Origin of the sequence: Psychrobacter sp. P11G3 (genome assembly GCF_001435845.1) — a bacterium.
Taxonomy (GTDB): Bacteria; Pseudomonadota; Gammaproteobacteria; order Pseudomonadales; family Moraxellaceae; genus Psychrobacter.
Genome location: NZ_CM003596.1, coordinates 2,345,493 through 2,403,163, shown reverse-complemented (window position 1 = coordinate 2,403,163; position 57,671 = coordinate 2,345,493). Strand labels below are relative to the sequence as shown.

The following is a 57,671-nucleotide window of genomic DNA, read 5'->3' as shown; positions in this document are numbered from 1 at the left end:
GGTGCGGACAACGGTGCAGATGACAACGTCCAGTTAGGTGAAACCGTTAACTTCACCAACACAGACACCAATTTGGTTGCCACGGTCTCAGACAACGGTATTAACTATGATTTAGCGGACACCATCACCGTTGATAGCGTCACAGCTGGTGACAGCCTCTTGAACAACGATGGTCTCACTGTCTCGAATGGCCCTAACGGTCCTGTATCGTTGACCAATACTGGCCTTGATAATGGTGGCAACACTATTACCAACATTGCTGCCGGCAGTCTGGCTGACGGTTCAACCGACGCTATTAACGGCAGCCAGTTGAACACCGCAGCGGACTCTATCGCAACCACCTTGGGCGGCGACTCAATCTTTGACCCTGCGACAGGAACAGTCACCTCACCGAACTACGTGCTTGATGACGGCACCAACACAGGTACTAGCGCTGCGCCGTTTACTAACGTAGGCGCTGCACTTGGCAATCTTGACACACGTACCACAACCAACACTGGTGACATTGCTGACATTCAACAGCAAGCGAACCTAGGCTTCAACATCGGTGCGGACAACGGTGCAGATGACAACGTCCAGTTAGGTGAAACCGTTAACTTCACCAACACAGACACCAATTTGGTTGCCACGGTCTCAGACAACGGTATTAACTATGATTTAGCGGACACCATCACCGTTGATAGCGTCACAGCTGGTGACAGCCTCTTGAACAACGATGGTCTCACTGTCTCGAATGGCCCTAACGGTCCTGTATCGTTGACCAATACTGGCCTTGATAATGGTGGCAACACTATTACCAACATTGCTGCCGGCAGTCTGGCTGACGGTTCAACCGACGCTATTAACGGCAGCCAGTTGAACACCGCAGCGGACTCTATCGCAACCACCTTGGGCGGCGACTCAATCTTTGACCCTGCGACAGGAACAGTCACCTCACCGAACTACGTGCTTGATGACGGCACCAACACAGGTACTAGCGCTGCGCCGTTTACTAACGTAGGCGCTGCACTTGGCAATCTTGACACACGTACCACAACCAACACTGGTGACATTGCTGACATTCAACAGCAAGCGAACCTAGGCTTCAACATCGGTGCGGACAACGGTGCAGATGACAACGTCCAGTTAGGTGAAACCGTTAACTTCACCAACACAGACACCAATTTGGTTGCCACGGTCTCAGACAACGGTATTAACTATGATTTAGCGGACACCATCACCGTTGATAGCGTCACAGCTGGTGACAGCCTCTTGAACAACGATGGTCTCACTGTCTCGAATGGCCCTAACGGTCCTGTATCGTTGACCAATACTGGCCTTGATAATGGTGGCAACACTATTACCAACATTGCTGCCGGCAGTCTGGCTGACGGTTCAACCGACGCTATTAACGGCAGCCAGTTGAACACCGCAGCGGACTCTATCGCAACCACCTTGGGCGGCGACTCAATCTTTGACCCTGCGACAGGAACAGTCACCTCACCGAACTACGTGCTTGATGACGGCACCAACACAGGTACTAGCGCTGCGCCGTTTACTAACGTAGGCGCTGCACTTGGCAATCTTGACACACGTACCACAACCAACACTGGTGACATTGCTGACATTCAACAGCAAGCGAACCTAGGCTTCAACATCGGTGCGGACAACGGTGCAGATGACAACGTCCAGTTAGGTGAAACCGTTAACTTCACCAACACAGACACCAATTTGGTTGCCACGGTCTCAGACAACGGTATTAACTATGATTTAGCGGACACCATCACCGTTGATAGCGTCACAGCTGGTGACAGCCTCTTGAACAACGATGGTCTCACTGTCTCGAATGGCCCTAACGGTCCTGTATCGTTGACCAATACTGGCCTTGATAATGGTGGCAACACTATTACCAACATTGCTGCCGGCAGTCTGGCTGACGGTTCAACCGACGCTATTAACGGCAGCCAGTTGAACACCGCAGCGGACTCTATCGCAACCACCTTGGGCGGCGACTCAATCTTTGACCCTGCGACAGGAACAGTCACCTCACCGAACTACGTGCTTGATGACGGCACCAACACAGGTACTAGCGCTGCGCCGTTTACTAACGTAGGCGCTGCACTTGGCAATCTTGACACACGTACCACAACCAACACTGGTGACATTGCTGACATTCAACAGCAAGCGAACCTAGGCTTCAACATCGGTGCGGACAACGGTGCAGATGACAACGTCCAGTTAGGTGAAACCGTTAACTTCACCAACACAGACACCAATTTGGTTGCCACGGTCTCAGACAACGGTATTAACTATGATTTAGCGGACACCATCACCGTTGATAGCGTCACAGCTGGTGACAGCCTCTTGAACAACGATGGTCTCACTGTCTCGAATGGCCCTAACGGTCCTGTATCGTTGACCAATACTGGCCTTGATAATGGTGGCAACACTATTACCAACATTGCTGCCGGCAGTCTGGCTGACGGTTCAACCGACGCTATTAACGGCAGCCAGTTGAACACCGCAGCGGACTCTATCGCAACCACCTTGGGCGGCGACTCAATCTTTGACCCTGCGACAGGAACAGTCACCTCACCGAACTACGTGCTTGATGACGGCACCAACACAGGTACTAGCGCTGCGCCGTTTACTAACGTAGGCGCTGCACTTGGCAATCTTGACACACGTACCACAACCAACACTGGTGACATTGCTGACATTCAACAGCAAGCGAACCTAGGCTTCAACATCGGTGCGGACAACGGTGCAGATGACAACGTCCAGTTAGGTGAAACCGTTAACTTCACCAACACAGACACCAATTTGGTTGCCACGGTCTCAGACAACGGTATTAACTATGATTTAGCAGAAGCTATTGACCTTGGTGAAGCTGGTAGTGTCAGAGTTGGGAATACTATAACGAGTAATGCTGGTATTACTGTAACAGGGGGCGATAACGATACTGTATTACTTAGCAAAAACGGTCTTAATAATGGTGATAACAGAGTTATTAATGTAGCCGATGGTATAGCAGCAGATGATGCAGCAACCTTTGGACAAGTCACAGCTGTTGATGACAAAGTAGACACGTTAGGTAGCAATACCGCAACCAACCTAGGTGGTGGTGCCGCTTACAACGCAGCAGATGGTAGTGTAAATGCTCCGACTTACACACTAGATACAGGTACCAATACGGGTGCTACGACTAACTTCAATAATGTAGGAGGTGCACTTGAGAACCTAGATGGCCGTACCACAGCCAATACAAGTGACATTGATGACATCAATGCTGGTCGTACTGGTATTGTTCGTCAGGATGCTGGTACTGGTGCTATCACTGTTGGTGCACAGACAGGCGGTAACAGCGTAAGCTTCACCGGTACAGATGGTGATCGTCAGCTAACAGGCGTAGCAAGTGCAGGTGACATCACCGATACTGCTAACGCCAATAATGCAGTTAATGCAGGAGACGTGAATGCTGCCGTCACAGGTTTAGCGGATGCAGGCCTAAACTTTGTTGGCGATGATAACACCATTATTGATCGTAATCTTGGTGACACGCTAAACGTAACAGGTGGTGCAAATCCTGCCAACTTAACCACTGGTAATATCGGCGTAGTAGCCAATGGTACCGACGGCCTAAGCATTCAACTGGCAGAAGCCATTGACCTAGGCGAAGATGGCAGCGTCACCGCTGGTGACACAGTGGTCAACAACGCAGGTGTTGCTATTGATGATGGTTTAGGTAATGCAACCACCATCACTACAGCAGGTACCACTGTCACTGACGGAAACAACACCAGCAACTATGGTGCTGAAGGCTTAACTTTCCTTGATACCAATGGTGACCCATTGGCGAACACACCGAGCATTACCGCAACAGGTATTGATGCAGGCACTAATAAGATTACTAATGTGGGTGAAGGTACAGATGCTGGTGACGTTGCGACGTTTGGTCAGCTGACTGATACCAATAATATCGCTACAGGCAACATGACAGCGTTAGGTGGTAGTTATGATGCAGCCACAGATACTTATACTGCGCCAAGCTATGTTTTAGATGATGGTACCAATACAGGTGCTACGACTAACTTCAATAATGTAGGAGGTGCACTTGAGAACCTAGATGGCCGTACCACAGCCAATACAAGTGACATTGATGACATCAATGCTGGTCGTACTGGTATTGTTCGTCAGGATGCTGGTACTGGTGCTATCACTGTTGGTGCACAGACAGGCGGTAACAGCGTAAGCTTCACCGGTACAGATGGTGATCGTCAGCTAACAGGCGTAGCAAGTGCAGGTGACATCACCGATACTGCTAACGCCAATAATGCAGTTAATGCAGGAGACGTGAATGCTGCCGTCACAGGTTTAGCGGATGCAGGCCTAAACTTTGTTGGCGATGATAACACCATTATTGATCGTAATCTTGGTGACACGCTAAACGTAACAGGTGGTGCAAATCCTGCCAACTTAACCACTGGTAATATCGGCGTAGTAGCCAATGGTACCGACGGCCTAAGCATTCAACTGGCAGAAGCCATTGACCTAGGCGAAGAGGGCAGCGTCACCACGGGTGATACAGTGGTCAACAACGCAGGCGTTGCTATTGATGATGGTTTAGGTAATGCAACCACCATTACCACAGAAGGTACTAACGTAGTAGATGCCGCTGGTAATGAAGCGGACTACACAGCAGCTAGCTCAAGCCTAAGTGATGGCTTAGGTAACACTACTAATACAACAGCCGCTGGTACTACTGTTGAAGATGCTGCTGGCAACACCAGTAACTATGGCGCAGAAGGCTTTACCGCAACTGATGCTGCTGGTAACAATGGTATCTCAATCAATCAAGGCGGTATTAGCTTTATTGATGCAGGTGGCGCACCGATAGGTCCAAGTATTACTGCTGGTGGTATTGATGCTGGTGGTCAGACAGTAAGTAATCTAGCTGATGGTGTGAATGCAAATGATGCAGCAACCAAAGGACAAGTGGATGCAGTATCTGATGGTTTAACTGACTTGACTGCAGGTGCTGTGCAGTATGATCGAGATCCTAATGACAACAGTATCATCAATTATGATCAAGTGACCTTGGCAGGTACACCTGCAGTGATTGATCAAGACGATGAAGGCAACGACTTTGTAGCGAGTGGTGGTACAACATTGTCTAATGTGGCAAACGGCGTGAATGCTGATGACGCTGTGAATAAAGGGCAGTTGGATACCTTGATCGCTCAAAACGTTACCAACGTCGAAGTTGAGGATCAAGATGGTAATACCGTTACGGTCAATGTGACGGATCAAGTTGTGAATAATAATATTGATAACAATAATATGGATTCGCAATTCTTAACATATGATGTTAATGGTCAAGAAGTTACTGATCGTCTGACTATCGGTGAAACAGTACAGAAAATGAATACTGAGGGTGTGAAGTTTGCTCATACCAATGCAGTTAGTACTGAAGGTGATATAGGCGTGACTAATGACTCAAGTGCTGGTGGTGATAATTCAACTGCAATTGGTGTAAATGCAATTGTAGAAGCTGGTGCAAACAATACCGTTGCATTAGGACTTAACACCAGAGCAACTGCAGATGCGACAAACTCAGTTGTGATTGGTAACGGTTCACAGGTAGCAGGTCAGTCATCAGTCGCTATTGGTGATGGTGCTCAAGCGCTAGGTAATCAGTCTATTGCTATTGGTACAGGTAATATCGTCAACGGCGATAACTCCGGTGCCTTTGGTGATCCAAGCACTATCAATGGCAACAACAGCTACTCAGTTGGTAATAACAACACTATTAATAGTGATGATACTTTTGTACTTGGTAACGGTATCACAGCAAACCAAAATGGCTCGGTAGTACTAGGTCTTGGCTCTGCAGCTACGACAGGTGCTGGTATTGCAGGTTACCTCTCAACTGGCAATGCTGCTATTACAGCAACGACTAGCACAACTGGTGCAGTTGCAGTGGGCGATGCAGCCAACGGTGTATATCGTCAAGTTACAGGTGTGGCCGCTGGTACAGCAGACTCTGATGCAGTCAACGTCTCACAGTTAAAATCAGTCAGCGATGCATTAGAAAGTAGTAATGAAGCGCTTAGCAATGCTGCGGTTCAGTACGATACAAACCCAGACGATACTGTCAACAAAGGCAGCATTACATTGGGTGGCGGTGCTGCTGGTACTACTATAACCAACGTCAATGGCGGTGCTATCAATGCAGGAAGTACTGACGCTATCAACGGCGGTCAGCTATACAATCTAGGAAACGATGTGGCTGGCATTATCGGTGGTGACGCAGCGATTGATGATGAAGGCAACTTAACAGCCACTAATATCGGTGGTACAGGAGCAAGTAATCTTAATGATGCGATTGCTGCTGTAAACAATGGTAATGCTCAGGCCAACGAAGATATTCAGGCCAATACTGATAGACTTGATACTGGTTTGAGCTTCAGTGCAGACAGTGGTAATGATGTTAATAAATCAGTTGGTAATAGCACTGCACTTAAGTTTGAAGGCAGTGATAATATCACGACGACAACCACTGATAGCGGTATCAAGTTTGATTTGAGTGGCAACATCAACGTAGACAATGTTACTGCAGGTACAGTTACTACTGGTAATACTACAGTTAATACAAACGGCGTCACGATAGCTAACGGTCCCAATGAGTCAGTTGTCCTAAGCGGTACTGGCTTAGACAACGGTGGCAACACCATCACAGGTGTTGCTGATGGTATCAATCCTACTGATGCTGTGAATTTTGGACAGTTGAGCGCTCTAGATGGCAAGCTAAGCAACAGCGTTAACGAGTTGGGTTATAAGATCAATGAAGTAGAAGACGATGCTAATGCTGGTATCTCTGCTGCCATGGCAATGTCTTCACTACCGCAAGCTTATATCCCTGGTAAATCAATGATTGGTGGTGGTGTCGCAACATACAACGGTGAAAGTGCAGTTGCTATTGGTTTATCTAAAGTCTCAGACAATGGACGTTGGGTAATGAAGATCAATGGTACAGCGGACACTCAAGGAAATGCAGGCGGCGCAATTGGTGCAGGCTTCCATTTCTAATATAGCCACATCACTGTTTGACAGCGTTTGCTTGAATACAAGCGCTGTCAAATTACTCATAAAACATATTAAGGGATAAATAATGAAAAAATCTTTTTATCGTTACGGCTTGTTGGCTACGTCTGCTTTACTATTCACAGTCACTGGTTGTGCTCAAAAAAACATCATGCCAACTTGGCATTTAACACCTGGTGCCCAGCATGGAGCTGTTGATGCTAACGATTTAGTATTTCCAGATCCAGAAAAGGCATGGCAGAAGGGTGGCACTATCGTCAATCATAATGATATCGCCAAAATACAAGTAGGTACTACTAAAGATCAGATTTATAAAATAATCGGTACACCTCATTTCAGTGAAGGGTTCAATGCTCGTGAATGGGATTATATCCTCAAGTTTTATGATGCCAATAACAATGTAGAGTCTTGCCAGTATAAGATTATCTTCGATGATAGCTACGAGGGTAGATTGCGCGATGATGAATTTTTTGCCACTGAGTTCTACTGGCAGCCAGCATCTTGTGCCAAATATTCACAGTTCTAATATTAGTCGCTATCAATAATATAAAAAAAGAGCAAGACATTAAGTGTCTTGCTCTTTTTTATGATAAGTAGTTTGCTAGATGATTATTATAGCAACATGACTATTAAATAACTGCTAACTATGATGAAGTGAACTATATGCATAGTGCTACAAGATACTGATAAGTTAATAAAAAGGTATTTTGAAAAATTTGAGATTTTGGAGCGTAGTATAAGAGATTGTCTTTTCAAGTCCCCACTAGGAACTTAAACCTCAACACTATCTACCCAAGAGAACTCTTCTAAGATACGCATCCATTGATCGTCTAATCCTGCTGTTAGTACTAGTGGCTCACCAGTGACGGGGTGGCTGAGTGCCAAAGTCTGTGCATGCAACAACATACGCGTGCAATCATAGTGAGTACGAAAAAATCGTGTGTGACGTATATCGCCGTGACTGGTATCACCCACGATATGATGGAATACATGTCTCATATGCCGACGCAACTGATGTTTGCGTCCAGTTTCAGGCGTTAAGCGCACCAGACTGTAGCGGCTAGTGGCATGCTTTTTTGATACTGCAAATGGCAGCTCAACTTGTGCCAAACTCTGCCAGTGAGTCACCGCTTCTTGAGCAGGTTTATCTAAGTTGGCAAATTTATCGGCAATGGCGTCAGGCTTAAAGCTCAACGCGTAATCAACAGTACCTTGCTCAGACATAAACCCACGCACCACGGCCAAATATTGCTTGTTTACTTTGCGTTCAGTAAATGCTTCGGTAAGGCTGCGTGCCACGGCTGAACTCTTGGCAAATAACAATACACCTGATGTGGGTTTGTCTAACCTATGCACTGGAAACACATGGCAGCCTACCGCATCTCGGGTGAGCTGCATGGCAAAGCGTGTCTCACCTTTGTTCAGCCAGCTGCGATGCACCAACAAACCAGCTTCTTTATTAATCGCTACTATATACTCATCTTCATAGATAATTTCTATTTGATCAGCAGTATTGCCTTCGATATCCATGTTTTCATTGCTCATATTTTAGATGCGTCAATTATATATCCTTTTTATTGTACCTGTAGTGGCATAATAAATTTAGATAGTACTGCAGAGAAAATAAGCAGTAAAACTACCGCACCGTTATTTATATCTTTGCCATTAGCAGCAGCGTTAATATAAATGGTAAAACGCTAAATGATAAGACGTCAGCTGCCGATGTATTGAGCATGGAAGTACCAACAACCATTCAACACTTTTCTACGCTCATTATTTGTAATATATAGAGTATCAAGAAAGGAGTAATTTCATGAGTATTCAAACATTAGAGCCAAAGCTGGCTGATGTCGGCGGTATTCCAATCGCACGTTTACTACCTAACAAAGGCAAAAAACCTATCGGTGCGTGATGCTTTTTAGATCAAGCAGGTCCTGCTAATTTTGGTCAGGATGATGCAGGGATGCAAGTGGGTCGCCATCCGCATACTAATTTGCAGACTTTCAGCTGGATGCTAAATGGTGAAGGGCTGCATAAAGACAGTTTAGGTAATGAACAGGTTATTACCAAAAACCAAGTCAATGTCATGACCGCAGGTACAGGTCTGCACCAAGGTATCAGTCATACAGAGCAAAGTGTCTTTCCAGATACGGGTGGTTCAGAAAATGCCGCACGTGGTATCAGTATGGTGCAGCTATGGATTGCGCTTCCCACCGCTCAGAAAATCGAACTCAGTTTTCATCATTATCCTAAGCTACCGACATGGAGCGAGGGCAACGTAGAGATGATACTGACGACAGGCAGTTATACCAATACATCAGGTGAGACATTTGAAGCGCCTACCATTCAGTATTCTAAACTGGTCGGTATAGATGTGTACTTCAAGCAAGATGGCGAAGCGACATTGAATTTAGAGCCAGACTTTGAGTACGGTATTTTGGTTTCAGAAGGGGAAGTAGAGTCCGAAGGCAATATTTGCAAGCAAGACCAGTTATTCCGTTTTCATAATAGCGATATTGCTAATAACAAAAGTATTAAGTTGGCTGCTAAAAAGGGCACACGTATCATGTTCATCGGCGGCGAACCGCTGAATAACCAAGTACTAATGTGGTGGAACTTCGTAGCTGATAACAAAGCTGAGATTGAGCAATCTATTGTTGATTGGAATAATGGTCATGAGCGTTTCGGTAATGTTGACTCTGATATGAAGCGCTTGCCCGCGCCTGAATTACCTAAAGGTTTGAAAGGTTGATTACAACTTATCTCGCCCCTCACTATTTGACCTTAACTCGTAGAAAACTGCTTAAGTAAAATAAGGGGAGTTTGACGTAAGGATTAGAAGGGGTAGGTCGACCAAACATCAAATCCTGATTCGCACATAATTACCACGATATTAAAGCATATGCGAATCAGGACGATATTTGAGATATAGCTCAGGTGGCTTACAATCAGAGCTTCAACGCTTAAGTTCTATAAATGACTTTTACGACATGCCAGCCAAATTTGGTCTTTACTAAATGCGGGGTAAATAGTTCGCCGGTAAAGCAAACCTTATCGAATGGCCCTACCATATCACCTTTGCCAAACTCGCCTAAGCTGCCACCTTTTTTACCTGATGGGCAGGTTGAGTATCGCTTGGCCAGTACGTCAAACTTAGCGCCTTTTTTAAGCTTGGCAATAATGTCCTCAGCTTGTTCTTTATGTTTTACTAAAATGTGCAATGCGCTAGCGGTACGAGCCATAATGTAACCCTTTCATGAAATATCAATTATCAGGACATTATATCACTACTTACTTTGGTTGCTAACCTCACTTGTAGGTGCTGAGTTCTCCCAAGTCATCCTTATACAATCGTGACTATAGGGGTTGGAGAAAAGAAGTTTTAGCCATGTAGTGTTTTATTTAAACTACAGTCTTTATTTAAACTACAGCCCTTAAATGACGGACATAAAAAAAGCCTCAATCTTTAGATTGGGGCTTTTCGAATTGGGGAACTTACTTTACTCATATCAAATCACGGAATCAAACTATCTACCAGAAGTTGAATGCTAGTGTTTAATGCCTCATTAGCGAACTTTTTATTTCTCAAGCTATGATTACATACCGCTTCAGTTTGCGTAGAAAAATCAGAGTAGTGCTGAGTGACTGCCCAAATATGAAAAATCAAATGGATGGCAGACACGGACTTAATCTTGTTATCTGCAATCCAGCCATCAATCACTGCCACCTTTTCACGAACCAAAGATTTCAAAGGGCCTTTTAATACGGCCATCAAATGAGGTGCCCCTTGTATAATCTCTAACGCATATAGTCTTGACGCTGCCGGTGATTTTTTTGAGATTTTATACTTTTCTTCAATATAGGTCTTAAGGGCAACCCTTGGATCTTGGTTAGCGTTAATCTCACTCAAAGGCGATAACCACTTACTCAGCACCTTTTCTAAAACAGCAACATACAGAACTTCTTTACTTTGAAAGTAATAAAATATATTCGATTTAGATATGTCAGCTTCGTCGGCAATTTGCTCCATGCGCGCGCCATTCAATCCCTCTTGGGAAAATACGATCAATGCAGCATTAATGATATGTTCTTTCTTTTTTAATATCTTTGCACTCGTCTCTGTCTCTTCTTTTAGTGCGTATTCTTTCACTATATTTTCCCTCATCGTAAAGCCATATGAACCTAATTTTAAATGATAGTTGATTCAATTTAAAAAAGGGTCGAAGTAACCAAAGGCAGATGCTACTGGTTGATCAAAACGGGTATGCCAACTACTCCAACAGCGAGCAATACCATATCGGTTTACAGGTTTACAGACTAAAGCAACCCGCTGTTACCCCATCTTTTCTGCTGCTCATTCCACCTTATCTTCATCCAAACCACCATCAAAATGTACTTATAAATAATTTATACATTTGTGCACTATTTTATAACATTTTGCACCAATTTATAACAGCCCGCACTATTTTTCTGCATATTTTTAGACCATATGGTTTAATAATTTTTGTGAAAAAAATATATAAGTTATTGATAAATAAAAATTAATTTATTTGGCATAAATTATGCTACATAAAAAACATGAAATAATCTTTATTTCTTTTATCGCTCTTTTCTTCCTCAAACGTATAGGTGAAATCATGGAAATAGGTATTTTTTGTCCGATTGGTAACAATGGCTGGTTAATTTCAAAAAACGCGCCGCAATACAAGCCAACATTTGAGCTAAATAAACAAATTGTGCAACGGGCTGAGCACTATGGTTTTGATTTTGCGCTCTCGATGATCAAACTGCGCGGTTTTGGCGGGGAAACTGAGTTTTGGGATTATAACCTCGAGAGTTTTACTCTGATGGCAGGACTCGCGGCAGTAACGTCCAAAATAAAAATCTATGCCACATCAGCAACGTTGGTCATGCCACCTGCGATCGTAGCGAGAATGGCATCAACGCTTGATAGCATCTCAAACGGGCGTTTTGGATTGAATGTCGTGACTGGCTGGCAAGAAGCAGAATATGGACAGATGGGCATGTGGCCAGGTGATGATTATTTTGGTAAGCGCTATGACTACCTATCTGAATATGTACAAATTTTAAGAGATCTTTGGGCAACAGGCCAATCTGATTTGAAGGGTGAGTTCTTTCAGATGAATGACTGTCAGGTGAAGCCTATTCCAAAAGCGGATATGAAGATTATCTGTGCGGGCCAATCAGATACAGGCTTGGCGTTCTCTGCAAAATACGCTGATTACAACTTTGTCTTCGGTAAAGGTCTGAACACGCCAACTGCCTATGCCGGTATCAATGATCGCTTAAAGGTACACACGGATAAGACGGGTCGTAACGTTCCGACCTATGTCCTCTTTATGGTCATTGCAGATGAGACCGATGAAAAAGCCCAAGCAAAGTGGCAATCATACAATGATGGTGCGGATTTCGAAGCCATTGATTGGTTGCAGTCGCAAGGCGGTAAGGACAAAACATCAGGCAAAGATACCAACGTTCGCCATATGGCCTCAAGCGTTTCACCAGTCAATATCAATATGGGTACGCTTGTCGGCTCTTTTGAAAATGTCGCCAGTATGTTAGACGAAGTCGCTGAAGTACAAGGTACGGATGGCGTTCTACTGACCTTTGATGATTTCGTGCAAGGCGTGGAAGATTTTGGTAGCAGAATTCAACCGCTGATGCAGAGCCGCATCAATGTTGATACACCAGTTGCCAGCCAAGCTGTCAGCGAAGCCTAATAAAAGGAGCAGATATGAATTCGGTTAATACAATTTGTGCAGACTTTACCAAGGAATCCTCTCCTGTTTTAGAGTCGTTGCCTGAACCTATCAAGTTAGATCCCTCCCAAACGGCGCTGATCGTCGTGGACATGCAAAACGCGTATGCCAGCCAAGGTGGTTATCTAGATTTGGCTGGGTTCGATGTCACAGCGACCAAACCCGTCATCGATAAGATAAAGCAGGCCGTGAATATTGCGCATCAATCTGGCATACAAGTTATCTACTTTAGAAATGGCTGGGACAACAAGTATGTAGAAGCGGGTGGTAGCGGGTCGCCTAATTATCACAAATCAAATGCCCTAAAAACCATGCGTAAGAATCCCGAGCTTGAGGGAACATTATTGGCAAAAGGGGGCTGGGATTATGAGTTGGTCGACGAGCTTAGCCCTGCGCCTCAAGACATCGTTATAGATAAACCTCGATATAGCGGCTTTGCGAACACCAACTTCGATAGCGTATTGCGGTCACGAGGCATACGTAATCTATTACTCACTGGTATCGCGACCAACGTCTGCGTTGAATCTACGCTTCGAGATGGATTTTTCCTTGAGTATTTTGGGGTGTTATTAGATGACGCTTGTTATCAGGCAGGGCCAGTAGAAGCTCATGACGCCACACTATATAACGTAAAAACCTTTTTTGGTTGGGTATCTGATGTTGCCAGCATGCAGCAGTGTTTTTCAGATAGCTAACGTTTTACTTAGCCAGTTTTTAGCATCTAAACCAAGCGCTTCATACTTAATCTAACCACAATAGGAATGTAGATATGTCTAAACAAGTGATTATCCCTGAAGGTACCAGCAAACCATTAGCCCCTTATGTGCCAGCGACTAAGGCCGACAACATCGTTTATGTCTCGGGCACTTTGCCTTTCGATGAAAACAACGATGTCGTACATGTGGGTGATGCCGCTGCTCAAACTCGCCATGTGTTAACAACGATTCAAAACGTTATTCAAACCGCTGGCGGCGATATGGATGATGTGACCTTTAATTCAATCTTTGTAAAAGATTGGGCAGATTATGACGCGGTCAATCAAGTCTATGCAGAATTTTTTCCCAATGAAAAGCCAGCAAGATTTTGTATCCAATGCGGGCTGGTTAAACCAGACGCTTTGGTCGAAATCGCGTCCATAGCGCACATTGGATAAAAACCTGCTTAAAAATAACTGCAGTTAGTGAATTTAAAGTTACCTGACATTGAACCGCCTAGCATTGGACTGTAGTAGGGCGCTTTAGTTGACTACACATGTGGCGGAATATTGTTTAAAAGGAAATGACAGATGAATACAGTAATTAAAGAAAGCCAAGTAACGCAATCCTCATTAATGAAACATAAGTCTAAAGAATCATTCACCTCTACGGCAGGAAACTTAACCGACATGCAGCAGTCTTTTAGAGATGCGATGAGCAAGTTGGCGGCTGCCGTGAACATTATTACCACTGAGGGTCCAGCAGGGCGCGCAGGATTTACAGCCTCAGCGGTGTGCAGTGTCACTGACGAACCGCCAACCCTATTAGTGTGTCTAAACCGAAGCGCTTCTGTATACAAATTTTTTAAAGAAAATATGGTGCTATGCGTCAACACACTTGGTCTTGAACATAAAGATTTGAGCGGTGTGTTCGGTGGTAAAAAGGCGCTGGAAGAAAGATTTGAGCAAGGCAACTGGTCCACGCTGTCAACCGGATCGCCTGTATTAGAGGATGCCAGCATTTCTTTTGATTGCAAAATCAAACTCATCAGCTCGGTGGGGACCCACGATATTCTTATTTGTGAAGTATTGGATATCAAACACAAGCCTGATTGTGAAAGTCTCATCTATTTCAATCGAGACTACCATCAATTGAGTAAGTGCACGAATTAAGTGTACTAAGTATCACACCTCTACTTTTTTTAAGGATATTCAAAATGGATAAATGGTTTGTGAAATGGCGTCCCTACACCGGGAACCTAGAAACGACACCGGTAGGTATCAATGAATACTTACCAATGGGTAAAAGTGTGGTGTTAGGCGCACAGCACTCATTCGCAATGTTTGGTGCGACAATCTTAGCTCCCTTACTGATGGGCTTTGATCCTAGCTTAACCATGCTTATCACTGGTATAGGCACGATACTTTTCTTTCTGATTACTGGCGGTCACGTACCAAGTTATTTGGGCTCTAGCTTCGCATTTATCGGAGCGGTCGCAGCAGTGACAGGGTATAGCGGTACTGGTATCAATCCAAATATTGGTATTGCCCTTGGGGGTACCGTTGTCTGCGGGATTTTATATGCATTGATGGGTCTGCTGGTAATGAAAACAGGGACAGAGTGGATTGAGAACTTGATGCCACCTGTGGTCACTGGGTCCATTGTCATGATTATCGGGTTGAACTTAGCGCCTGTCACCATACAAAGCGTCATCGGCAGTAGCTTTGACTCTTGGATGGCGTTAGTCACCGTATTATGTATTTGTTCAGTCGCTGTATTCACCAAAGGTATGGTCAGGCGCCTGTTACTGTTAATCGGATTGGTCGCTGCATATTTTATTTATTTCCTATTAACCAATGTGATGGGTATGGGCACGCCTATTGATTTTAGTCCAATTGCAAATGCCGCTTGGTTCGGCATTCCAACCCTTTATTCTCCTGTCTTTGAGACCAGTGCCATATTAGTCATTGCACCTGTCTTTATCATCTTAATCGCTGAAAACCTTGGTCATTTCAAAGCAGTAGAAGCCATGACTGGCAAAAGTATCTCGCCTTATATGGGTAGAGCATTCTTCGCTGACGGCCTTTGTACCACGCTTTCAGCCTCGGTAGGCGGTACTGGTATGACGACTTATGCAGAAAACATCGGCGTGATGGCCGCGACCAAAATCTACTCTACAGTCGTCTTTGTCATAGCAGGTGTCTTTGCAATCTTATTGGGCTTATCTCCTAAGTTTGGAACTTTAGTCAGCACCATCCCAGTGCCTATTTTGACCGGTGCTTCAATCGTTGTCTTTGGTTTGATTACGATCGCTGGTGCGCGTATCTGGATGAATGCAAAAATTGATTTCAGTAAGAATGGCAATATGTTGGTAGCCGCCGTCCCAGTAATCTTAGGTACTGGCAACTATTCACTAAACATTGCCGGTTTTGATTTAGGTGGTATCGGTACCGCTACTTTTTTAGCCATTCTTATGAATCTCGTTTTCAATTTTAAAAACAAACAAAAAGAGGTGAGCGTGACCACTGAGAGAGAAATTGCTACATCAGAGCCGCTCTTAAAGCTCAATCCATAAATTTAAACACCTATTTGATATTACCTTAAGGAATCGTGTCATGACTGCAGAACTACGCAACGTACAACAATTGATAAACGGCGAATTTACTGAATCGACTACCACAGAATGGATTGATATCACCAATCCAGCCACTCAAGAAGTTATCGCCAAGGTACCACAATCAACACCTGAGGAAATCGATCAAGCCATCAAAATGGCATCTGAGGCTTTTAAGAGCTGGCGTATCACACCTATCAGTAAACGAGCTCGTATTTTCTTAAAGTATCAACAACTGATACGTGAAAATATGGATGAGCTGGCAGCGCTACTGACTGAAGAACAAGGTAAGACACTGGCAGATGCTAGAGGTGATGTATTTAGAGGTCTTGAGGTCGTAGAGCACGCATCAGGTATCGGTAACTTGCAGCAAGGGGGCTACATTGAAAATGTCGCCAGTAGTGTTGATATGTATACCGTGCAGCAACCAATAGGTGTCTGTGCAGGTATTACCCCCTTTAACTTTCCTGCCATGATACCGCTATGGATGTTTCCAATGGCCATCGCCACAGGCAACACGTTCATCTTAAAGCCTTCTGAACAAAACCCAATCGTTACCATGAGGTTGGTTGAGCTGGCGCTTGAAGCGGGTATACCAAAAGGGGTATTAAATGTGGTTCATGGAGGCAAAGACACGGTGGATGCGCTGTGCGATCACCCAGATATAAAAGCGATATCTTTTGTTGGTTCAACTGCGGTGGGCAAGCATGTGTATGATCGAGCCGGTCAAGCTGGCAAACGTGTGCAATGTATGATGGGTGCAAAAAACCATGCCGTTATCATGCCTGATGCCAATAAAGAACAAAGTCTGAATCAGTTGGCAGGAGCCGCATTTGGTGCAGCAGGGCAGCGATGCATGGCACTGTCTGTTGTGGTATTGGTTGGAGAATCTAAACAGTGGGTTGATGAAATTGTAGAAAAATCAGCACAGCTGGTAGTGTCTGCTGGCAAGGATGATAAAGATTTAGGTCCGCTAATATCTAAGCCAGCCAAAGCCCGTGTTGAGCGCTTAATCCAAGCGGGAGTCGATGAAGGCGCAACCCTCAGACTAGATGGCCGTGGTTGTCAGGTAGCAGGTTATGAAAATGGTAACTTTGTTGGTCCGACCATTTTAGACAATGTAACCACTGATATGAGCTGCTATACCGAAGAGATCTTTGGTCCTGTCCTGTGCATTATGTATGCCGACACGCTTGAGGAAGCCATTAAGATTATCAATACCAATCCAAATGGTAATGGCACCGCAATTTTCACCCAGTCTGGCGCCCATGCACACAAGTTCCAACAAGATATCGATGTTGGACAAGTTGGTATTAATTTACCAATTCCAGTACCGCTACCAATGTTTTCGTTTACAGGGTCTAGAGCCAGTAAATTAGGAGATTTGGGTCCTTATGGCAAGCAAGCGGTGCAGTTTTATACACAGACTAAAACCGTGATATCACGTTGGTTTGATGAAGATGCTAGTGAAGGCGTAAATACCACTATCTCTATGAAGTAGCTGTACGGCCTAGCAAACGTAGGACGTTATGTAGAGCACGTGATCGATTGATAATAGGCTCTACATAACAACATACAAAAGCAAATTTAAATGCAAATGGTGGATTTTATGAATATCAATACAATACCAGAAATCATTGAAGATATTAAAGCAGGCAAGATGGTCATAATCATGGATGATGAGGATCGGGAAAATGAAGGTGATCTGATTATGGCCGCCACTTTAGCCAAACCTGATGATATCAATTTTATGATCACCCATGCCAGAGGTTTGGTTTGTTTGACCTTGACCTCCGAGCGTTGCAAAAAATTAAAACTACCTCTCATGTGCAAAGACAACCAAGCACCTTATAGTACAAATTTCACTGTTTCCATTGATGCAGCAAAAGGCGTAAGTACCGGAATATCAACGGCAGACAGAGCTCAGACTATCAGAACTGCCGTGTCTCAAGACGTCACCTTTGATGACGTCGTAACCCCAGGTCATATTTTTCCATTAGTGGCTAAAGAAGGCGGTGTCTTAGAGCGGGCTGGGCATACCGAAGCAGGTTGTGACCTAACGAGACTGGCTGGTTTAGAGCCTGCTGCGGTTATTGTAGAGATTATCAACCAAGATGGTGAAATGGCTCGTAGAAATGATCTGATGAAATTCGCCGATATTCATAATCTAAAGGTCGGCACTATAGACGCGTTAATCAAATATATTAAGTCTCAAGAGGCTGTTAAAAATAAAAGTAAAAATGAAAGCGAAGTCGAAAATTTCGAAGAAACCGTAGCGTACGAATATGATGAAAGCGATGAGCGTACCATTGAATTGATTTAGTCAGCTTAATTTGACTTGGTTTTATAAGCTATTAGATACTTTTACCGCAATTTGAAATTTACTAAAATTGGATGAAACCCTATGTTAGTTAAAAAATATCCTTGTAAGAACGACACGTCAGAAACGGTCGTATTTAGTTCAGGTTTAGGCGGGCATGCTGATTTTTGGTTACCTCAAATTGAGTGTTTTACCGAGCATTACAATGTGATTTGCTATGAACAAGAGGGGGTATCGCCTGATAGCGATCTCTTATCCGATGACTATTCTATGCAAGATTTAGCAGAACAATTAATTGAAATTTTAAAACAAGAAGGGCTGTCTAATTGTCATTTCGTCGGTCACGCACTTGGCGGGTTTATTGGTATGGAAGTCGCTTATAAAGCGCCAGAATTGTTAGATAAACTGGTCATCTTAAATGGATGGGAAAGCCTTGACCCTCATACTATTAAATGTTTTCGTATGCGAACCAGTTTGCTACAAGATACAGGTATAGAGGCATTTGTACGCGCTCAAGCGATATTTTTGTACCCACCGATCTGGATCTCAGACAACATAGACGCACTCACGCACAAAGAAAATAAAGCCATCGCTCACTTTGCGCCAGTCGAGAACGTCTCAACGAGACTAAAAGCCTTGCAGGCTTATCAGCCCCTGATAAATGCCAAGCATATCAAAAATAAAACGCTAGTTTTAAGCAACCTCGATGATGTTTTGGTGCCATGGCAACGCGGTTTGGCTTTAGCTGAAAATATGCAAAATGCCCAATTTGAGTTAATGGTGACGGGCGGACATGCCAGTACAATCACAGAAACCTGCTCAACCAATAGCAAAATCCTTCAATTCTTATCCAAAAATTAATATCAATTAGGACGTACTATGACTGACTCCCTATCGTTATCTTCAGAAGATCTAGATCAACTATTTGGTAAGGCCAGATCCTTTAACGCTTGGCAAAAAAAAGACGTACCAGATGCACTACTTGAAGAGATCTATCATTTAGTTAAAATGGCACCTACCTCGGCCAACTGTTCACCGGCGCGGTTTGTGTTTCTTAAATCTGATGACGCTAAAGCGAAATTAGAGCCAGCACTGTCATCAGGTAATATCGAAAAAACAATGACAGCACCTATCACAGTGATTGTCGCTTATGATAATGAGTTTTATGAACAACTTCCCAAATTATTCCCACATACGGATGCCAGATCATGGTTTAACTCTAGCCCTGAGCTCATAGAAGAGACGGCGTTTAGAAACAGTTCTATGCAAGCGGCCTATCTGATTTTGGCTTGTAGAGCCTTGGGTTTAGACACAGGCCCAATGTCTGGATTCAATAATGAACTGGTAGATAAAACCTTTCTTAAAGATAGTAAATGGACTTCAAACCTACTCATTAATATAGGCTATGGTCAAGAAGATCAATTATACAGCCGTCTCCCAAGACTAGACTTTGATGAGGCTTGTCAGATATTATAAGGAATAAGCGATTCATCCATGTGAAAGGGTAGCTGCTTTGGACTGGGTTATTAAGTGAGTCATGATGACGCTTAATAACCATTTTTGATTACAAAGCTCTGAAACTAAAGGTTTTCCGCTACAGCTCTTTTATTGCAGGCATAAAAACAGCCCCAATCCTTACGATTGGGGTTTTCTACATCTGGGAATGTATAAGCAGACTCGGAAAAACACTAAGGAAAATTCTATTTACTGATATCTTCAGTCCGTTAGATTAAAGCTTTCTATGTTAGTTTCAATAGCATTGCTCAGGTTAGCCTACAAAGATACTATGTATAGATGTTCAATCGGTAAATATATGAAGTTAAAGAATTATGCTTACTTATCGGAATAGACTATTAGTGGTCATGGCATAGAGTGGAAGAGTCTCTAGAACAGCACATCAATATTTCTTATTATCATTATTAGGCCACTGATGACCATTAGTATCAGCAGCATAATTCTAAACTGGCTAATACTAATACCTGCCAAAAAGCGTTTGCCAATAATATTACCAATCACGGCGCCCAGTCCTAATACAAGACCATACGCGCATATCTTGACGGTGAGTATCCCAAAAAAGGTGTAGCTGATGATTTGTACAATACCTACAAAGAAAGAATTAGCTGTTTTGGTCGCAATAAGGCTTTCTTTTTCTAGTCCAGCATTCATATAAAAAGGGTTAAGAATAGGGCCGAGGCCACCCACCAAAGTGCTCATAAAGGCAATGACAAAGCCCACAGGCACAAAACCTACTTTTGGCATATCAAATGTTTTACTTACTTTACCAAACTTGTATTGGAAAATAGTCGAGACTAAAAATGCGCCAACCAATAACTGAATCCAGCCTGCGTCCAAACGACTAAACACCAATGCGGCTAGCCATGCACCTACGATAGCGCTTGGGACATAATATTTGGTCAATGACCAATCAATATCATGCCAAAATAGATAAAGTCGCGAGGCATTACTCAGAAAGGTAGCCACGTTGATCACAGGTGGTGCAATCGCTGTCCCTACCAACGAAGAGGTAACTGGTATCAGCAACATAGCGCCGCCACCACCAGATATAGTGGAGATAATAAAAGCGACCATGCCAGCGATGAACAAACCTACTAAATGCCAAGTTGGAATGGTTTGCAATAAATCTAAAACAAAGAGCACTATAAAATCCTATTTCATAAGTGACATCAAGTAGTGATGTTTTGCTAATTTTGGACAGCTGACAAAAGAGTTAGGAGTATTAAATAACTGTTGCAAGTAGGGTGAAAGTATCTCTAAAAAAACGGTGGCCATACATAGAGTATAACCACCGCCGGAGAGACATTTAGAGACGAACTAGCAAGAACTTATGCAGCAGTCTTCTTAAAGCGCTTACGATACATTTTACGAATGATTGGCATGAATATCATGACAACTACCAGACCCCATAGTGATACGGTGATTGGGCTACTCCATAGAATAGACATCTCACCTTGAGAAATAGACAAGGCACGTCTGAGGTTAGACTCCATTAGCTCTCCCAGTACATAACCTAGAATAAGGGCTGATAGAGGGAAATGTAGCTTGCGTAAGAAGTAACCAAATATCCCAAGTCCTACCATGAATACCATATCAAAGGTCGTGCTGTTGATAGAGTAAACACCAACGAAACTGATAGCAGCAATAGATGGTATCAAGATATAGTTTGGTACATTAAGTAGCTTAGAAAACACACCAACCAAAGGAATATTCATTACTAACAAGATAACGTTACAGATGAATAATGAAGCGATAAGACCCCAAACGATGTCTGGCTGTTCGGTAAATAGCTGCGGACCTGGCGTGATGTTGTACAAAGTCAATGCACCCATCATGACCGCTGTCGTACCAGAACCAGGGACACCCAAGGTCAACATCGGTACAAATGAACCACATGCTGATGCGTTGTTAGCCGCCTCTGGAGAGGCTAAACCACGAAGATCGCCTTCACCAAATTTGCCATTGTCTCCAGCAATTTTGCGTTCACTAGCATAGGTCATCGCACTCGCGATAGTCGCACCAGCGCCCGGCAAAATTCCAACGAAGAAGCCCATTATGCCACTACGCACCATGGCACCAACGCTAAAGAGAAATTCTTTTAGGTTAAATAAGCTACGTTTACCTTGCGCAATAATTTTCCCACCAGTACTGGTTCTTTCGAGCAAAATCAGAATTTCACTGACACTGAAAAAGCCAATAACGATCGTTGTGAACTGAATACCATCAGATAAGTTGACTGAATCAAAGGTATAGCGATAGATACCTGTGACCGCATCGACGCCGACAGTGGCCAGACCCAAGCCGATTAACGCTGACACTGCTGTCTTGATAGGTTGATCACCAACCAAACCACTCAAACAGCAAATCGCGAATACCATTAATACGAAGTATTCAGCAGGTCCAAAAGACACTGCCCATTTAGCCAATAGAGGTGCGAACAAGACCACACCAATGGTCGCAATCGTAGAACCGATAAATGAAGCAACCGCAGAGATGGACAAGGCGATGCCAGCCTTGCCTTGAACCGCTAGCGGGTTACCATCCAATGAGGTCATAACCGCCGCGGCAGATCCCGGCACGTTAAGTAGAATGGCAGAAATACGACCGCCATATTCGCAACCAAGATAAACAGCCGCTAGTAAGATAAGTGCACTCTCGGGTGGTAGACCAAGGGCAAAGGCAAAAGGCAATAGAATTGCCACACCATTAATAGGGCCAAGGCCAGGCAACATGCCTACAACTGTACCAATAAAAGCGCCAATGAGTGCAATCAGTAAGTTTTTGGGCAACATCGCTACGCCAAAACCTTGCATTAAAAAGTCAAAAGTTTCCATAATAGCTATCCCATTATTCCTGATAATACTCCAAGTGGCAGAATCACATCCAAAGCCATGTCAAATAAGACATACAGGGCGATACTGATCACAACTGAAAAGATAAGGCTTTTAATAGGATTCCCGGCAAATAGTAAACCAACCGCAAAACACATCAGTGTGGTAGCAATCACAAAACCTAAAGGCTCAAAAATTAAGCTATAAATCAATAATGCGCTGACACACAGCACAAGATTTCTAAGTACGACGTTGTTATATCCTAAATTGATGACTTTCGTAAATCGTGCTGGACGAAAAGCAATAACCAAGGTCAAAAGTGCCGTAAGCGAGAAAATCAAAATAGGATAGGGTCTAGGGCCGATAGGATCATAGGCAATAGGAGCAACGTAACCAATAGCTAAATAGACCAGAAATAAGCTAAACAGCCCCATTAATCCAGAAAATGCACGTTCCATTGTCATAGAAGTATTCCTTAAATTCCAAAATAAGAAGGTTGAGAGATGTCTCATCTGTCAACCTTCGATAAATACTATAAAAATCAGTATTCAATCATTAAGGGGATATGATCTGAGTCATGCTACTTAGCTGCAGCATCAACAAGACCGTACTCAGCAGACAACTCACGTAGCTCACCTGTACGTTTATAAACGTATGCTTCTAGCTCATCACCAGTCATAGAGAATGGTAGTAGCTCTTGCTGCTCGCGTAATTCAGCGAATTTTGGATCCGCAAGCATGTTATCAAAGCTTGCTTTCCACCAGTCATAAGCGGCAGGGCTGACATCTGGACCCATGTAATAACCACGCATGACTGGCCAAGTAACGTCATAGCCTTGCTCTACAGCAGTAGGAATATCGGCCATAGTGCCGCCCAATCTTTCATCTGCAAATACGGCCAATACACGTAATTTGCCAGCAGTGGCTTGTGGCATGATCTCAGCGATACCAGCACTTACGACAGTCACATGGTTACCCATGACCGCTGTAATAGCCTCACCGCCACCTTCCATCGCAACATAAGTCATATCGCTAGGATCAACACCAACCGCTTTAGCCAAAATAGCTGTCTGCATCCAGTCCTGACCACCAACACTACCACCAGCGGCGAAACTGATTGCTTTTGGATTTGACTTAAGCTCAGCAACCAATCCTGCTAAGTCTTTAATAGGTGAGTCTGCATTGACAGCGATAGCACCATAATCAGTACCGACGGCTGCTAGCCATTTCACGTCTTTTTCGGTGAATTTACCAAACTTACCTTGCGATAGATTTAGGATAGAGCCAGTAGAGAAAGCAATGATTGCATCGTTGTTAGCACGGTCATTGGCAACGATTTTGTTATAAGCAACAGCACCCACACCGCCTGGCATATAAGTGACTCGCATCGGATCTTCTAATAGGCCGGTATCTCTTAAGCCAGCTTGAGCAAGCTTACAAGTCAAGTCAAAGCCACCGCCTGGTTTTGCTGGGGCGATACATTCTGGACGTGAAGGGGCGTCATAACTGGCATCAGATGCTGCCGTATCAGATTTATTACATGCGGTAAGGGTGAGTACAGAAAGGCCAAGAGCCAAATAGGATAGTTTTTTCACACGACACTCCTTGTGTGTATTTTTAATGAATAGCTCAATAGAATTCTGAGCAAAATAATAAAGTAATGACAGATGAAGTTCAGATCATCCTGACAATAACTACTAAACTTCATAAAAGTAGAGTTTTTAGCGTTTTGCAAAAGTAACAGAATATTATAAAAATAACAAGAAACATATGTATGTATACATGAATTTTATTTTAAGGTACTATCACAATGACTGATAACAAATTATTTATCGTCTCAATATCAAGGAAAATAAAAGACAGAAGAATCTTCAGGATAAAGGATGGTGGTGTCGATAAAAAGTAATTAGTACAATGATTTACAGGTATTGATAACTATGAGAGCGATATTGAAAATGTGCTAGGGCATGTTTTTTTGGATAAGGAAAAGAGCTAACTCGGTAGATGAAGTCAGTGAGATGAGACTAAGCGCCATGACGGGCAATTCATTAGGTATTTAAGAAGTTTGGTTGTATATATCAGTCAAAAGACAGCTGCATCAAAACTGTCTTTTGGAAGGGATTTGCTTAAGGGTAGGGCGTGTTCCCATTCTCAACATAGGAACACATACTAGCTAAAACAGCAGCTGGATAATGAAAATTGCTAATATACCAATACCAATATCTAAGGGTACCGCTTTAAATAGTAGCGCATTAAACAGCTTGTTTTTTTCTATAACTACTTGAGAAGCGCCCAACATTAGACTACCTCCTGATGAGAAAGGAGAGAGGGATGAGCTTTGTGCTCCCACCACAATACAGGTAAATAACAATAGAGGGTTAAGTCCAGAGGCGACGGCTAAAGGCAGCACCATAGGAAATAGAGTAGGAGCGACTACACCAAGTGTACTAGCAAAGATTGACATGATGGCGCTAATAACGAAGACCAAAATTGGTATCATCCAGATAGGAACGTTGGTACTTAGCCATTCTGTTAGCTCGTAAATAACACCGATCTCGACGCCAAGGCCGATCAGCATACCGACCCCACAAATCATAATAAGTGTATTCCAGGGGATTAAGGCAATTACTGTTTTTTCGTCACCTAATTTCAGTAATAAACTGATTAAGGCAAAAATAATGGCGATAAAACCAATGTCAATCCGAGCGTTTAAAAACTGAATTGCTTCTATGTTAGGCATTAGGAGATTTAAGATGGGTACAATAAGCACGATAGCCATCATGATAAAAATCAGCATAATAGATTGTTTTTGCTTATTATCGAAAGGCTCTGGTACTATCGTTTGAATCGCAATTTTGCTATTTTTAGCATTAAAAAAGCAATATATACCTAGGACGATCACTGGCATGAGAAAGGTAACCGCAAAGACACCTAAAACATAAGTAAAGGTATTATCATTTGCGACGCCAGCCCCGCGCATCAGCTCTCGAAAGATAACCCCACTTTGTGAGGTGATAAAATTAGCACCAGCCAATGCACCATAGTTAACAGATAAGGTAGCAATGACAAGATTCAAATTAGTACGTTTAGACAATAACAAAATCATAGGTGCCATCGTGGCTAAGACGGTGTAATAACCAGCCCCTAAGCCAGCAACGACCGTAGCGGCAAAGAAAATAACCAATGGTAAAAACTCGGGAAAATGACGACATCTATAGATCAAATGATTCGATAGTTTTTCTAAAGCGCCATTCGCTAAAGGAAAATTATAGAAGAGAGTGACGGCAAAAATAACAAAGAAAATTTTGAGAGGCCACAGCTCAACAATTTCATAAGCGCTCATTCCCATACCGAAACAGCCAATGAGGTATGAGAATGCAATAGCAAATAGACCAATATTGATCTTGGTGGTATAGCCCAAAATAATACATATTACTATTGCGGCTAGAATATAAAGAGTCACGACTGCCCCTTGAGCTTAACTACATGAATTCTATAGAGAATTGTATTGACTTCTATAGGTAAAGAGCATTACGAGAATATTGACAAACAACTTTCTAGATTACAGAATCGTATAAGCCTGAAATGCACGTATAAATAAGTGGAATAATAGCAAAAAAAGTAATATGAATTAGATAAGATTGCCCACAAAGTGCCAGACAGTCGTTAGTATTGCAATGATATATAAGGTTTTCTTAGCGCTTAAGATAGAGTACTCCGTTATAACCCAATCTCCAGAATGATAACAATGCTTAAAAACAGTAAAAAAATTCATAAACCCTTTAAATTGTGGTGAAATAATGCTAAAAAATTTAGAAAAATTTAAAATACCACGGTATGAGCAAGTACGATGGCACATTTTGACTTTATTGACAGAAAGCAAATGGGACGAAAACACACCTTTACCGACTGAGCAAGAGTTTGCAGATAAGTATCAAGTATCAGTCGGAACCGTTCGAAAAGCGGTTGAAAAGCTGGTCGACGATGGTGTGTTAACCAAGTATCAAGGCAGAGGTACCTTTCTAAAGCGTCCAGATTTTGAAAGCTCATTATTACGGTTTTTTAAATTTCGTGATAAAGATGCTTGCTATGCGACACCGACAGGCGTGGTCAAAAAAGTCATGGTAATAGAGGGTATTGAAGAGATTAACGAAAAGCTAGATATTGGTAAGAATAAAGCGCTCATTTATATAGAACGTGTACGTATCATTGAGGGCAAAGTTTCGCTGAGTGAAAAAATTTGGTTGCCTAAGAGTCGTTATCAGGCCTTTGTAAATCTAGAGCCTGAAGATTTTGAGAATTTGCTATATCCGTTCTACTATACTAAGTGTGGCCAGTTTGTCTCATCTGCCGTAGAGACACTATTTTTTGTAGCCAATCACGTAGACCCTTATTTAGATAATAATGAGCAAGAGAACCTAGTGAAGGTATGCCGTATTGCTAAGAGTCTAGAAGGTGAGCCTATCGAATATAGAGAGTCATATGGAATGGCGGAGAAGTTCAGCTATGAAGTTAATATTATTTAATAAATAGTAAGCCATTAGTAGATTTCTTGTCTTAAGATAAGATATCGTCTGAGTTAAAAATACCATCGTGTTCTCATACTAAAGAACGTAGTAAAAGATACGTTCTTTAGTTTTACTGTACCAGTAAAATAAAGATTAAAAAATCTAGGTTATAAAACGTCAATATATTCTTTTTACGCTTACCTTCAGGCGGCTTAATTACAACACTCTAAGTCAATATCTATCAGATAAACAGCATCGCTTATGCGATTGTGAGTTTAATGACATTACAAGCTCGACAGCAGAACACTTGTTTCACTATTCAAAATGCCATCAATCTCTCTGACTTGACGCAGCACTTCATCAAATTCTCTCAAGCTTGTCGTGTGTATCTCTCCTACCAAGTCCCATGCCCCATTGGTCGTATGTAGCTTAATCAATTGCGGGATACCCCGCAGTTTCCTAATCACTTGTGAAGTAGATTTTCCTGTTACCTCAATCATCATCATCGCTTTAACTGTTTCTTTATCTAATGCTTCATGCACTCGAATCGTAAATCCTAAAATAGCACCGTTGTGAATCAGTCTATCCAATCTGTTTTGGACAGTGGCACGAGAGACTTTGAGTTTTTTAGCCAGGTTTGAGATGGTTGCTCGACCATCTTGTCGAAGTTCAGATATCAGTTCGCTATCTAAAGAGTCATAAGTGTAATACGCCATAAAAATGCTTCCTTCATTAGATTTTGACATTATGCTAAGTAGCACCTAACAATGTGTCAAAAAAATGTCCATATTTGGTAAGTTATTGACATTTTAACTGACAATTATAATTGGTAGCATATTAATTGTCGGTTAAATAAATAATATTCATGGAATGGAGCAAAATTAATGTCTAAATTTATCGTATCACAAAAACAAGGTGTGCCATTTGTTAGCGTACAGGCGATGGCTGAGATCATTAGTAATTATGGTATAGAACAGACCATAAAAGAATTGGTAGATGCTTTAGAACAAGATTTTTCTCGTTGGGATAGTTTTGAAAAATCCAGTCGTTTTGCTTCTCATTCCAAAGACGGTGTCATAGAGTTGATGCCTGTCAGCGATGGTGAAATGTTTGCGTGCAAATATGTCAATGGTCATCCGATCAATACCAAGCGCGATTTGCAGACGGTAGCCGCTTTTGGCTTATTGTCTGATGTCGATACTGGCTATCCCATTCTACTGACAGAGATGTGTATCTTGACTGCCTTACGTACGGCAGCGACTTCTGCACTGGTTGCCAAACATTGTGCACCCAAAAACGCCCAGACTTTGGCGCTTATCGGTAATGGTGCTCAGGGTGAGTTCCAAGCAATGGGTATGAAGGCAGTCGTGGGTATCTCAAAAGTGCGTTTGTATGATGTCGACCCAGCCGCATCTGAAAAAGTAGCGCATAACCTTGCCGATTCAGGTCTAGAGATTATTATCTGCAAAACGGTAGAAGAAGCAGTTGAAGGTGCAGATATCATCACTACCTGTACCGCAGATAAGAAAAATGCCACGATTCTGCGTGATGATATGGTCAAAAAAGGCGTTTATATCAATGCCATCGGTGGTGACTGTCCTGGCAAAACGGAGCTGGATGCCAATATCTTGTTAAGAGCCGATCATGTGATTGTAGAGTTTGAACCACAAACCCGTATTGAAGGCGACATTCAACAGCTCTCTCAAGATTTCCCTGTGACAGAGTTTCACCGCATCGTAAACGGTGAAAAAGCAGTACGCACCAATGAAGATAACTTGGTTGTATTTGATGGTGTTGGTTTTGCCTCAGAAGACTTTACGGCTTTGGTATTTTTGCGTGATTTGATCAAAAAGCAGGATGCATATGAGCTGCTTGACTTGATTCCTCAGCAACAAGACCCTAAAAACCTCTATTCGGTGGTCAAAGCTCATAGCAAAGATCTTAGCCTAGAGACGGATGAAGCGATGGCCGCATCATAAGTAATTTGAATATAGAAAATAGGAGTTCAATACCAGATTTGGACTCAAATGATGAAAAACTTGTTTTATTTAATAGAGGCAAAATAATGAATGATTTAATGAAAAACGTGCGAATAGTAGAAGTTTATTCAGACGTCGCAGGGCATAAAAAAGGCGCGTCACTAGGAATCGATGCATTGCGCGCGTCATCAAAAGAGATGAATGCAGACTACTATGAAAAATTGCAACTTGATAGTATAAAAAATGAATATATACATGAAGAAGAGTCGTCATTTAAGCATGCAAAATACGCCGATGTAATTGAACCTGTTATTTCTAAATTGGCGCATAAAATCAGAGATATAAGAAACGAGAATCAATTTCCGATTGTTATCGCAGGTGATCATTCTAGCTGTGCAGGCACCATGCATGGTCTAAAAATGGCGCATCCTGATGCTGAAATTGGTGTGGTTTATATAGATGCTCACGCTGATTTTCATTCACCATATACCAGCGGATCAGGAAATATGCATGGTATGCCTTTGGCGATGGCTTGTGCCATTGATAATTTGGAATGTCAGCGTAACGAGCTTTCTGAAAAAGAAAAAGAGTATTGGGAAGAGTTGAAATTTATGGCATCGAGCGAGCCATCAATTAAGCCAGAAAACGTGGTGTTTTGTGCGGTTAGAGACTATCAAGAAGAAGAGATGGATTTAATTAGAAGACATAAAATCCCTTTATATAGCGTGGCTGAGATAACCCAAAAAGGCATCAGTTCTACTGTAGAGGAGATCTTCAAAAAACTAGAATATTGCGATCATATTTATGTCTCGTTCGATGTTGATAGTGTCGACCCTTTATATGTGCCAGGAACCGGTACACCTGCAATGAACGGTCTGTCATACGAGCAAGCGATGCAACTTAACATAGAGTTAATTAAGAACAAGAAAGTATGCTGCTGGGAAATGGCAGAGATAAATCCTTTGTACAACAACTCAAAAGATGACTCGACCAGAATATTTAAGATTTTAGAAAAAGTGACCCACACACTTTTGAGCAATTACTAGTATTGAATATTTAAAATGAGTAAAAGAATCTAACCTAAAGGGGTTTGTTAAAACATTCTTTAGGTTGGTTAAAAAGGGACTGCGAGTAAAAATAATATGGACATTATTAAAGCCAGCGCTGCAAGTCGAGATGTTAGCGGTATTAATATCAAACAGTTTTTGAAGTTCTTTATCCCCTCTATTATAGGTTTGATGCTTTTCGTATTTCCAATTCCCTATGTGGATGGTAAGTTTGTCACCTATGCAGAAGGATTTACCATTCCTATATCTGTATTGAAGGATTATATACAGGGTTATATCGGTGATCTTTTGCCGTTATTGGTTGTCACCTCAATCATGATTACCTTGTGTTGTACGTTATATACTAAAATCATGAAACCTGCATTTATTCTGAAGAATGCGTTTTTAAATAACTTATTAAACGTTACAACGCCTTGGCTTATCATTAGGATGCTTGGTGCGTTTTTCGTTGTCGTGACCTATTTTAAATTTGGGTTCGATGCAATATATTCAGACAATATTGGCGGCTTAATATTATATGAGTTAATGCCAATACTTTTCATCGTGTTTTTCTTGGCTGGATTGCTGCTACCGTTATTGCTTGATTTTGGTTTATTAGAATTTTTTGGGGTTCTACTAAGTAAAGTGATGAGACCTTTATTTGGTTTACCAGGTAGGTCATCTGTAGATTGTTTAACGTCATGGTTGGGCGATGGCACTATCGGCGTATTATTGACTGATAAACAATTGGAAGGTGGGTTCTATACCAAAAAAGAAGCGGCAATTATCGCTACAAGTTTTTCAGCAGTGTCGATTACATTCTGTTTGGTTGTCATCTCTCAGGTTAAGCTTGAGAGCTACTTTATCAATATGATTGGGGTCGTTGCTTTATGCGGGATTGTTTGTGCTTTAATAGTCCCAAGGTTATTACCTTTATCTAGAATTGAAGATACTTATACTATCGAAAACAGTGATAGAGATCATGAAACCATTCCTGAGGGAAAAACGTTATTTACCCACAGTTTACATAAAGCTGTCCAAAAAGCCGATAAGAGTCCAAGTTTTCTTACTTTCTTAAGAGATGGTCTAAAAAATATTTTGGATATGTGGATTGGGATACTGCCTGTCGTTATGGCAATCGGCACTATGGGGTTAATCGTTGCAGAAGAAACACCTGTATTTGATTATTTAGGTATGCCGTTTATTCCATTCTTAGAGTTATTGAACATACCTTTTGCCGCAGAAATGTCAAAAACGATCATGGTAGGTTTTGCAGATATGTTCTTGCCTGCGATCATAGGCTCTTCAATAGAGTCAGAGTTAACGCGATTTGTCATCGCTTGCTTGTCAGTGTCTCAATTGATCTATATGTCAGAAGTCGGCGGATTGATTTTAGGGACAAAAATTCCAGTGAGCTTTTTTCAGTTATTAGTCATTTTTCTCTTGAGAACAATCATCTCATTACCAATCATTGCGGTGTGTGCTCACATGATTTTTTAAATAGAACTTTCTAAAAGCTGGCTACACCACGTCACCACATCTGAGCAAAAAACCACCTTAATAGGTGGTTTTTTGCTATCAGTATCAAGCTATAGTTTAGCTCAAAGAATTTCGATATAAGGAAATCGAGTTCAAGCGATACATAATTTCTTGCAACCATACAAAAATAGATATACGATTCATATACGTTTCATATATTAAGGTGTTTTTATGGGTATTGTTAAAATTGATGATGAACTGCATGAAGATATTCGTAAAGCAAGTGCCGTCATGGTGCGCTCCATCAACGCTCAAGCTGAATATTGGATGAAGATAGGCATGCTTGCTGAAGCCAACCCCAATATGTCTTACAACCAAATTATCAATGAGCAAATGAGACAAGCTGATGTCAATGTGAGGAACCTTATAGATGGATAAGGTCATACTTAAAAATGCAGTGGAATTGGAAATCATGCGCGAGTCTGGGCGACTTCTAGCCTCTGTCTTTGATTATCTCGATGAGAAAATTACAGTCGGTACTTCTACGATGGACATCAATAACCTTGCTGAGCACTATATTATTGATCAGTTAGGTGCACGTCCAGCCAGTAAGGGTCAGTATGGTTACCAATATGCATTGAATACCTCAGTGAATAACGTGGTCTGTCATGGTATTCCTTCAGAGCAGCAAATACTCAAATCAGGTGATATTGTGAATGTAGATATTACCCTAGAACAAGGGGGTTTTATCGCTGATTCTAGCAAAATGTATTTGATAGGTGAGGTGTTGCCCCTTGCAAAACGCTTGGTTGATCAGACCTATGAAGCCATGTGGGAAGGAATACGAGTGGTGAAACCTGGAGCAACGCTAGGCGATGTTGGCCATGCCATCCAAAGTTACGCTGAGAAGCAAGGCTATTCAATAGTGCGAGAGTATTGCGGCCATGGTATTGGACGCGAAATGCACGAGGGACCGCAAGTGCTACATTACGGACATCAAGGAAAAGGTCTAGTCCTACAAGAAGGTATGACATTTACCATTGAACCGATGGTCAATCAAGGTAAAGCCAAAGTTAAAGTCAAAAAAGATGGCTGGACCGTAATCACCAATGATAAAAAGTTATCTGCTCAATGGGAACATACGATTGCGGTTACTTCTGACGGCTATGAAGTTCTTACTCTGCGAAACGATGAGCTTATTTAAACGATTTAACATTTGAACGACGATTCGGTAAGGCGTTTCTATAATTCAGAAGGGCCTTTTTTTGGGATGTCATGTGACCGTTTTTTAGCGAGTTATGGCTGAGAAGAAAGTGACTGACATCAAGGATAAAAGCCTCTGCTACGTCAACAATCAGTAGCAGGGGACTATTTGATACATATAAAGGTATTTACAGAACTGCTTTGGTCGCGCCAGCCGCCCGTTCGATCAATAAATCCACAGGAGCATCAGGACTTAATGTACCAAAGGCCAGTCCATGCTCATTCCCAATCCTAGAGCGACAGAATGCCTGAGCGATCTTAGTCTGCTCAGTCTGTAGTAGTATCGAAGCCTGTAGCATCAATGCTAGGCGCTCAATCACATAGCGACTACGGAACTCCAAAGTTTGAGTGTCTTCAAATCGCTCTATCAGTAGGTTTAATTCTGCATCATAATCAGCATTTTCCCCTGCTGCTTGCTGCAGTTCCTCAAATAAAGCTTGCTGAGTGTCTGGTTCTTTTTTTAAGGCACGCAGCACATCTAGACATTGCACATTGCCGCTGCCTTCCCAGATTGAGTTTAGCGGTGCTTGCCTGTACAGACGCGGCATAATAGTCTCTTCGACATAGCCATTACCGCCCAAACATTCTTGTGCCTCATTGATAAAAACGGGCGCGCGTTTGCATATCCAATACTTCCCAATCGCAGTGGCAATACGAGCGAGCGCGGCTTCATGAGGGTCTGTTTCTATACTATCAACTGCGCGTGCAATTCGCATTGTTAGGGCCAAAGCCGCTTCTGACTCTAGGGCTAAGTCTGCCAATACATTACGCATAATAGGCTGGTTGACTAATAATTTACCAAAGGCTTCGCGCTGACTGGTGTGATGAATCGCTTGAACGATCGCTTGGCGCATTTGAGCTGAGGAGCCAATCATACAGTCAAGTCGGGTGAGGGCGACCATCTCGATAATGGTAGGAATACCGCGACCTTCAATGCCTACTAGCTCACCGAGTGCGCCTTGAAACTCTACCTCGGAGGAAGCGTTTGCCCAGTCTCCTAATTTGTCTTTTAAGCGTTGAATATGTACGGCATTGCGTGTCCCATCAGGTCGGAAACGTGGTACTAAAAAGCAACTAGGACCACTGTCAGATTGAGCCAAGACGAGATGAGCATCACACATTGGCGCTGAGAAAAACCATTTATGCCCAATGATTTCATACGAGCCATCTTCTTGTCGTATAGCCCGAGTCGTATTGCGGCGTAAGTCTGATCCACCTTGTTTTTCTGTCATGCCCATGCCCATCGTACAGCCTAGTTTTTCTTCCATAGGTAAGCTGCGTGGATCATAGTGTTCGGATAACAGCTTGGGCAGCCATTTTTCGGCTAGCACTGGCGAATGACGTAGGGCAGGGATAGCAGCATAGCTCATAGACATAGGACAACCAAACCCAGCCTCAGGCTGTGAGCCGAGATACATGACTGCCGCCCGAGCCACGTGAGCACTATCACGATCTTCATTACGCCAAGCAAAGTTGCTCATGCCGTATTTCATTCCTGCATGCATCAAATCATGGTAAGCCGGATGAAACTCTACCTCATCTATACGCCGACCATAGCTGTCAAAGCTGCGTAGTTTAGGCTTGTTTTCGTTGGCTAAGAATCCACTGGTGATCAGATCTCCACCAGTCAGTGCGCCAAACTCTTTCAAGTGACTTGCTGCCCAAGTAGCACCTTCTCTTGCGACCGCTTCTCTGAGCGCTGTATCTGTTTCCCATGCATTATAATTGGCTAAGGCAAAAGGTTGATTCTGCACCTCATGGGTCTTGAATTGATTTACAATTGACATGATTGTTATCTTCCCTGATTTTGAATGTCATTCCTTAAGTTACAGTAGTTTAGTAATTCCCACGATCAGTATTACATATAAAAAATAATTACGTCAATAGGTGTAATATGAACAAACCAACGCCTCGTTTATTGCTTTTACGCTTACTTATGGTGGCAGAGGCAAACACACTTAGTGCTTCCGAAGCGGTACTGGCAGGCTCTGTATTTGGTATGACAGAAAATAGTATACGTGTGACGCTGGCTCGTTTGATCCAAGCGGGTCTTGCTGAGTCGATTGGTCCTGCTACCTACAAACTTGGACCCAAAGCTCAGAAATTGGGCGCCGATGTGGCCTTATGGCAGACAGCAGATAAAAGAACGATAAAATCTGATGGTTCGTGGATAGCAGTAGCCACCGGTGGGTTACCTCGCAGTGATCGTAAAGCGCTGCGTGCCCGTGCTCGTGCTTTATCATTATTGGGGTTTCGTGAACTAGATAAGGGGCTTTATTTGCGCCCCAATAATTTATTAGGCGGTACTGATGTCGTCCGTAAGCGTCTATTGGACTTGGGATTAGAAGAGGAAGCTGCGGTTTTTAAAGCCAATGATTTCGATAAGGTTAGGCAAAAAAAAGCACGAGCGCTCTGGTCAGACATGCATCTTGAAAAGCATTATAAAGAGCAGTCAAAGCAGCTCACTGACTGGTTAAGTGCTTTGGACGACTTACCGTCCCATGTGGCGCTGCGAGAAATATTCATGCTTGGAGATGCAGGTATTCGCAGTGTTGTTTTTGACCCTCTGCTTCCTGCTCCCTTAGTAGATGAGGAAGCACGGCAAAAGTATTTTGAGACGGTGCGACGTATTAATGAGGAGGGTAGGCGTCTATGGTTTGCCTTTTTCGAAGAGGCCAAATCGTTAGAATCCGTTTAGCCAAGTCATTAGAATAAGTTTAAATAGGATAAAGTGCGATGGTGGCATAGTAATTAACAAGCAGCAGAGGCGTTATATATAGCGATGAATAAGTATTAATTATTTGCATCTATTCGAATAGTATTTAATGTGAGCCATATGGCGAATTTTCATGACAAGAATGATCAGCAAGTGCATTCAATATGCCACATGACTTCGCTGGTGCGCTACTGACGCATTTCTGTCGCAAAACACTTAAGTGTTTTTTCAACTGTTTTAGCTCTTCTATACGTGTTTCTACAGCGCGGATATGTTCATCCAACAAGGTATCGACATCAGCGCAATCTCTGCTAGGCTCTTCCCAGTACTTAAGTAAGGTCCGTACTTCATCCAATGTCATATCTAGTGTACGACAGTGCAGAACGAACTGTAGACGCTCGATATGACTTTCGCGATATAAGCGATAATTCCCCTCACTACGGGAAGGTTCTGGTAATAGCTTTTCTTTTTCATAATAGCGAATGGTTTCTACTGTAGCGCCTGTGCGCTTAGCAAGCTCGCCGATCTTTATTAGCATAGTTACCTCACAGTTCTCTTGAAGTTATTTCAAAGTCATTTCAAAACTGAAAACATTAAAGTAACTATAAGGTTTAGCCATAAGGAAATCAAGTTTATACAATTGCATATAAACGGCCTTGACTCTGAAGCCACTAGAGGGTTCACAATAGCGTTATCAAATGAATTCTTATAATGAGGCAGTTTATTATGCAATATCGTATTGAAGGTATGGACTGTGCCAGTTGCGTCAGAAAAATCGAAACTGCATTAGCACGTATGCCCGGTGTTTCTGACATACAGCTTAATTTTGCGACTGAAAAGTTAGAGCTATCGCTTGCCCCTGATTCAGATACTCAGTGCAGCGATATTGAAAAGACCATCAAGCGTCTGGGTTTTGGCATATCTGCCACTACTGATCAAGCAAACGCAGCAGACAGCATTAGTGATAATCTATTAAATACGCAGCCACAGCGTTGGTGGCAAACCAGAAAAGGTAAGCAAGTGGTTGGTCTCGGCGTCTTGATGAGTGTCGCCTACGCGTTGGCATTACTTTTCCCTGATTATGGCATGTGGGCATTTGCTATTGCCGTCATTGTGGGTGTTTTCCCTTTTGCCCGAAAGTCTATGACCTTGGCAATGACAGGCACCCTGTTTTCTATTGAAATGCTGATGTCTATCGCGGCAATTGGTGCACTTATCATTGGTGAAGCTGAAGAGGCGGCGGCGGTTGTCTTTTTGTTCTCAGTCGGTGAATTGTTAGAAGGTGTGGCAGCAGATCGTGCCCGTGCTGGTATCAGAGCATTGGCATCATTGGTTCCAAAGACTGCGATTTTACTTGATGCACAAGGCGGACAGCATGACGTTCCTGCAGCTTCGTTGCAGATCGATGATCTGGTATTGGTACGTCCTGGCGATAAAGTATCTGCTGATGGTGTCATTGTTCAAGGTAGCTCTAGTCTTGATGACTCACCTGTCACTGGCGAATCCATACCCGTTGCTAAAGACATGGGCGATGCAGTATTTGCAGGATCAATCAATATGGATGGAGCGCTGCAAATCCGTGTACAAAAGACAGCTGCTGACAACACTATCGCACGCATTATCAATCTGGTAGAGCAGGCGCAAGCCTCTAAAGCCCCTACGGCTCGCTTCATTGAAAAATTCAGTCGTTATTACACCCCAGCGGTGATGGCTATCGCTGCACTGGTTATTATTGTTCCGCCGCTAGCGATGGGAGGTGAATGGTCGACTTGGCTATATCGTGGTTTTGCACTGTTGCTAATCGCCTGTCCTTGTGCACTTGTATTATCTACTCCGGCTGCCATTGCATCAGGATTGGCTGTCGGTACACGCCGAGGCTTACTTATCAAAGGGGGCAGCGCTTTAGAAATCATTGGTCGCGTAAATGTCGTGGCTTTTGACAAGACAGGTACGTTGACTGAAGGTAAGCCACAGGTGACCAACGTGATTGCCTTTACACAGAAGCTATCAGTACAAGAAAGCATAGGGTCTGAAGGTCATAATGAGATACTAGCGCTGTTTGCCAGCGTTGAATCCGCCTCTAGCCATCCACTTGCAAAAGCTATTATCGATCATGCTAAAGCTGCCCAGACATCCATACCAGTGGCTTCCAAAGCTTATGTTACTGCGGGAAAAGCAGTACATGCAACGGTAGCTGATCGCCCTTTAGCCATTGGATCACCAGTCTATGCAACTGAAAAAAGCTTGCTGTCAATGGACCAACAGGCAGACATTGAAGTATTGCAAAAGGAAGGCAAGACTGTCTCAGTTTTGTATGATGAGCAAAGTAGTGAAGTGCTTGGATTGATAGCATTACGAGATGAGTTGCGAGATGATGCTCAAGAAGGAGTGGCTCAGCTCAAAGCGATGGGTGTGCGCTCTGTGATGCTCACGGGTGACAACCATCTGACCGCTCAGGCGCTTGCTAGTCATTTAGAGATAGAATGGCAAGCTGAGTTGTTGCCCGAAGATAAGCTACGTTTGCTCAATGAGATGAAGGATAATAGCAAGATAGCGATGATTGGTGATGGTATTAACGATGCGCCAGCATTAGCAACAGCAGATGTGGGCATCGCCATGGGTGGCGGTACGGATGTTGCTATTGAAACAGCCGATATAGCATTATTAAAAAGTCGTGTTACAGATGTTGCTCATCTCATTGCCTTATCGCGTGCAACCATGGCCAACATACATCAAAATGTAATTTTTGCTCTAGGACTAAAGGCCGTGTTTCTAATCACTACTGTACTGGGTATTACCGGACTATGGATTGCTGTGATAGCGGACACTGGTGCAACGGTACTAGTGACTCTCAATGCTTTACGCTTGCTAAGGTTCAAAGGAGCTCAACCACTAACAATTTTGTCCAAAGCAAAGTAAGTATGAAGTTCTTGTTAAAATGGTGGTTTGATTCTCTATTCTAATGACTAAGAGTGGCATCGTTAAGATTTTGGTTTAAAAGGTTTTGAGAATTGTAGAATTAAAAAACCAACTACTGATAATATAATGGCAATCTCATAGCGACCATAAGCCACCGATATCCCAATGGCGGCTGTATTCCACAATCCAGCCGCAGTAGCAGTGCCCTTTGCGCCACTTTCATTTTTAAAGATAGCGCCACCGCCAATAAAACCCATTCCAGTGATTATGCCATACATAATTCTAGCCTCAGCATCGGCGTCTTGATAAATGTCCATGCCCACTAGCATAAAAGCACACGAAGCAATTGTTACTAAAGGAAAAGTCCTTAAACCTGCACCATTATCTTCAAGTTCACGGTTAAGCGCGATTGGTAGTGACAATATGAAAGCAATACCTAATTGAAAGGCATGATATACCAGAACATTTAGACTAAAATCGAAGTTAAACATAGTAATAACTTAGAAGATATTTATGGCATGGTTTACTTTAAAAAATATAAGTATAAATAAAGAATAACAGAAATTATTAAGTCGTAGTGTCTAAGATCTAATTGATAAAATTTGTGAGGCATTAGATATTGAGGTAGGTGATTTATTTACTTATGTACCTAACGACTCGCTAGATAAAGAGAAGTAAATAAATATTGAAAGTGTTTTAGTTAATTTAGGGTGGAGGTCGAAAGTACTACTCTGAAAGAAAGGCGAAATAGATAGCAGGCGCAACTTAGGCACAATTTGGGCACACACGTTTTTTGATGATGTTTGCTAAAGGTGAGAAAAGAGATAATTTGAATCGACGTATAGTTTCCTTTTCCGCTACAGCCCATATTTTACGGACAAAAAAAAGCCCCAATCTTAAGATTGGGGCTTTTCGAATCTGGTAGGCGTAATCGGATTCGAACCAACGACCTCTACCATGTCAAGGTAGCGCTCTAACCAACTGAGCTATACGCCTATTTAGGTTGAGCATTTTAGCAAGTTTTCCAGACTTTGCAAGTCTTTTTTAGCATAAACCTCTTTTATTATCATAATATCTGCTATTCAGGCTTATATTAGTTATTTAGATATATTTTTGTGTATATTTACTAAACATTAATTTTAAGTGGTTTAGTTTTTATTGTTAATAAGTTGGTGACGCTAATGATTAAACTCTTATAACTGGTATGATATCTCTCTAAACAACGTAATCGTCATGATAATAATGACTTAAAGTCAGTCATGCTGAGTAAGCGTTAAACAAATATTAAAAATAGTTGGAGAATAACATGGGTCTCTTGGTAGACGGGCAGTGGCAAGACAAGTGGTATGAGACAAAAGAGAGTGGTGGCCGCTTTCAGCGTGAAGATGCTGGTTTTAGAAACTGGGTAACGGTAGATGGTAGCGCAGGGCCCACAGGTATTGAGGGCTTTAAAGCGGAACCTGACCGCTATCATTTATACGTGTCGCTAGCTTGTCCTTGGGCACACCGTACCCTTATCTATCGCAAGCTTAAAGGCTTAGAAGACATCATTCCGCTATCTGTAGTACATCCATATATGGGTGAGTATGGTTGGACGTTTGCAGAAGGTGCAGGCGTCGTTGCTGACCCAGTTATCAATGCAGACTATGCCTATGAGCTTTATACTAAGGCCAAACCAGACTATACAGGCCGTGTCACCGTACCTATCTTGTGGGATAAAAAAACAAACAAAATCGTGAGTAATGAGTCATCTGAGATTATTCGTATGTTTAACTCTGCCTTTGATGAGGTTGGGGCACTAGCAGGTAATTTTGTGCCTTCAGAGTTATTGCAAGAAATTGATGATATCAATACCTTTGTCTATTCTACTATCAACAATGGCGTGTATAAGACAGGATTTTCTACCACACAAGAGGCTTACGAAGAGGCCGTGATTGAGCTGTTTGCGGCATTAGATACACTTGAGACGCGCTTAGCACATCAGCGTTATCTAACAGGTAGCACTATAACTGAGGCCGATTGGCGACTGTTTACGACGTTGGTTCGTTTTGATGCTGTCTATGTTGGGCACTTTAAATGCAATCTGCGCCGTATCGTTGACTATCCAAACCTTTGGGGCTATCTACGTGATTTATATCAAGTACCTGGTATTGCAGAGACGGTAAATATGAATCATATCAAGCAGCATTATTACACCAGTCATGCCAATATTAATCCTACTCGTATTGTTCCTGCTGGCCCAGTGATTGATTTTAATGAACCACATGACCGTGCACGTCTATAGTTTTATTTTAATAGAGTAACCGCATAAAAAAGCCCCAGCTACTAATAGGTAGCTGGGGCTTTTACATTATAAAAGGTAGTACAATGACTATTAGGCATTGTTCAGCTGGCGGGCCGCTTCTAGAGCAAAGTAGGTCAAGATGCCATCAGCGCCAGCACGGCGGAAACCAATCAGCGACTCTAAAATCACTGCATCACTTAACCATCCGTTCTGAATGGCTGCCATATGCATGGCATATTCGCCAGATACTTGATATGCAAAGGTGGGTACGCCAAAGGTATCTTTGACTTCACGAATCAAATCAAGATAAGGCTGACCTGGTTTGATCATGACCATATCCGCGCCTTCATTGATATCCATAGCCACTTCATGTAGCGCCTCAGCACGATTGCCAAAGTCCATCTGATACTGTTTCTTATGGCCACCTTTCAAGTTGCCAGTACTGCCAACGGCATCACGGAATGGACCGTAGTAGGCAGACGCATATTTGGCTGAGTAGGCCATAATAGCCGTATTCACAAAACCTTCTGCTTCAAAAGCATCACGCATGGCCTTGATACGGCCATCCATCATATCACTAGGAGAGATGATATCTGCACCGGCACGCGCATGTACCAGCGCCTGCTTGACCAATACTTCGATGGTTGCATCATTGATGACGTAACCGCTGTCATCAAGTAGACCATCTTGACCATGTGAGGTATAAGGGTCTAGCGCTACATCAGTCATGACGACCATCTCTGGCACAGCGTCTTTGACCGCTTTTATCGTACGTGCAGTCAGGGCGTTTTCGTCATAAGCGGCGCTACCGTCTGGTGTTTTCAAAGCGTTATCGATCACAGGAAAAAGATCGATGGTTGTGACACCTTCTGCCAACAATTCTTTGGCATAGTTGATTAGCAAATCAATCGATAAGCGTTCCACGCCCGGCATACTAGTGATGGTTTCGCGCTGGTTTTCGCCTTCTAATACAAAGACAGGGGCAATAAAATGCTTAGGGTGTAGCTCCACTTCGCGAATCATTGAACGTACATTGTCATTGTAGCGTAGGCGACGTAAGCGAGTAGCAGGATATTGACGGTTAAAGGTATAGCTCATAATAATTCCTTGTGATTGTTTTATAGTTATCATGTTACATGGTTAAAATAATATCGCTATAAGCGGTATTTTATAGAATTAGCTTATCAAAATCTGTGCATTATAAGTGGCCGTATATAAAGACAGCTTGTATAAAGAGAACTTGCATAAAGTGAGCCTACTATAACTAAAAGACGTCCATAAAAGCAAAAAGCCCCACCACGTTAAGTCGGTAGGGCTGATAGTACTTATCGACTGTTAATAGGATGATAGAGCTGCGTCATCAGATTAAGGTTGGGTCATTTAAGGCTCAACAATCTGGGTCACAGGAACTTGCTCAACACTATTGTTATTGAAGCGAGTCTCTTCAGTGATCACGCCGACAGCGGCATCCTTCTGGCCATCATCATTCACATCGACGATAGCAGTAGGCTCAAAAGTAGTCGTTTCTACCGCTTGCGACTGCTTAATGGCGACCGCTTCTTGCGGCGTAGTCACACGCGCTGAACCAGCTGCTTCGATGGCATTTGTCGCTTTGGTTTTTGCACTAGTCGCAGTTCCAGTAACAATCTGCGCCAAGTTAGTATGCTGCGGTACCGGAATGACGGTCGGTACATCAAGATTCGCACCGCCACCAAGCGCTTGGTACAACTCAATCTGGCTAACGATTTTCTGTAGCTCTAAATCTAGGATACCTTGCTGAGTAGAGAACAGTGAACGCTGCGCATCAAGTACGTCTAAGTAATTGTCCAGACCAGCTTTAAAGCGCGCATCTGCTATCTGATATGTCTGTTCAAAATTATCTTGCAGACGATACTGCGCCTCTAACTGCTCACCGAGTGTTGCACGTGTGGCAAGTACATCTGATACTTCGCGGAATGCCGTTTGAATAGAGCTCTCATAACTAGCAAGCGTTTGCTCACGTTCGATTTGAGCCACATCATAATTGGCATCTAAACGGCCTGCATCAAAGATAGGGACGCTTACGCTAGGTCCAAATGACCAACCAACGGCACCATTTTTAAACAAGTCATTTAAGCTGCCGCTACTGACGCCCACACTACTGGTCAAGCTAATAGATGGGAAGTAAGAGGCACGGGCCACTTCGATATTCGCACCAGCAGCTTTTAGGTTGTATTCTGCTTGTAGGACGTCAGGACGATAACGTAGTAATTCACTTGGTAGACCAGCATTAAATATCTGCTGGCTAGTAATATTACTAACAGCAGGTGTTGGGATAAGCTCATTTGGAATAGCGCCACCAACTAAGTACTGCAATGCATTGCGTGATTGAAGAACACTGGTCTGGGCACGTAATACGGCAAGTTTGGCACTTTCAAGAGAAGCAGCAGCCTGTAATGAAGGCAGTTTTGCGTCAATACCTGCTTCAAAACGTTTATCCGCGATAAATAGCGAACGCTCACGACTCTCAACTGTAGCTTCAGCCAGTTTTAATTGCGCCAAGCTGTAGCTTAGGTTGGCGTAGCTTTGTGCGATATTACTAATCAAGCTGATTTGGGTCGCATCTTTAGCTGCTGTGGTCGCCAAGAAATTCTGCAATGCTTGATCTTTTAAGCTTGAGATTTTACCCCAAAAATCGAGCTCATAATTGGCAAGACCCAAGTTGACACTGTAGCTACTACTAGCGTTTCGATCAGTACGATTTTGTGCTGAGCGAGTATAACCAGCACTGCCGTTGATAGCTGGCAAGTCATTAATGTCAGTAATCTGATACTGTGCACGAGCTTTTTCAATGGCTAGGCGCGCACTCTCAAAGTCTTTGTTTTTTTCAAGACCGAGAGCAATCAGACCTTTTAGGCGCTCATCGCTATAAAAATTCTGCCAGCGCTGACTGGCAATGCTTGCTTGATCAGCACTACTGACAGTCTCTTTATCAAATGCACCATAAGATTGCTGCATAGGAATATTTGGCTCTGCTAGCACAGGACGCATATCGGCTTTTGGAATGGTGTTACAAGCGGCCATGCTGATTGCCAATGCAGTCAAACCTAACAGGCGACCACTTTTTTTGCGCAAACGAGATAGCGCTGGCTGCGCATCGATAGCTGTAATAGCTACCGATGATGAGTTAGTGATAGATGTTTTTTGAGCACTCATTGTGTATTGTCTCCAAGACTTGCAGGCTGATAACTCTCAGAAGGTGTTGGGTTATGCGAGTTAGGCGTACCATTGCCACCATCTTTATCATTGGGTGTGTTGTTCTCATATTTATGCGGGAACGCACTACGCACCCAGATATAGAACATTGGGATAAAGAAGATACCTAAGAGGGTTGCTGTAATTACCCCACCAACAACGCTAGTACCAATAGCGTTTTGACTGCCTGAACCTGGCCCATTGGCCAAGAATAATGGCACAACACCCAGTCCAAAGGCAAGCGAGGTCATGATAATCGGACGCAAACGCTGGCGTGCTGCGGTCATGACGGCTTCTGTGAGACTGTAACCTTCCTCTTGGTGTTCTTTTGCAAATTCAATAATCAAAATGGCGTTTTTGGCGGACAAACCAACGACAGTCAGTAGACCAACTTGCAGGTAGATATCATTGGCAAAACCACGTAGCCAGGTAAATATCACTGCACCCAATACCCCAAGTGGAATCACTAGTAGTACAGAGACAGGAATAGACCAGCTTTCGTACAAAGCCGCCAAACATAAGAAGACAACTAGAATTGAAAGCGCATAAAGCATCGGCGCTTGGGCACCTGATTTTTGCTCTTCCAATGACATGCCTGTCCACTCATAACTGATACCTTCAGGTAGCTTGTCTATCATCGCTTCCATCGAGCTCATTGCTTCACCAGTACTTAGTCCTGGTGCGGCGCTACCTTGGATGTTCATGGACGGTAGGCTGTTGTAACGAGTAAGACGCGGTGAGCCTGACTGCCACTCACTACTAGAGAATGCATCGAACGAAATCATATCGTTCATGTCATTTCGTACATACCATTTACCAATATCATCGGGGTTGGTACGGCTGCTGGCTTCACCTTGTACATAGACGCGTTTGATACGGCCACGATCGATGAAGTCGTTAACGTAGCTTGAGCCCCACGCTGTTGAGATGACGCTATTGATATTGCTTAGTGACAGGCCATAAGCCGCCGCTTGTTCTTGATTGATATTTACTTTAAGTTGTGGCGAATCTTCTTGACCGTTAGGACGTACGCCAGCCACTTGATCGTTCTGTGCGGCCATACCTAAGAGCATATTTCGGGCTTCAAGTAGCCCATCATGTCCGAGGTTACCACTGTCCTGAATCATTAAGTCAAAACCACTGGCATTACCAAGCTCGGTAATTGCTGGTGGTACGATGGCAAATACTTGTGCTTCGTTTAGCTGCGTAAAGAAATACCCCATCGCCCGACCAGCGACAGCTTGAGCGGTGTTTTCATCGCCCGAGCGTTCCTCCCAGTCTGATAAGCGCACAAACGCCAGACCCATATTCTGACCTTGACCCGCAAAACTAAAGCCTGCAATGGTAAAGACCGAAGCGATATTATCGGTTTCTTGGGTATCGTAATAGTTTCTAACTTTATCCAATACGTCTTGTGTTTCATCTAATGTAGAGCCAGCCGGAAGCTGAACCAAGGTAAACATAATACCTTGATCTTCTTCTGGTAAAAACGAGCCTGGAATACGTAAGAACACGACCGCCATAATACCGATGATGGCTGCATAACCAATCATGTATAACCATTTAAAACGAATACTTTTGCCGACAAAGTTTTCGTACGAACGGCTAAGTTTGAAGAAGCCGCGGTTGAACCAACCGAAGAAGCCTTTTTGCTTTTCGGTACTGCCTTTTTCATGACTTTTGCCACGTTTTAGCAAGGTCACACATAGGGCAGGGGTGAATACAAGCGCGACCATGGCAGAAAGCACCATGCTGGTAATCAGCGTAATAGAGAACTGACGATAAATCACACCTGTTGAGCCACCAAAGAAGGCCATCGGTACGAATACTGCGGATAAGATAAGCGCAATACCAATAACGATTTTACTGATTTCACCCATTGACTGGATAGTTGCATCTTTGATAGAGATGTGAGGATCTTCTTCTAGTATTCGCTCGACGTTCTCTACGACGACGATCGCATCATCGACCAGTAGACCGATGGACAATACCATGGCAAACATGGTCAACACGTTGATACTAAAGCCTGCAATATACAACACTGCAAAGGTACCCAAGAGTACGACAGGTACGGCAAGGGTCGGGATAATGGTTGCACGCCAGTTCTGTAAGAAAATGAACATAACGATAAATACCAACACAATCGCTTCAATGAGGGTCATAACGACTTGTTCGATAGACAAGCGTACAAAGGGTGTGGTGTCATACGGAACGACTGAGGCTAGACCAATTGGGAAGTTTTTTTCCAGCTCAGCCATACGTGCGCCGACGGCTTCACGAGTCTCAAGGGCGTTTGCGCCACCAGCAAGTGAAATACCTAAACCGGCTGCTTCTTGACCATTGTATAAAGACACAACGCTATAGTTTTCACTGCCAATCTCGACATCTGCCACATCGCCTAAGCGCACTTGTGCGCCTGAGGTATCTGTTTTTAGTAGAATGTTTTTAAATTCTTCAGGCGTTTGAAGATAGCTTTGTACAGTAACAGTGGCGTTGATAACTTGTTTGTCTGTGTCGGCAGGTGCTTGACCCAATTGACCAGCAGATACCTGAGCATTCTGTGCTCGTATCGCATTGACGACATCTGAAGGTATCATGTTGTAGCTACGTAGGCGTGATGGGTCTAACCAAACACGCATCGCATAGGTAGAGCCAAAGACTTGAACTTCACCCACACCCTCTACACGACTGATCGAATCGACGACATTAGAGTTAATATAATCGGCAATATCTGCCCGATCCATGGTGCCATCTTCAGAAATAAATGCTTGCACCATCAAAAAGCTGCTAGACGATTTATTGACGTTGACACCTTGACGCTGAACAGACTCAGGCAAGGAGCTCATCGCTGCTTGCAGTTTGTTCTGTACTTGTACTTGAGCTGTGTCAGGATCTGTGCCGTTTTCAAAGGTTAGCGTCACAGACGCACTACCATTTGACGAGCTCGATGATGACATATACATCAGGCCATCTAGACCTTTCATACGCTGCTCAATGATCTGTACTACTGAGTTTTCTACGGTTTGCGCATTGGCACCAGGATAGCTTGCACTGACTGAAATCGTTGGTGGTGCGATACGTGGATATTGTTCAATCGGTAGATTAAGAACGGATATTACCCCGATGAGCATGACCAAAACAGCCAGCACCCATGCAAAAATAGGGCGATTAATAAAAAAACGTGACATAGTGTATCCCTAAGTCTTCCTGTCTTGAATGGAATTAGTTGGCAGCGGCTTCTGTTGATTTTTCACTAGAAGTCTCATCGCCAGCTGGCTTTTTATCCATCGTTTTTGCGGCTTGCTGCGGCGTTTTGGTATTAGGCGCATTTTTTGCAGCAGCTGGTGCTGGATTTGCACTTTCTAGTGGTTTGGCGACCACTTCTTGGTCAGGCTTGACCTTAGCACCACCAATCACAACCACTTTGTCACCTGCTTTCAAGCCTTCAGTGACGACCCATTGTCCATCGTAAGTACCATTAATGGTGACCGGACGTACTTGGATTTTATTATTTTCGTCAACGATATAGACTTGCGTCTCACTCTTCGGCGTACGAGTGACTGCACTTTGCGGGACAAGGGCTGCGTTGGTAATAACACTCTGTGTCAAACGTGCCGTGACATACATACCTGGTAGCAGGATGTTATTGCTGTTTGGAAAAATAGCACGTAAGGTGACAGCGCCTGTTGACTCATCAACTTTGGCTTCAGACAGTGCAAGCTTACCGCGTACTGGGTAAACAGAACCGTCTTCTAGCACCAATTCAACTGAGTTCATACCTGGCTGAGCAGTACCATCTGCAATCTGCTGACGAAGCTTGAGCAACTCAGAAGAAGACTGGCTGATATCGACGTAGATAGGGTCTAAGCGTGAAATAGTCACCAATGGATCGGCTTGACCGGCGCTAACCAGCGTACCAGCAGTTACGCTTGAGCGATCCGTACGACCGGTGAGAGGCGCACGCACGATAGTACGGTTCAGATCCAATGTGCTAGCATCAAGACCAGCTTTTGCGGTCTGAATGCCTGCTTTTGCGCTTTCGATACCGGCTTGTGTCTGACCAACAGCAGCAGCGGCGCTTTGTACCGCGGCCTGTGCGGTACGTACAGCCGTCTGTGCTTGCTCATATTGCTGCTGTGAGATGGCGTTGATACTGACCAGACCCTGCAGACGTTGTAAGTCGTTTTGCGCTTGTGCTAATGACGCTTGACGACTGACTAACTCAGCTTTTGCGTTTGCATTGTTTGCCAAAGCTGTCTGATAGTTGGCTTGTGATTGCTGCACGGCTGCTTGACCACTGCTTACCGATGAAGCGTAGTTGTCAGTATTGATGCGATACAGCGGCTGACCTTTTTTGACGTTACTTCCTTCACGGAATAGTACTTCGTCAATCACACCGTTGACCTGTGGGCGGACGTCAGCAGTTTGATAAGCTGCAGTACGACCAGAAAAAGTTTGTACTTGAGGGACGGTATCGAGAGTGACTGTCTGAACGTTGACAACCGCAGGCGGCATTTGCTGCTGTGCGGCTTGCTCACCAGCGGCGTCCTCGTTATTGTCACAGCCAACCAGTACAGCTCCAGATAGTACAGATGCTATTACAAGCGCAAGATAAGAGTGCTTCATCAATGTCCTCGGCAATATATATAAATAGTGACAGTATAAAAATCGATCAATAAGTTTGGCGTACTGAATATAAGGGTCTTGCTAATACTAAATAACTTGCTAATGCTGAATAAAGAGAATAAATAGCCTAAGCTAGCATTATTTATTCCAGTTTCAGATTATTCTGTTAGTGAAATATAACTAATAGGAAATCTGACATCGATATGGATTAAGTATCGAAAGGATTATTTAGCATTAATTGTTTAAGCAAACCACAGAATGGATTAATAAATTTAATGAGTCATTATAAACTATTGGGGTAACCCCACAGTCAAGTAGTTTGCAATACGAGCTGGATCGAAAAGCGGTAATATTACAGTTTACGAATTAATAGATTACCGTCATAGTAAGCGTCGTCTCTATTAACAGCTAATAGAACCATGCACAACCTAGTATCAAAATATATTGTAAACTTTTGTTATAAATCTAAAACCCTATAGTAACTAAGGTTTTTTAACGATAGAAAATCGACTTTGTCAACAAAATGACAATTTTAGCAACCCCTAATTACAGTCATAAAAAATAACTATCAGTATCTCTCTAACAAACGTCATCAAACTTTGACCGACTGTCCAAAAAGCCTTATACGATTATAGTACTGCAAGGATGTATGAAACTTAAAGAAAGGTAACGATTTGGCTGACATGCTAGTTTTTGAGAAGGTACTTCTTAATTTATGAGCTCTTATTTATCAATTGCTGAGGAAGTTTGCTAAAAAGCCATGCTAAAAAATTCTGTCAAAAAAAAGAGCCGTCTTAATTAGTTAATAACACAGACGACTCATATTTAATTATACCAATCGTGCGCTAGCAAGCTCAGTCAGCTGGTACAGACCTTGACGATAACGGTTGTCAGGCAGTGTGCTGAGGGCTTGTTGTGCGAGCCTAGTTTCTTCCAACGCGCGTTGCTTGCAATAATCTAATGAGCCTGAGCTACGTACTAACTCAATCAGTTGCTCAGCATTTGGTGTTTTACCTGTCTGAACGGCAACACGTAACTGCTCATAGCCTTCAGTGTCGCTGTCTTTGAGTAGCTCGAGTGCTTTGATAGTCGGTAGGGTAGGTTTGCCTTCAGCAAGATCATCGCCTAAGTTTTTGCCCATCACTTCACTGTCGCCACTATAGTCGAGCACATCATCGATAATTTGGAACGCATTACCAAAATGCTGTCCGAAATCGCCCAATGCCGTCATATATTCTGTCTTGTCTTGCAAGATAGCAGCACCTTGGGTCGCCATCATGAACAGGCGTGATGTTTTGCCATCGATAATACGTAAGTAATCTTCCTCTGTTGCGGCAGGGTTATGCTGGTGCTGTAACTGTAATACTTCGCCTTCAGCAATATCACAGGTCCCATCAGAGAACACTTGTAACAATGGCAAGCTCTGAAAACCAACCAAAAGATTAAAAGCACGGGCAATCAGATAGTCACCGACCAATACAGCGGTGGCATTGTCCCACGTCGCATTTGCCGTTGGCTTTCCACGGCGCTGCCCTGACTCATCGATGACATCGTCATGGACTAGGGTAGCGGTATGTAGCATTTCCGTGATAGCTGCTAGATGCATGGCTTTTTCTGATGGATTGTCATCAAACATACGTGCGCAAAGCAAGGTAATCAGCGGACGCATACGTTTGCCGCCAGCATTGATCACGTGTTGCGAGACGCTCATGACGAGTTGTACTTTTGAGTTCAAACTGCCAAATACTTGCTTGTCCATCACCTCAAAATCATTGGCCACGATACTTTGAATATCAGCATAGCTAGGCGTCGATTGAGAGGCAGGCACGGTATTATTTAAAGAGGTACTAGTCATAATAAATAGTCATATTAATAAGAGTAAAGAGAGTTGGTATAACCTTGACTTTATCTATCTATAGGTAAGGTATTATTTCGCTTATGATAGCATAGCTATCTGCTTAAATTGTTGGTTAAAGTATATAGCACAAGTAGGTCAGGCGTATGATATGTGGGGCTTACTATGCCTATTGAGTAGAATAAAAACGATAAGAAATGTCTTATGTTTTACAGATATATCCTCTAAAGCATCTTAAGCTTATTGGTCACATAAATGATTCATAAAAGGCTGTAAGTAACTGATTGCATAAGTTATAATGGCCGCTGTTGGGCTTAATCTATCACTTATCACTACTATTTCTCATGTTTATATCCGTATTGTCATCTATCGACTTTCCTTGATGAGCAGCCGTTATAGCCAAATGAGAGATGGTCATTAGTGTAACCACCTTGCAAAAACAAGAGGCGCGGCTTGCTTTTATGAGCAAAAAGCCGTAAAATCTTGCCTTTAATTTTTCCCTGTCGTGTTCGTCGTAAAAGCGTTGGTATAACATCAGCCACGGCACACGGGTTAAACGGAGTCATACAATGTACGCAGTAATCAAAACTGGTGGTAAACAGCACCGTGTAGTCGTCGATGAATTGCTTAAAGTTGAACTACTAAAAGCAGAAAAAGGCGAAACAATCAAATTTGAAGACGTGTTGATGGTTGTTGACGGCGATAACGTCAAAATCGGTCAGCCTGTTGTTGACGGCGCTAGCGTAGAAGTTGAAGTTGTTGAGCATGGTCGCGGCGAAAAAATCCGTATCATCAAGCACAACCGTCGTAAGCATTATCACAAAGAACAAGGTCACCGCCAATGGTACACCTTGTTAAAAATCAAAGCGATTAATGCCTAATTATCCATTTAGCAATTATTGCTAAATAGCGCACTAAATGCTTAAGAGTTATCGCATCAGCGATAAGTCAAATTAACAAGGAGATTTTCTCATGGCACATAAAAAAGCTGCCGGTTCGAGCCGTAACGGTCGTGATTCAAACCCAAAAATGCTAGGCGTAAAAATCTTTGGTGGCCAAGCTATCACAGCTGGTAACATCATCGTTCGTCAACGTGGTACAGAATTCCACGCAGGCGAAGGCGTTGGCATGGGTCGTGACCATACTTTATTTGCACTGAATGACGGTGTTGTAAAGTTTGCGACCAAAGGTAAATTTAACCGTCGTTATGTTACGGTTGAAAACGCATAATTATCTATTTAGGTCGTTTTATTCTTTGAATAGAATGATCAGATAATTAAAAAAGCCCTTACTGCCTTATGGTAGTAGGGGTTTTTTACGTTTGTAGGGTGATATAAATTAATAAGAACTATTTTAAGCGATATTTTTAAACTTACTACTAGCATAACTACTGTAGCTAAGAATTCTAAATGTAAACTTTTACCGTGTAACTGTATTGGTTACAAGCGTGTATGGCAGCCGTAGTAAAGATTGCAAATCATGACTAGGCGCGTAATAAAAAAACTGGCACACTGTTGCCATTGCTAATGGTTACCAGCTTTAGCTTGGTAAAAACAGTATTTATAGAAAACAAAAATTTCAATAGAACATTTTATTTTTAGCGACAACTTTAAAGCGATTATGCTTTTTTAGAGAGGATTTATGATGAACTTATCTACGAAAAAATCAACCAAACAAAAGATGATGAGTGGTGCTTTAGCAGGTGTGTTGATGACATCGCTAGGTATCGCAGCGCCAATGATGGCATTGACTCAAACGGCTACTGCAGCTCCTGCTGACAACCTAACAGCTGCTAAACGTTTGAACAAATTACTGACCAATACCAAGAGTATGACGGCTAATTTTAGTCAAACGACTAAAGGCGCGAGTAGTGGTACGTTTAAAGGCTCTATGAGTGTCCAACGTCCAAATAACTTCCGTTGGGAAACCAAGTCACCATCAGAGCAGCTGATCGTTGCTAATGGTAACTCTATGTGGGTTTATGACAAGGATTTAGAGCAAGCGACTAAGCAAAACGTCGATAGCCAAGTAGGTAATACACCAGCTTTGCTATTATCAGGTGATCCAAGCAAGATTGATCAAAACTTCAAAATCACTCAGCCATATGACAACAAAAACTACTATGTGCTCTATCCGAAGTCAGACAGCGCAAGCTTCAAAAGTCTTTCAATAAGCTTTAGTGGTGGCAAACCTGTCATGATGGTATTAAATGATACTTTGGGACAGACAACCTCTATTAAGTTTAGCGGTATCAAGATGAACCCAAGTATTGGTAGCAGTCAGTTTAAATTTACACCACCGAAGGGTGTTGACGTAATTAATCAGTAATTAACCGATATGTTGCTAGGTTTTGATATCAGTTCAAAATCAGCAACGTAATAAAAAGGACAGACCCTATGTGGTCTGTCCTTTTTTATGTGAGTAACTATAGTTTGTTCAGCAGAAAGTTTAAGACATGGATCGTATGGTTTCCATATCTGGCATAGGTGGTAGTTCATCCAGATGGCTTAGTCCAAACGCATCTAAAAACTGCGCAGTAGTATGCAGCAATGCAGGACGACCTAGCGTATCTTTAAAGCCTTTCTCTACAATCCATCCTTTATCAAATAACTGGCGCAGTATATTGCTCGATAATGTCACTCCGCGCACATGCTCGATATCACTGCGTGTCACAGGTTGCTTGTATGCAATGACACTTAGGGTTTCAAGTAAGGCTTGGCTAAGGCGTTCCTGACGCTGCGGAAAAGTACGCTGGATTAGACTGCTGTAGTCATCAGATATCTGTAAGCGATAACCGCTGGCGGTCTCATGTAGCCTAAGCACACCTGTATCTAAGCGTTGTTGCAGCACTTGCAGGGTTTGATTTAATTCTTTAGTAGATAATGACAAATGTTTTTTTAATGCGTGAGCGGTCAGCGGTGCCTCTGACGCATGCAACAGCACCTCGATACGTTTACTCAATTTTTCCAAAGAATCATGCTGTGCCTCAACCGATGGATATGTAGTCATAGTTATTGGTTTTTGGGTCTCGTCATGTTGCTTTGGGTCTTCAATATCTACCATCTAAAGTATGCTCTTATTTCAATATTGTGATTTTAATAGAGAATGGGCTAGGAGACAGTCTTAGAGCCTACTAGGCTAACCACTGTAATGTGAGATTTGTGGATTCATTATTCATATTAGTCTGATCAGAATTATTGGAAACAGATTTGACGATACCGCTATCTGTCTCAGTATTGACCACACCAACCAACTGCCGCTTTATAAGCTCAAGTACGGCGACGAAACTTACAACCACGCCTATTTTACCTTGTGCCTTATCCAGTAGCTCATAAAAGGAGCGCGTCCCATCTGTACTTAATTGCCTGCTAATACTGGCAATACGATCGGCAAGGGGTACTGCATCAACTTTGATCGTGTGCATTTGATAGTCAGGCTGTAGCTGCATTTTAAATAAGCTATCAATCAGCAAATTAGGTGAGTAGCTTGGCAGTTCCGCATTCATAACGTCTTGACCAGGCATACTAACCATTGCCAAAAACACATCGCGCTCTAGACGTACTAGATTGTCTAGGCGCTGACTGACCACTTTGATTTGCGCGTACTCTTCGAGGCGCTCAATCAACTCTGCTTTTGGGTCACGCTCATCGGTTGGGGTATCAGGGGTAGGTAATAGCAACTCGGTTTTGATAGCGATGAGCGTTGATGCCATTAGCAGATAATCACCTGCTAACTCAAAGTGTTCGGTATCCAATTCACCGATATAAGCTAAGTACTGTTCAGTGATAGGCAGAATAGGCATTTGGGTCAAATCGACGTTGTTTTTTTTGACCAAATACAACAGGAAATCTAATGGACCAGCAAATTGTTCTAACCAAATAGCAAAGGCTTGCGGTGGTACATATAGATCTTCTGGCAAATGCTGCACAGGCGTCTGATAGATACGTAGCGACATATCATGGTTGACTGATTTATCAAGCTCGCTCTGATTGTCTACAGGCTCAGAGATTGAATCAGCCATAGCAGATAAGGCGGCTTTAGATAAAGCCGCCTGTTTGGTGTTCGGTTCAGTTTGCACGTTTAGCACCCGCTTTGATAATAAGTTGCGTCAGTGAAACGACTATTCCAGCAACGATTATTTAAGCTTAGCAAGCGGACGGATACCGATAGCACGGCGAGCTTTATCTAATTGCTTGCGACTATGACGACGGGCTTTATTCGCACCCATCTGCAAGATTTCTTCTAACTCTTTTGGATTGGCCATCAGCTCTTCGTAACGTGCACGGAATGGCGCGATTTCGTCATTAATCTTATCAAACAGCGCTTGTTTAGCGTCACCCCAGCCAATACCAACGGCATAACGAGCACGCATATCAGCAATCTCTTCAGCGGTCGCAAATGCTTTATAAATCTCAAAGATAGCTGAATCATCAGGATCTTTTGGCTCATCAGGTAGCTGTGAGTTAGTCACGATCTTCATGATGGCTTTATGCATCTGTTTTTCAGGACTGACTTGCGGGTTTGGCTCACCAAATAGGGGAATAGTATTGCTATAGCTCTTACTCATCTTGCGGCCATCAAGCCCAGTAAGCAGCGGTATATCGTTATCAACGACTGCCGACGGTAGCGTAAAAAGAGACTTATAACGATGATTAAAAGTACCTGCGATATCACGCGCCATCTCGATATGCTGCACTTGATCGCGACCTACTGGCACATGGGTAGCATTGAACATCAAGATATCAGCCGCCATTAGCACGGGATAACCAAACAGACCCATGGTGACACCTTGATCAGGATCGACATCAGCTTTTTCTGTATTGATATCAACGGCTGCTTTGTAGGCATGGGCGCGGTTCATCAAACCTTTGGCACATGAGCAGTTCAAAATCCAAGCAAGCTCTGGAATTTCAGGCACGTCTGACTGACGGTAGAACGTGACACGCTCAGGGTCTAGACCACAAGCAATCCACGTAGCGGCAATGGCTCTCGTCGATTCGTGAATGATAGCAGGGTCATAGCAGCCGATGATGCCATGGTAGTCTGCTAAAAAGAAAAACGCTTCATGATCACTATTTTGAATAGACTCAATCGCTGGACGAATCGCGCCAACATAATTACCTAAGTGCGGAATACCAGTCGGTTTAATACCAGTCAGGATGCGCTTGGCTTCAGTTAAAGTATCAGAAGCTTGATTGTCAGGAGTACTGTTATTGCTCATGGAAAATCCGTTATTTTGTTTATCAAATTATTATCAGTGCATAGTTAAAATGCAAATTATTAGCCGCAAAGTATAGCAAACTTCACCAGTATTTTTGGGAATAAAGGCTTACTTATAGATATCAGTACGACCGTTTGGCCCATGTTTGAAGCGGCGATGAAACCACATCCACTGAGTGGGATCAATACGAATGAGTCCTTCTAAAACTTCATTGACCCGAGTAGCATCAGCGACTTCATCTTTACTTGGGTAGTTGTCTAATTCTGGCGTAATTGTTAAATGATAATGGGGACGTTTACCACGCGGCAAGTTGTCAGGCGTCTGCCGATAAGTATGCAGTGCCATGACAGCTGGTGGCAGTGCTTTGCTACCTAGTTTTGCCATGCGACGTGATGCAGTGATAGTCGCGGCTGGCACACCGAAGAATGGCGCCATGACCCCTTGCTTGAGGCCATAGTCTTGGTCAGGAGAATACCAGATGACGTGTCCTGCTTTGATAGAGGTAACTAAGCTACGCATATCACGACTAGAGATTTGCTTACCAAAAATATTGGTACGGCCATTATAAATAAACCAGTCTAATAAAGGGTTGTTTTGCGTACGATACATACAATCTACTGGGAAAAACTGCGCACATAATAGGCCACCCAAATCTAGCATCGTATAATGCGCACCGAGCAAGATAACTGGCCGCTGCTCATTTTGCGCATTAACAATATGCTGTAACCCTGAGATGGATACAGTTCTAGTAAATATATTGGGCCGGAACCAAGCGCATAACGTTTCAAACACACCAATGCCTTGATTGACAAATACTTGCTTGGCCATTAATTCACGTTCAGCTTCGGGCTTCTCTGGAAATGCCAACTTCAGGTTGATTAGCGTATCGCGTCTACGTGAGCCAGCAACTTTATAAATCAATATACCAAGCTTACGACCTAGCCAAAACTGCCAACGTAACGGCAGATATATCATCGGTAGCATTATTAAGAATAATAACCAAATGCCCCAATTCTTTGGTGATAAAAACTGCCACTGAAATGGTTTGTGCTCTGCTTGCGCTGTACGCTTATGATTTTGGGTAATTGTCGGTGTGCCAGCCGGTATCGCAGGCGACTTAGCCGACTGTTTCATACTAGGCGGCACGCTGCTATTGGCAGATGGCTTGCTAGGGTCGAATTGTTCTGGCGCTTTCATAATATCCTTCTGCGGCACGGTTTGAGGCATCATGGCTAATAATAAAAAGTTACTGATATGATGGGGTAGTGTTTAATGCTTTGCAAGTTAGAATTTCTACAGACGCTCTATTTTGTAGTGTCGAAACAAGGTGCTCATGTTAGTTATTGCCGTAAAACGAAACTTGTTTGATGAAGACAATCAGATAATCAACACGCTATCAGTAGGCATAAAAAAACCTTATAAGCTGTGACCAGCTTATAAGGTTTTGCAAAACCAGACTCTTATTTAACTTTACTACTGAAGCTCTGAGAAAAAGACAACAGCAGCAAAAATATAAGAGATAGTTTTGATTAACGTTTTGAGAACTGTGGACGTTTACGTGCTTTACGTAGACCCAGTTTCTTACGTTCAACTTGACGTGAATCACGAGTAACAAAACCAGCTGCTTTTAGAGCAGGTTTTAAAGTTTCGTCAGCTTCGATTAATGCACGTGTGATGCCGTGGCGGATTGCGCCAGCTTGACCA

At 43.0% G+C, this 57,671-nt stretch carries 45 protein-coding genes, 1 tRNA gene and 2 pseudogenes (2 of these 48 cut by a window edge); 25 read left to right on the top strand and 23 right to left on the bottom strand.

The window, feature by feature from the left end:
* Both AK824_RS09640 and AK824_RS09635 read left to right on the top strand, forming a co-directional pair.
* A pseudogene (locus tag AK824_RS09640) lies at positions 1-7,005 on the top strand (YadA-like family protein) (its annotated part extends 34 nt beyond the left edge of the window); the annotation flags it as partial.
* Positions 7,006-7,150: 145 nt separating this feature from the next.
* A complete protein-coding gene (locus AK824_RS09635) occupies positions 7,151-7,609 on the top strand; it encodes an outer membrane protein assembly factor BamE (RefSeq protein ID WP_057761070.1) in 459 nt (152 codons plus the stop codon).
* A 245-nt stretch (positions 7,610-7,854) separates the two neighbouring features.
* Here AK824_RS09635 and truC read toward each other — a convergent pair whose 3' ends face one another.
* The gene (truC, locus tag AK824_RS09630) at positions 7,855-8,628 is read right to left on the bottom strand and encodes a tRNA pseudouridine(65) synthase TruC (RefSeq protein WP_264753482.1); all 774 of its coding nucleotides are present in this window, start codon (positions 8,626-8,628) and stop codon (positions 7,855-7,857) included.
* A gap of 418 nt (positions 8,629-9,046) precedes the next feature.
* On the opposite strand from truC, the gene AK824_RS09625 reads away from it, so the two are divergent.
* Positions 9,047-9,835 carry a pirin family protein gene (locus AK824_RS09625; RefSeq protein WP_264753481.1) on the top strand — a complete coding sequence of 263 codons (789 nt, stop codon included), beginning with the start codon at positions 9,047-9,049 and terminating at the stop codon, positions 9,833-9,835.
* Positions 9,836-10,046: 211 nt separating this feature from the next.
* Here the strand turns inward: AK824_RS09625 and AK824_RS09620 are convergent, their stop codons facing one another.
* On the bottom strand, positions 10,047-10,325 hold the full coding sequence (locus tag AK824_RS09620; RefSeq protein WP_057761068.1) for a peptidylprolyl isomerase: 279 nt from the start codon (positions 10,323-10,325) through the stop codon (positions 10,047-10,049).
* A 272-nt stretch (positions 10,326-10,597) separates the two neighbouring features.
* Positions 10,598-11,233: a TetR family transcriptional regulator C-terminal domain-containing protein gene (locus tag AK824_RS09615; RefSeq protein WP_227511152.1), complete on the bottom strand. Its 636-nt coding sequence runs from the start codon at positions 11,231-11,233 to the stop codon at positions 10,598-10,600.
* A 487-nt stretch (positions 11,234-11,720) separates the two neighbouring features.
* On the opposite strand from AK824_RS09615, the gene rutA reads away from it, so the two are divergent.
* From rutA to AK824_RS09570, 9 genes and pseudogenes are all read left to right on the top strand, one after another.
* Positions 11,721-12,824 (top strand): pyrimidine utilization protein A, encoded by a 1,104-nt coding sequence (gene rutA, locus AK824_RS09610; protein WP_057761066.1) that lies wholly within the window; start codon positions 11,721-11,723, stop codon positions 12,822-12,824.
* A 14-nt stretch (positions 12,825-12,838) separates the two neighbouring features.
* A complete protein-coding gene (gene rutB, locus AK824_RS09605) occupies positions 12,839-13,558 on the top strand; it encodes a pyrimidine utilization protein B (protein ID WP_057761064.1) in 720 nt (239 codons plus the stop codon).
* 74 nt (positions 13,559-13,632) lie between these two features.
* The gene (gene rutC / locus AK824_RS09600) at positions 13,633-14,016 is read left to right on the top strand and encodes a pyrimidine utilization protein C (RefSeq protein WP_057761062.1); all 384 of its coding nucleotides are present in this window, start codon (positions 13,633-13,635) and stop codon (positions 14,014-14,016) included.
* 132 nt (positions 14,017-14,148) lie between these two features.
* A complete protein-coding gene (rutF, locus tag AK824_RS09595; RefSeq protein ID WP_057761059.1) occupies positions 14,149-14,730 on the top strand; it encodes an NADH-dependent FMN reductase RutF in 582 nt (193 codons plus the stop codon).
* A 44-nt stretch (positions 14,731-14,774) separates the two neighbouring features.
* Positions 14,775-16,133, top strand: a complete 1,359-nt coding sequence (locus AK824_RS09590) for a solute carrier family 23 protein (protein WP_082624625.1) — start codon at positions 14,775-14,777, stop codon at positions 16,131-16,133.
* A gap of 40 nt (positions 16,134-16,173) precedes the next feature.
* Complete coding sequence (locus AK824_RS09585) at positions 16,174-17,673, top strand: CoA-acylating methylmalonate-semialdehyde dehydrogenase (RefSeq protein ID WP_057761057.1); 1,500 nt, start codon at positions 16,174-16,176, stop codon at positions 17,671-17,673.
* A gap of 108 nt (positions 17,674-17,781) precedes the next feature.
* Positions 17,782-18,465: pseudogene (gene ribB, locus AK824_RS09580) on the top strand (3,4-dihydroxy-2-butanone-4-phosphate synthase); the annotation flags it as partial.
* Between the two features lie 111 nt (positions 18,466-18,576).
* Positions 18,577-19,353: a pyrimidine utilization protein D gene (rutD, locus tag AK824_RS09575; RefSeq protein ID WP_057761054.1), complete on the top strand. Its 777-nt coding sequence runs from the start codon at positions 18,577-18,579 to the stop codon at positions 19,351-19,353.
* 18 nt (positions 19,354-19,371) lie between these two features.
* Positions 19,372-19,968, top strand: a complete 597-nt coding sequence (locus AK824_RS09570) for a malonic semialdehyde reductase (protein ID WP_057761051.1) — start codon at positions 19,372-19,374, stop codon at positions 19,966-19,968.
* A gap of 408 nt (positions 19,969-20,376) precedes the next feature.
* Here AK824_RS09570 and AK824_RS09565 read toward each other — a convergent pair whose 3' ends face one another.
* The 5 genes from AK824_RS09565 to AK824_RS09545 form a co-directional block, all read right to left on the bottom strand.
* Positions 20,377-21,150: a sulfite exporter TauE/SafE family protein gene (locus tag AK824_RS09565; RefSeq protein WP_197411795.1), complete on the bottom strand. Its 774-nt coding sequence runs from the start codon at positions 21,148-21,150 to the stop codon at positions 20,377-20,379.
* A gap of 185 nt (positions 21,151-21,335) precedes the next feature.
* Positions 21,336-22,841, bottom strand: a complete 1,506-nt coding sequence (locus AK824_RS09560; RefSeq protein WP_057761049.1) for a tripartite tricarboxylate transporter permease — start codon at positions 22,839-22,841, stop codon at positions 21,336-21,338.
* A gap of 5 nt (positions 22,842-22,846) precedes the next feature.
* On the bottom strand, positions 22,847-23,302 hold the full coding sequence (locus AK824_RS09555) for a tripartite tricarboxylate transporter TctB family protein (protein WP_057761047.1): 456 nt from the start codon (positions 23,300-23,302) through the stop codon (positions 22,847-22,849).
* Between the two features lie 116 nt (positions 23,303-23,418).
* A complete protein-coding gene (locus tag AK824_RS09550) occupies positions 23,419-24,432 on the bottom strand; it encodes a Bug family tripartite tricarboxylate transporter substrate binding protein (RefSeq protein WP_057761045.1) in 1,014 nt (337 codons plus the stop codon).
* A gap of 578 nt (positions 24,433-25,010) precedes the next feature.
* A complete protein-coding gene (locus AK824_RS09545) occupies positions 25,011-26,300 on the bottom strand; it encodes an SLC13 family permease (protein ID WP_057761043.1) in 1,290 nt (429 codons plus the stop codon).
* Between the two features lie 337 nt (positions 26,301-26,637).
* Between AK824_RS09545 and AK824_RS09540 the strand changes: the two genes are divergently transcribed.
* Positions 26,638-27,363, top strand: coding sequence for a GntR family transcriptional regulator (locus AK824_RS09540; protein ID WP_057761041.1), 726 nt, complete (start codon positions 26,638-26,640; stop codon positions 27,361-27,363).
* Positions 27,364-27,629: 266 nt separating this feature from the next.
* Here the strand turns inward: AK824_RS09540 and AK824_RS09535 are convergent, their stop codons facing one another.
* Positions 27,630-28,061, bottom strand: coding sequence for an Lrp/AsnC family transcriptional regulator (locus tag AK824_RS09535; RefSeq protein WP_057761040.1), 432 nt, complete (start codon positions 28,059-28,061; stop codon positions 27,630-27,632).
* Positions 28,062-28,229: 168 nt separating this feature from the next.
* On the opposite strand from AK824_RS09535, the gene AK824_RS09530 reads away from it, so the two are divergent.
* The 5 genes from AK824_RS09530 to map all read left to right on the top strand — a co-directional run bounded on the left by AK824_RS09530 (position 28,230) and on the right by map (position 33,053).
* Positions 28,230-29,324: an ornithine cyclodeaminase gene (locus tag AK824_RS09530; protein ID WP_057761039.1), complete on the top strand. Its 1,095-nt coding sequence runs from the start codon at positions 28,230-28,232 to the stop codon at positions 29,322-29,324.
* A gap of 86 nt (positions 29,325-29,410) precedes the next feature.
* On the top strand, positions 29,411-30,370 hold the full coding sequence (locus tag AK824_RS09525; RefSeq protein WP_057761038.1) for an arginase: 960 nt from the start codon (positions 29,411-29,413) through the stop codon (positions 30,368-30,370).
* Between the two features lie 96 nt (positions 30,371-30,466).
* Positions 30,467-31,870 (top strand): YjiH family protein, encoded by a 1,404-nt coding sequence (locus AK824_RS09520; RefSeq protein WP_082624624.1) that lies wholly within the window; start codon positions 30,467-30,469, stop codon positions 31,868-31,870.
* A 210-nt stretch (positions 31,871-32,080) separates the two neighbouring features.
* Entirely contained in the window at positions 32,081-32,287 is a 207-nt protein-coding gene (locus AK824_RS09515) for a ParD-like family protein (RefSeq protein WP_057761037.1), read from the top strand.
* Entirely contained in the window at positions 32,280-33,053 is a 774-nt protein-coding gene (map, locus tag AK824_RS09510; RefSeq protein ID WP_057761036.1) for a type I methionyl aminopeptidase, read from the top strand. The genes AK824_RS09515 and map overlap by 8 nt, the downstream gene beginning before the upstream one ends.
* A 187-nt stretch (positions 33,054-33,240) precedes the next feature.
* Here the strand turns inward: map and AK824_RS09505 are convergent, their stop codons facing one another.
* Positions 33,241-34,899 carry an isovaleryl-CoA dehydrogenase gene (locus AK824_RS09505; protein WP_057761035.1) on the bottom strand — a complete coding sequence of 553 codons (1,659 nt, stop codon included), beginning with the start codon at positions 34,897-34,899 and terminating at the stop codon, positions 33,241-33,243.
* A 107-nt stretch (positions 34,900-35,006) separates the two neighbouring features.
* Here AK824_RS09505 and AK824_RS09500 point away from each other — a divergent pair, with 107 nt between their 5' ends.
* Positions 35,007-35,810, top strand: a complete 804-nt coding sequence (locus tag AK824_RS09500; RefSeq protein ID WP_227511151.1) for a PaaX family transcriptional regulator — start codon at positions 35,007-35,009, stop codon at positions 35,808-35,810.
* A gap of 124 nt (positions 35,811-35,934) precedes the next feature.
* Here AK824_RS09500 and cadR read toward each other — a convergent pair whose 3' ends face one another.
* Entirely contained in the window at positions 35,935-36,366 is a 432-nt protein-coding gene (gene cadR, locus AK824_RS09495; RefSeq protein WP_057761031.1) for a Cd(II)/Pb(II)-responsive transcriptional regulator, read from the bottom strand.
* Positions 36,367-36,554: 188 nt separating this feature from the next.
* Here cadR and AK824_RS09490 point away from each other — a divergent pair, with 188 nt between their 5' ends.
* The gene (locus AK824_RS09490; RefSeq protein WP_057762553.1) at positions 36,555-38,747 is read left to right on the top strand and encodes a heavy metal translocating P-type ATPase; all 2,193 of its coding nucleotides are present in this window, start codon (positions 36,555-36,557) and stop codon (positions 38,745-38,747) included.
* Between the two features lie 62 nt (positions 38,748-38,809).
* On the opposite strand, the gene AK824_RS09485 is transcribed toward AK824_RS09490, so the two are convergent.
* On the bottom strand, positions 38,810-39,238 hold the full coding sequence (locus AK824_RS09485) for an MgtC/SapB family protein (RefSeq protein WP_057761029.1): 429 nt from the start codon (positions 39,236-39,238) through the stop codon (positions 38,810-38,812).
* A 100-nt stretch (positions 39,239-39,338) separates the two neighbouring features.
* Here AK824_RS09485 and AK824_RS13570 point away from each other — a divergent pair, with 100 nt between their 5' ends.
* Positions 39,339-39,425 (top strand): helix-turn-helix domain-containing protein, encoded by an 87-nt coding sequence (locus AK824_RS13570; protein WP_156410733.1) that lies wholly within the window; start codon positions 39,339-39,341, stop codon positions 39,423-39,425.
* A gap of 241 nt (positions 39,426-39,666) precedes the next feature.
* Here the strand turns inward: AK824_RS13570 and AK824_RS09480 are convergent.
* Positions 39,667-39,743, bottom strand: a tRNA-Val gene (locus AK824_RS09480).
* 310 nt (positions 39,744-40,053) lie between these two features.
* Here AK824_RS09480 and AK824_RS09475 point away from each other — a divergent pair.
* Entirely contained in the window at positions 40,054-41,031 is a 978-nt protein-coding gene (locus tag AK824_RS09475) for a glutathione S-transferase family protein (RefSeq protein WP_057761027.1), read from the top strand.
* 90 nt (positions 41,032-41,121) lie between these two features.
* Here the strand turns inward: AK824_RS09475 and hemB are convergent, their stop codons facing one another.
* From hemB to AK824_RS09450, 5 genes are all read right to left on the bottom strand, one after another.
* On the bottom strand, positions 41,122-42,129 hold the full coding sequence (hemB, locus tag AK824_RS09470; protein ID WP_057761025.1) for a porphobilinogen synthase: 1,008 nt from the start codon (positions 42,127-42,129) through the stop codon (positions 41,122-41,124).
* Positions 42,130-42,411: 282 nt separating this feature from the next.
* Positions 42,412-44,226 (bottom strand): efflux transporter outer membrane subunit, encoded by a 1,815-nt coding sequence (locus AK824_RS09465; RefSeq protein ID WP_057761023.1) that lies wholly within the window; start codon positions 44,224-44,226, stop codon positions 42,412-42,414.
* Positions 44,223-47,453 (bottom strand): efflux RND transporter permease subunit, encoded by a 3,231-nt coding sequence (locus tag AK824_RS09460; RefSeq protein ID WP_057761021.1) that lies wholly within the window; start codon positions 47,451-47,453, stop codon positions 44,223-44,225. Before AK824_RS09460 ends, AK824_RS09465 begins: the two co-directional genes overlap by 4 nt.
* Before the next feature lie 34 nt (positions 47,454-47,487).
* Positions 47,488-48,891 (bottom strand): efflux RND transporter periplasmic adaptor subunit, encoded by a 1,404-nt coding sequence (locus tag AK824_RS09455; protein WP_057761018.1) that lies wholly within the window; start codon positions 48,889-48,891, stop codon positions 47,488-47,490.
* Positions 48,892-49,720: 829 nt separating this feature from the next.
* Positions 49,721-50,746, bottom strand: a complete 1,026-nt coding sequence (locus AK824_RS09450) for a polyprenyl synthetase family protein (protein WP_057761015.1) — start codon at positions 50,744-50,746, stop codon at positions 49,721-49,723.
* A 569-nt stretch (positions 50,747-51,315) separates the two neighbouring features.
* On the opposite strand from AK824_RS09450, the gene rplU reads away from it, so the two are divergent.
* From rplU to lolA, 3 genes are all read left to right on the top strand, one after another.
* The gene (gene rplU, locus AK824_RS09445) at positions 51,316-51,627 is read left to right on the top strand and encodes a 50S ribosomal protein L21 (protein ID WP_057761012.1); all 312 of its coding nucleotides are present in this window, start codon (positions 51,316-51,318) and stop codon (positions 51,625-51,627) included.
* A gap of 91 nt (positions 51,628-51,718) precedes the next feature.
* Entirely contained in the window at positions 51,719-51,976 is a 258-nt protein-coding gene (gene rpmA, locus AK824_RS09440) for a 50S ribosomal protein L27 (protein WP_021813611.1), read from the top strand.
* A 411-nt stretch (positions 51,977-52,387) separates the two neighbouring features.
* The gene (lolA, locus tag AK824_RS09435) at positions 52,388-53,074 is read left to right on the top strand and encodes an outer membrane lipoprotein periplasmic chaperone LolA (protein ID WP_057761010.1); all 687 of its coding nucleotides are present in this window, start codon (positions 52,388-52,390) and stop codon (positions 53,072-53,074) included.
* A 120-nt stretch (positions 53,075-53,194) separates the two neighbouring features.
* Here the strand turns inward: lolA and scpB are convergent, their stop codons facing one another.
* The 5 genes from scpB to rpsI form a co-directional block, all read right to left on the bottom strand.
* On the bottom strand, positions 53,195-53,755 hold the full coding sequence (scpB, locus tag AK824_RS09430) for an SMC-Scp complex subunit ScpB (RefSeq protein WP_057762551.1): 561 nt from the start codon (positions 53,753-53,755) through the stop codon (positions 53,195-53,197).
* A gap of 124 nt (positions 53,756-53,879) precedes the next feature.
* Positions 53,880-54,701, bottom strand: coding sequence for a segregation and condensation protein A (locus AK824_RS09425; protein ID WP_057762550.1), 822 nt, complete (start codon positions 54,699-54,701; stop codon positions 53,880-53,882).
* 180 nt (positions 54,702-54,881) lie between these two features.
* Positions 54,882-55,967 carry a tryptophan--tRNA ligase gene (locus AK824_RS09420; RefSeq protein WP_057761008.1) on the bottom strand — a complete coding sequence of 362 codons (1,086 nt, stop codon included), beginning with the start codon at positions 55,965-55,967 and terminating at the stop codon, positions 54,882-54,884.
* A gap of 108 nt (positions 55,968-56,075) precedes the next feature.
* Positions 56,076-57,164 (bottom strand): LpxL/LpxP family acyltransferase, encoded by a 1,089-nt coding sequence (locus AK824_RS09415; RefSeq protein WP_057761006.1) that lies wholly within the window; start codon positions 57,162-57,164, stop codon positions 56,076-56,078.
* 332 nt (positions 57,165-57,496) lie between these two features.
* Positions 57,497-57,671: the 3' end of a 30S ribosomal protein S9 gene (gene rpsI / locus AK824_RS09410; protein WP_021813618.1), read on the bottom strand. Its footprint extends 212 nt past the window's final position; only the last 175 of its 387 coding nucleotides appear in the window; its start codon lies beyond the right edge, outside the window — the gene reads right to left on this strand; the stop codon is at positions 57,497-57,499.

Coding starts and splice junctions, on each gene's coding strand:
- AK824_RS09635 (WP_057761070.1), top strand. CDS start 7,151: ATGAAAAAATCTTTTTATCGTTACGGCTTGTTGGCTACGTCTGCTTTA.
- truC (WP_264753482.1), bottom strand. CDS start 8,628: ATGAGCAATGAAAACATGGATATCGAAGGCAATACTGCTGATCAAATA.
- AK824_RS09625 (WP_264753481.1), top strand. CDS start 9,047: ATGCAAGTGGGTCGCCATCCGCATACTAATTTGCAGACTTTCAGCTGG.
- AK824_RS09620 (WP_057761068.1), bottom strand. CDS start 10,325: ATGGCTCGTACCGCTAGCGCATTGCACATTTTAGTAAAACATAAAGAA.
- rutA (WP_057761066.1), top strand. CDS start 11,721: ATGGAAATAGGTATTTTTTGTCCGATTGGTAACAATGGCTGGTTAATT.
- rutB (WP_057761064.1), top strand. CDS start 12,839: ATGAATTCGGTTAATACAATTTGTGCAGACTTTACCAAGGAATCCTCT.
- rutC (WP_057761062.1), top strand. CDS start 13,633: ATGTCTAAACAAGTGATTATCCCTGAAGGTACCAGCAAACCATTAGCC.
- rutF (WP_057761059.1), top strand. CDS start 14,149: ATGAATACAGTAATTAAAGAAAGCCAAGTAACGCAATCCTCATTAATG.
- AK824_RS09590 (WP_082624625.1), top strand. CDS start 14,775: ATGGATAAATGGTTTGTGAAATGGCGTCCCTACACCGGGAACCTAGAA.
- AK824_RS09585 (WP_057761057.1), top strand. CDS start 16,174: ATGACTGCAGAACTACGCAACGTACAACAATTGATAAACGGCGAATTT.
- rutD (WP_057761054.1), top strand. CDS start 18,577: ATGTTAGTTAAAAAATATCCTTGTAAGAACGACACGTCAGAAACGGTC.
- AK824_RS09570 (WP_057761051.1), top strand. CDS start 19,372: ATGACTGACTCCCTATCGTTATCTTCAGAAGATCTAGATCAACTATTT.
- AK824_RS09560 (WP_057761049.1), bottom strand. CDS start 22,841: ATGGAAACTTTTGACTTTTTAATGCAAGGTTTTGGCGTAGCGATGTTG.
- AK824_RS09555 (WP_057761047.1), bottom strand. CDS start 23,302: ATGACAATGGAACGTGCATTTTCTGGATTAATGGGGCTGTTTAGCTTA.
- AK824_RS09540 (WP_057761041.1), top strand. CDS start 26,638: ATGCTAAAAAATTTAGAAAAATTTAAAATACCACGGTATGAGCAAGTA.
- AK824_RS09535 (WP_057761040.1), bottom strand. CDS start 28,061: ATGGCGTATTACACTTATGACTCTTTAGATAGCGAACTGATATCTGAA.
- AK824_RS09530 (WP_057761039.1), top strand. CDS start 28,230: ATGTCTAAATTTATCGTATCACAAAAACAAGGTGTGCCATTTGTTAGC.
- AK824_RS09525 (WP_057761038.1), top strand. CDS start 29,411: ATGAATGATTTAATGAAAAACGTGCGAATAGTAGAAGTTTATTCAGAC.
- AK824_RS09520 (WP_082624624.1), top strand. CDS start 30,467: ATGGACATTATTAAAGCCAGCGCTGCAAGTCGAGATGTTAGCGGTATT.
- AK824_RS09515 (WP_057761037.1), top strand. CDS start 32,081: ATGGGTATTGTTAAAATTGATGATGAACTGCATGAAGATATTCGTAAA.
- map (WP_057761036.1), top strand. CDS start 32,280: ATGGATAAGGTCATACTTAAAAATGCAGTGGAATTGGAAATCATGCGC.
- AK824_RS09505 (WP_057761035.1), bottom strand. CDS start 34,899: ATGTCAATTGTAAATCAATTCAAGACCCATGAGGTGCAGAATCAACCT.
- AK824_RS09500 (WP_227511151.1), top strand. CDS start 35,007: ATGAACAAACCAACGCCTCGTTTATTGCTTTTACGCTTACTTATGGTG.
- cadR (WP_057761031.1), bottom strand. CDS start 36,366: ATGCTAATAAAGATCGGCGAGCTTGCTAAGCGCACAGGCGCTACAGTA.
- AK824_RS09490 (WP_057762553.1), top strand. CDS start 36,555: ATGCAATATCGTATTGAAGGTATGGACTGTGCCAGTTGCGTCAGAAAA.
- AK824_RS09485 (WP_057761029.1), bottom strand. CDS start 39,238: ATGTTTAACTTCGATTTTAGTCTAAATGTTCTGGTATATCATGCCTTT.
- AK824_RS09475 (WP_057761027.1), top strand. CDS start 40,054: ATGGGTCTCTTGGTAGACGGGCAGTGGCAAGACAAGTGGTATGAGACA.
- hemB (WP_057761025.1), bottom strand. CDS start 42,129: ATGAGCTATACCTTTAACCGTCAATATCCTGCTACTCGCTTACGTCGC.
- AK824_RS09465 (WP_057761023.1), bottom strand. CDS start 44,226: ATGAGTGCTCAAAAAACATCTATCACTAACTCATCATCGGTAGCTATT.
- AK824_RS09460 (WP_057761021.1), bottom strand. CDS start 47,453: ATGTCACGTTTTTTTATTAATCGCCCTATTTTTGCATGGGTGCTGGCT.
- AK824_RS09455 (WP_057761018.1), bottom strand. CDS start 48,891: ATGAAGCACTCTTATCTTGCGCTTGTAATAGCATCTGTACTATCTGGA.
- AK824_RS09450 (WP_057761015.1), bottom strand. CDS start 50,746: ATGACTAGTACCTCTTTAAATAATACCGTGCCTGCCTCTCAATCGACG.
- rplU (WP_057761012.1), top strand. CDS start 51,316: ATGTACGCAGTAATCAAAACTGGTGGTAAACAGCACCGTGTAGTCGTC.
- rpmA (WP_021813611.1), top strand. CDS start 51,719: ATGGCACATAAAAAAGCTGCCGGTTCGAGCCGTAACGGTCGTGATTCA.
- lolA (WP_057761010.1), top strand. CDS start 52,388: ATGATGAACTTATCTACGAAAAAATCAACCAAACAAAAGATGATGAGT.
- scpB (WP_057762551.1), bottom strand. CDS start 53,755: ATGACTACATATCCATCGGTTGAGGCACAGCATGATTCTTTGGAAAAA.
- AK824_RS09425 (WP_057762550.1), bottom strand. CDS start 54,701: ATGTCGCTACGTATCTATCAGACGCCTGTGCAGCATTTGCCAGAAGAT.
- AK824_RS09420 (WP_057761008.1), bottom strand. CDS start 55,967: ATGAGCAATAACAGTACTCCTGACAATCAAGCTTCTGATACTTTAACT.
- AK824_RS09415 (WP_057761006.1), bottom strand. CDS start 57,164: ATGAAAGCGCCAGAACAATTCGACCCTAGCAAGCCATCTGCCAATAGC.